This window comes from Butyrivibrio sp., from assembly GCF_017635265.1.
Taxonomy (GTDB): domain Bacteria; phylum Bacillota; class Clostridia; order Lachnospirales; family Lachnospiraceae; genus Butyrivibrio.
The window spans coordinates 1-52632 of sequence record NZ_JAGBLU010000106.1; the positions used below are offsets into that span (position 1 = coordinate 1).

General features: G+C 39.6%; 46 protein-coding genes, 1 tRNA gene and 1 riboswitch. Of the genes, 2 read left to right on the plus strand and 45 right to left on the minus strand.

From position 1 onward, the window contains the following. Positions 1-122: 122 nt before the first annotated feature. From J6O61_RS13165 to J6O61_RS13320, 32 genes are all read right to left on the minus strand, one after another. Positions 123-932, minus strand: a complete 810-nt coding sequence (locus J6O61_RS13165) for a carbohydrate ABC transporter permease (protein WP_292214116.1) — start codon at positions 930-932, stop codon at positions 123-125. After that, positions 929-1813, minus strand: a complete 885-nt coding sequence (locus tag J6O61_RS13170) for a carbohydrate ABC transporter permease (protein WP_292198776.1) — start codon at positions 1811-1813, stop codon at positions 929-931. Before J6O61_RS13170 ends, J6O61_RS13165 begins: the two co-directional genes overlap by 4 nt. 65 nt (positions 1814-1878) lie before the next feature. After that, positions 1879-3267, minus strand: coding sequence for an ABC transporter substrate-binding protein (locus J6O61_RS13175; RefSeq protein ID WP_292214119.1), 1389 nt, complete (start codon positions 3265-3267; stop codon positions 1879-1881). A gap of 87 nt (positions 3268-3354) precedes the next feature. Beyond that, on the minus strand, positions 3355-4200 hold the full coding sequence (locus J6O61_RS13180; protein ID WP_292214122.1) for an AraC family transcriptional regulator: 846 nt from the start codon (positions 4198-4200) through the stop codon (positions 3355-3357). Positions 4201-4255: 55 nt separating this feature from the next. Next, positions 4256-5425 carry a GDSL-type esterase/lipase family protein gene (locus J6O61_RS13185; protein WP_292214124.1) on the minus strand — a complete coding sequence of 390 codons (1170 nt, stop codon included), beginning with the start codon at positions 5423-5425 and terminating at the stop codon, positions 4256-4258. Positions 5426-5535: 110 nt separating this feature from the next. After that, on the minus strand, positions 5536-5952 hold the full coding sequence (locus J6O61_RS13190; protein WP_292214127.1) for a DUF3237 family protein: 417 nt from the start codon (positions 5950-5952) through the stop codon (positions 5536-5538). Further along, a complete protein-coding gene (locus J6O61_RS13195) occupies positions 5952-6776 on the minus strand; it encodes an alpha/beta hydrolase (RefSeq protein ID WP_292214129.1) in 825 nt (274 codons plus the stop codon). The genes J6O61_RS13190 and J6O61_RS13195 overlap by 1 nt, the downstream gene beginning before the upstream one ends. Before the next feature lie 49 nt (positions 6777-6825). Further along, the gene (locus tag J6O61_RS13200) at positions 6826-7626 is read right to left on the minus strand and encodes an alpha/beta hydrolase (RefSeq protein ID WP_292214131.1); all 801 of its coding nucleotides are present in this window, start codon (positions 7624-7626) and stop codon (positions 6826-6828) included. Between the two features lie 37 nt (positions 7627-7663). Beyond that, the gene (locus J6O61_RS13205; RefSeq protein ID WP_292214133.1) at positions 7664-8542 is read right to left on the minus strand and encodes a Nif3-like dinuclear metal center hexameric protein; all 879 of its coding nucleotides are present in this window, start codon (positions 8540-8542) and stop codon (positions 7664-7666) included. Between the two features lie 45 nt (positions 8543-8587). Continuing rightward, entirely contained in the window at positions 8588-9499 is a 912-nt protein-coding gene (locus J6O61_RS13210) for a carbohydrate ABC transporter permease (RefSeq protein WP_292146025.1), read from the minus strand. 23 nt (positions 9500-9522) lie between these two features. After that, entirely contained in the window at positions 9523-10455 is a 933-nt protein-coding gene (locus J6O61_RS13215; RefSeq protein WP_330601693.1) for an ABC transporter permease, read from the minus strand. 56 nt (positions 10456-10511) lie between these two features. Then, positions 10512-11711: an MFS transporter gene (locus J6O61_RS13220; protein ID WP_292214135.1), complete on the minus strand. Its 1200-nt coding sequence runs from the start codon at positions 11709-11711 to the stop codon at positions 10512-10514. Then, positions 11708-13120, minus strand: coding sequence for a carboxylesterase/lipase family protein (locus J6O61_RS13225; protein WP_292214137.1), 1413 nt, complete (start codon positions 13118-13120; stop codon positions 11708-11710). The genes J6O61_RS13220 and J6O61_RS13225 overlap by 4 nt, the downstream gene beginning before the upstream one ends. A 7-nt stretch (positions 13121-13127) precedes the next feature. Next, positions 13128-14015: a carbohydrate ABC transporter permease gene (locus J6O61_RS13230; RefSeq protein ID WP_292214140.1), complete on the minus strand. Its 888-nt coding sequence runs from the start codon at positions 14013-14015 to the stop codon at positions 13128-13130. 11 nt (positions 14016-14026) lie between these two features. Then, positions 14027-14938 (minus strand): ABC transporter permease, encoded by a 912-nt coding sequence (locus J6O61_RS13235; protein ID WP_292214143.1) that lies wholly within the window; start codon positions 14936-14938, stop codon positions 14027-14029. Positions 14939-14949: 11 nt separating this feature from the next. Then, a complete protein-coding gene (locus J6O61_RS13240; protein ID WP_292214145.1) occupies positions 14950-16512 on the minus strand; it encodes an ABC transporter substrate-binding protein in 1563 nt (520 codons plus the stop codon). A 330-nt stretch (positions 16513-16842) separates the two neighbouring features. Then, complete coding sequence (locus J6O61_RS13245) at positions 16843-18072, minus strand: PucR family transcriptional regulator (protein ID WP_292214149.1); 1230 nt, start codon at positions 18070-18072, stop codon at positions 16843-16845. A gap of 26 nt (positions 18073-18098) precedes the next feature. Beyond that, entirely contained in the window at positions 18099-18953 is an 855-nt protein-coding gene (locus J6O61_RS13250) for a LysR family transcriptional regulator (protein ID WP_292214151.1), read from the minus strand. A 75-nt stretch (positions 18954-19028) separates the two neighbouring features. Beyond that, entirely contained in the window at positions 19029-21020 is a 1992-nt protein-coding gene (locus J6O61_RS13255) for an oxidoreductase (protein WP_292214154.1), read from the minus strand. 237 nt (positions 21021-21257) lie between these two features. Beyond that, a complete protein-coding gene (locus J6O61_RS13260; RefSeq protein WP_292214157.1) occupies positions 21258-22796 on the minus strand; it encodes an ABC transporter substrate-binding protein in 1539 nt (512 codons plus the stop codon). A gap of 109 nt (positions 22797-22905) precedes the next feature. Continuing rightward, positions 22906-24516: a response regulator transcription factor gene (locus J6O61_RS13265; protein WP_292214160.1), complete on the minus strand. Its 1611-nt coding sequence runs from the start codon at positions 24514-24516 to the stop codon at positions 22906-22908. Next, a complete protein-coding gene (locus J6O61_RS13270; RefSeq protein WP_292214163.1) occupies positions 24501-26237 on the minus strand; it encodes a sensor histidine kinase in 1737 nt (578 codons plus the stop codon). Before J6O61_RS13270 ends, J6O61_RS13265 begins: the two co-directional genes overlap by 16 nt. Then, entirely contained in the window at positions 26225-26986 is a 762-nt protein-coding gene (locus tag J6O61_RS13275; RefSeq protein ID WP_292214165.1) for a hypothetical protein, read from the minus strand. The genes J6O61_RS13270 and J6O61_RS13275 overlap by 13 nt, the downstream gene beginning before the upstream one ends. Next, on the minus strand, positions 26983-27528 hold the full coding sequence (locus tag J6O61_RS13280) for a helix-turn-helix domain-containing protein (RefSeq protein ID WP_292214168.1): 546 nt from the start codon (positions 27526-27528) through the stop codon (positions 26983-26985). Before J6O61_RS13280 ends, J6O61_RS13275 begins: the two co-directional genes overlap by 4 nt. Before the next feature lie 115 nt (positions 27529-27643). Next, entirely contained in the window at positions 27644-29584 is a 1941-nt protein-coding gene (locus J6O61_RS13285; RefSeq protein WP_330613788.1) for an ABC transporter ATP-binding protein, read from the minus strand. Between the two features lie 2 nt (positions 29585-29586). After that, positions 29587-31341: an ABC transporter ATP-binding protein gene (locus J6O61_RS13290; RefSeq protein ID WP_292214172.1), complete on the minus strand. Its 1755-nt coding sequence runs from the start codon at positions 31339-31341 to the stop codon at positions 29587-29589. A 21-nt stretch (positions 31342-31362) separates the two neighbouring features. Next, entirely contained in the window at positions 31363-31833 is a 471-nt protein-coding gene (locus J6O61_RS13295) for a MarR family winged helix-turn-helix transcriptional regulator (RefSeq protein WP_292214175.1), read from the minus strand. Between the two features lie 162 nt (positions 31834-31995). Next, positions 31996-33702: a phosphoenolpyruvate--protein phosphotransferase gene (gene ptsP / locus J6O61_RS13300; RefSeq protein WP_292214178.1), complete on the minus strand. Its 1707-nt coding sequence runs from the start codon at positions 33700-33702 to the stop codon at positions 31996-31998. A gap of 254 nt (positions 33703-33956) precedes the next feature. After that, positions 33957-34220 carry an HPr family phosphocarrier protein gene (locus tag J6O61_RS13305; protein WP_292214181.1) on the minus strand — a complete coding sequence of 88 codons (264 nt, stop codon included), beginning with the start codon at positions 34218-34220 and terminating at the stop codon, positions 33957-33959. Positions 34221-34296: 76 nt separating this feature from the next. Beyond that, entirely contained in the window at positions 34297-36228 is a 1932-nt protein-coding gene (locus J6O61_RS13310) for a PTS fructose transporter subunit IIABC (RefSeq protein ID WP_292214184.1), read from the minus strand. 18 nt (positions 36229-36246) lie between these two features. Beyond that, positions 36247-37152: a 1-phosphofructokinase gene (gene pfkB / locus J6O61_RS13315; protein WP_292214186.1), complete on the minus strand. Its 906-nt coding sequence runs from the start codon at positions 37150-37152 to the stop codon at positions 36247-36249. A gap of 16 nt (positions 37153-37168) precedes the next feature. Then, on the minus strand, positions 37169-37915 hold the full coding sequence (locus J6O61_RS13320; RefSeq protein ID WP_292214188.1) for a DeoR/GlpR family DNA-binding transcription regulator: 747 nt from the start codon (positions 37913-37915) through the stop codon (positions 37169-37171). A gap of 320 nt (positions 37916-38235) precedes the next feature. Between J6O61_RS13320 and fliY the strand changes: the two genes are divergently transcribed. Together fliY and J6O61_RS13330 are read left to right on the plus strand one after the other, a co-directional pair. Beyond that, positions 38236-38832 carry a flagellar motor switch phosphatase FliY gene (gene fliY / locus J6O61_RS13325; protein ID WP_292214227.1) on the plus strand — a complete coding sequence of 199 codons (597 nt, stop codon included), beginning with the start codon at positions 38236-38238 and terminating at the stop codon, positions 38830-38832. Positions 38833-38840: 8 nt separating this feature from the next. Further along, positions 38841-39977, plus strand: coding sequence for a DUF4317 domain-containing protein (locus J6O61_RS13330; RefSeq protein WP_292214191.1), 1137 nt, complete (start codon positions 38841-38843; stop codon positions 39975-39977). Positions 39978-40022: 45 nt separating this feature from the next. Here the strand turns inward: J6O61_RS13330 and J6O61_RS13335 are convergent, their stop codons facing one another. From J6O61_RS13335 to thiW, 13 genes are all read right to left on the minus strand, one after another. Continuing rightward, positions 40023-40181 carry a hypothetical protein gene (locus tag J6O61_RS13335; RefSeq protein WP_292214193.1) on the minus strand — a complete coding sequence of 53 codons (159 nt, stop codon included), beginning with the start codon at positions 40179-40181 and terminating at the stop codon, positions 40023-40025. 170 nt (positions 40182-40351) lie between these two features. Then, positions 40352-41698 (minus strand): NADP-specific glutamate dehydrogenase, encoded by a 1347-nt coding sequence (gdhA, locus tag J6O61_RS13340; RefSeq protein ID WP_292214196.1) that lies wholly within the window; start codon positions 41696-41698, stop codon positions 40352-40354. A 237-nt stretch (positions 41699-41935) separates the two neighbouring features. After that, positions 41936-43477: a cell wall hydrolase gene (locus J6O61_RS13345; protein ID WP_292214199.1), complete on the minus strand. Its 1542-nt coding sequence runs from the start codon at positions 43475-43477 to the stop codon at positions 41936-41938. 12 nt (positions 43478-43489) lie between these two features. Beyond that, positions 43490-44650, minus strand: a complete 1161-nt coding sequence (locus J6O61_RS13350; protein ID WP_292214201.1) for a Gfo/Idh/MocA family protein — start codon at positions 44648-44650, stop codon at positions 43490-43492. 26 nt (positions 44651-44676) lie between these two features. After that, on the minus strand, positions 44677-45975 hold the full coding sequence (locus J6O61_RS13355) for an SH3 domain-containing protein (protein WP_292214206.1): 1299 nt from the start codon (positions 45973-45975) through the stop codon (positions 44677-44679). Positions 45976-46022: 47 nt separating this feature from the next. Continuing rightward, positions 46023-46094 (minus strand) — tRNA-Arg (locus J6O61_RS13360). A gap of 45 nt (positions 46095-46139) precedes the next feature. Next, positions 46140-47039, minus strand: a complete 900-nt coding sequence (locus J6O61_RS13365; RefSeq protein ID WP_292214209.1) for a DUF5688 family protein — start codon at positions 47037-47039, stop codon at positions 46140-46142. Positions 47040-47166: 127 nt separating this feature from the next. Next, positions 47167-47724 carry an elongation factor P gene (gene efp, locus J6O61_RS13370; RefSeq protein ID WP_292214211.1) on the minus strand — a complete coding sequence of 186 codons (558 nt, stop codon included), beginning with the start codon at positions 47722-47724 and terminating at the stop codon, positions 47167-47169. 162 nt (positions 47725-47886) lie between these two features. Continuing rightward, on the minus strand, positions 47887-49191 hold the full coding sequence (gene thiC, locus J6O61_RS13375) for a phosphomethylpyrimidine synthase ThiC (protein WP_292214214.1): 1305 nt from the start codon (positions 49189-49191) through the stop codon (positions 47887-47889). A 38-nt stretch (positions 49192-49229) separates the two neighbouring features. Further along, entirely contained in the window at positions 49230-50078 is an 849-nt protein-coding gene (gene thiD, locus J6O61_RS13380; protein ID WP_334299807.1) for a bifunctional hydroxymethylpyrimidine kinase/phosphomethylpyrimidine kinase, read from the minus strand. A 26-nt stretch (positions 50079-50104) separates the two neighbouring features. Then, entirely contained in the window at positions 50105-50749 is a 645-nt protein-coding gene (thiE, locus tag J6O61_RS13385; RefSeq protein WP_292214220.1) for a thiamine phosphate synthase, read from the minus strand. Between the two features lie 57 nt (positions 50750-50806). Beyond that, the gene (locus tag J6O61_RS13390) at positions 50807-51670 is read right to left on the minus strand and encodes a hydroxyethylthiazole kinase (RefSeq protein ID WP_292214222.1); all 864 of its coding nucleotides are present in this window, start codon (positions 51668-51670) and stop codon (positions 50807-50809) included. Next, positions 51670-52203 carry an energy coupling factor transporter S component ThiW gene (gene thiW, locus J6O61_RS13395; RefSeq protein ID WP_292214225.1) on the minus strand — a complete coding sequence of 178 codons (534 nt, stop codon included), beginning with the start codon at positions 52201-52203 and terminating at the stop codon, positions 51670-51672. Before thiW ends, J6O61_RS13390 begins: the two co-directional genes overlap by 1 nt. A 103-nt stretch (positions 52204-52306) precedes the next feature. After that, positions 52307-52411: riboswitch (TPP riboswitch) on the minus strand. Between the last annotated feature and the right edge of the window lie 221 nt (positions 52412-52632).

A 52632-nucleotide genomic window follows, 5' to 3' on the forward strand; every position in this document is an offset into this window, starting at 1 on the left:
AAAGTACGCCATTTTTAGGGCAATTCTTCTCAATCGATCCCATATCTTCCAATCTTTTAGGATAGTATTAACTTTTCAAGGTTCAATCGGGCGGATCCCGTTATTTATGCTCTAAATGCACTTCAATTCCGAAAGGCTATGTACTTCTGCCCTATGAGGTAAAAAATCAGTACAGGGAGTACACTAAGGAGCAGTCCTGCCATCATTGGAGCGTACTCTGCAGAATGGTTAGTAAGGAATGTCTTGATGGAGATAGCCAGTGTCTTGGTATCTGTCTTAGTAAGAAATAAACTGGACATCAAGAAGTCGTTCCACACACCCATAGCAACAAATACCGTAACAGTTATGATTATTGGTTTTAAAAGTGGCATTATAATATTGAAAAAAGTCTTTGTAAAACTGCACCCATCAATAAGAGCTGCTTCATCAAGTTCCCGTGGAATCCCCTCTACAAATCCTGAATAAAGAAATACCGCAAATGGTATGTTTAATCCAACTGCCACATATGCAACCATTAGAAGGTTATTTGAAAAACCAAGTATTCCCGCATATATTCTGACAAGAGGAATCATATAAACCTGAAATGGTGCCACCATTGAAGCAAGAAAAGCCATAAAGATTATCTTATTTATCTTCCATTTCTTTCTTGCAAACAAATATCCTGTCATGGATGAAAGAATCATATTTATCACTACTGCTGTTACTGTGATAAATGCAGTATTTGCCAGCGATTTAAAGAAATTCATCCTGTCTATTGCTGTTACAAAATTTTCAAAACTAAGATATCCCGGTAGTGCAAATGGATTTCTGATAAAATCTGCAGTTGACTTAAATGAGTTAACTACCAGCATATAAAAGGGAACCATGAAGAATATTAGTATTATCAAGGTTATAGCAAAAACAATGCTCTTTTTTCTGCGTTCTGAGCTCATGCATCAACCCTCCCTCTTCTGGTAAAGTATACCTGTAATAATGAAATGACAGAGACGATAACAAAAAGAATGATCGCCTGAGCCTGTCCAACACCAAAGTCCATACTTGTAAAGGCTGTCTGATAAATCTTATAGGCTATAAGTTCTGTAGATTTATAGGGACCTCCCGCTGTAAGGGACAGGTTAGTATCAAATGACATAAAGCATCTGGAAATTGCAAGGAATACGCAGATTGCTGTTGTTCCTCTTATCATAGGTATCTTTATCTGCATAACAGTCTGAAAAACTGTTGCTCCATCTACGCGGGCTGCCTCCATAAGATCTGCGGGAACGGCTGTAAGGCCCGCGATATAAATAACCATCAGATATCCGCTCATCTGCCATGCACTGACAATGATAAGCGCCATCAGTGCCCTTACAGGATTGGTAAGCCATGAAGTCTGCATCCAGCTTATTCCTGTGAATTCACCCAGTTTTGTAAGACCGAATGAGAAGATGAAATTCCAAATATAACCCAGAATAATTCCGCCAATTATGTTAGGAGTAAAAAAGCCTGTTCTGAAAAGGTTCTGACCTTTTATTCCACTAGTTACCACTAAAGCCAGAATAAAGCCTATAAGATTACTTAATATAACCGTAAAAAGAGCATATACAACCGTTTTCCAAAAAGCTCCCAAAAAGGCTGAATCAGTTAGTATGTTCTTGTAGTTTTCAATTCCAATAAAATTTATATCCTGTGACAAACCATTCCAATCAGTAAACGTGATAAATAATCCATATACGAATGGAATAATCACCACCGAGAACCATATGAAAAATGATGGAAACCCAAATAAAAGAAATTCTTTTATGCTCGTCACTTTTTTATTTTTGACACGCATTCTAATTCTCCTTGAAATCATATAAAACAGGGAGGGACGCGCCCTCCCTATCTTACTTTTTTAGATCAATATTCTCTTTTATCCTGTTTGGACCAGTACTCATCGATCTGAGTTGCAAGTTTTGTTCTGTCGCATGCACCTGAAAGGTATTCGCACATATAAGCTCCGCACTCATACCAGATATCTGATGGGCAAAGACTTGGTGTGCCATAGAAATCTGCTGTTTTTCCTGCTGAGATGTAGCTTGCAGTTGACTTACCAAGAGGGCTGTCAATTGTAGCCTGGCAGTTCTTAAATGGAAGGGCCTGTCCAAGGCGCTTTGCCTGAACTTCATGTGAATAGCTGTCAGATGAGATGTACTCAATGAACTTAAGACCTGCGAGCTGCTGTTCTTCTGTATTCTGACTTGCATCAATGCAATAGCCCTTAGCATAAGATGTAGGAAGCTGCTGATTTGTAACATCACCTGCATCATCGCTGTGAGGAACAGGCATAAGTCCAAACTCATCTCCCTCACCTACAAGTTCTGCCATGTATGTCCATGCCCAGTCACCCATGAACCATGTACCGCATTTACCTTCTGCAAGTGCCATAGCATCAAGGTTTACGTCTCCAACAAGCGGATCATTTTTGTTGTAGTTGTACTGTGCAAGCATGTCAAAGGTATCCATAAATCCATTAAATACTTCTGAATCTATCTCTTTTGTCTCTCCTCCAATAATAGAGTTAACGTAATCAACACGTGCCTTGGTATCTCCAATAGCTGCGCCGTAGGTCTGGCAAAGATAATGTGCTCCAAGAGACCAGTTAACGCCTGTAAGGCATGTTGCTGCAACACCGGTTGCCTCGATCTTATCAAAAAGGTCCTTTAAGTCAGATCTTGTCTTTATTGTACTTGGATCAAAATCTCCACCTACTGCCGCATCACATACAGCCTTGTTGTAAAGTAGTCCTATACCTGCCGCAGACATTGGAACTGCATATACAGTACCATTAAAAGTCATTGTGCTAAGGGATGCCTCCTCAATATTGTCGAGCATTGCCTCGCCGGTAAGAGGACGCATTCTGTCCTGGTTTTCCCAGATATTAATTGGATCCATAAGTGCTACTGTTGGTCCTTCATTACTTGCATACAGCGCCATCCACTGCTGAAGCTGATCATCGCCAGCTGCAATATACTCTACTGTAATCCCCGGGTTCTTGCTTTCGAAGTCAGATATCAGGTCCTGATACATATCATCCTTACCTGTTTCTGTTGTGTAAAACGAAATAGTTACAGGCTCAGATGAAGTTTCTGCATTTGTGGTTTCTGCAGCCTTCTCTTCAGTGGTTGTCTTAGCTGCAGTAGTTGAGTCACTACTCTGTGTAGTTGTAGAAGCTACACTTCCACATCCTGCAAGTGTTGATACCCCAAGCACTCCAGCCATCAGTAAACTAAACGTTCTTTTCCTCATAAAAAATACCTCCCTTCAATGTAACTTTAGAATAACAAAGTCATTGATGAGAGGCTTTCCTATTTTTGTCGGTATAGTTGTCAATTTTTATTCTGGTAAAAGCTCGGCTCTTTTTCCCTGTTTCATCCAGTCTGAAGGCGTACAGCCAAAGTTCTTTTTGAATGTTTGAATGAAGGACTTGGCATTGGGAAAACCATGATTCAGAGCGCATTCTATCAGCCTTACATTTTCATCTTCCTTCATTTCATCTACGCAGTGCATAAGCCTTACATTTTGAAGATACTGATAGAAATTCTTCCCCACATGCTCTTTAAACATCCTTGATAAATGGGCAGGGGTATAATTAAAAGCTCTGGAAACTCCTGCAAGATCAAGCTGCTCCATATAATTTTCATCTATATAATTAATTATGGACTTTATATTTATATCCCCGTTATCTTTGCATTGCTCCGAAGCTTTTCCCGTTATAGCGCAGCTTTCCTTCAACATAATAAGGAAATCAAATACAAGTTCCATCTTTTCAATGTCAGATTTTCCCTGTTTTTTATACTCGCCAAATTTAATGAGTTCCCGCCTTATTCTTTCCGCATCCTCTTCTTTTTTGGGATATTCAAAATACACGTTTTCTCCTATCCACCTGTCTATAAAGCTTTTTGAGACTTGTACACATATTCCCTCAAAATGATCACCGGGCTCAACCCAGTGATTTGAATGCAGAACTCCACTGTTTATAATACAGAAGTCCCCCGGCGAAAGCATCTTGTTTTCGCCATCAACATTGTATTTTATCCTTCCTGCTGTAGTCAGATTAAACTCAACATTTCTGTGCCAATGGAGTGAAGTAAAAATGTCAGTTCCATCAAAATAATGATTAAAAATCCTTACAGGAACCTGATTGTAAATAAATGCCTCACTCTCATAAAGCTGTGCCATGGTGTTCCTCCTTAGTTATGCAATAACTGCCGCATAATAATGCGGCAGGCTTTACTTATCCCATAATAGTCTTAATATCCACAGCCTTAGCCATTTCCATACCACCTAAAGTATTAGGGTGCAGGCCGTCACCAATGTTCATGTTATTTCGCATGTAGCCAGGTCTGTTTGCATCTTGCAGTGCCTTATCAAAATCAAAATAGCCGTCGTGCAGTTCTCCCTTTCGAATCCAGTCATTGACTTCATTTCGCACCTTTTCAAATTTTTCAATCCACCACTTAGGATAGTCATCATTCCCGCTTGGCATTATGGTTCCAAAAAAGATCTCAGCACCGTTTTCGTGAGCACATTCAATTATCTGCCTGTAACCTTGTATCAGATCTTCTGAAGAAATAGTTTCTTCTTTTTCCTCGAGCTGTATTGGATGCATAATATCGTTTATTCCAATAAGTACACATACAGCGTCTACATCATCAATCTCAAATACATCTTTTTCAAAGCGCTTAACTCCGGCCTCTCCAAAAAGAAGCAGTTCTTTTCCTGCTGCTTTCACATAGGTCGCATCATTTATGAGCCTGTTACCGCCAATTCCACAGTTTATTACAGATACCTTCTCAAAATACCCATTATAAAGACGCTTAGTCAGAGCATTTGTATAAAATGACATATGGGTAATAGAATCTCCAAATGCAGCGATAGTCTTCGTTTCATCAAAGGTAAGAACCTGCACTGCATCGAAGCCGATAAACATCGACTGCATGTGGATGTTAGGATCATTTTTCATGAACTCGGATATAATGTCGCGTGAAATCTCCCTGCCATCACGCTCAAGAGTAACCTTCGCTCCATCATCAGCCCAAAAACAGCAGATTGATTCATATATCTGCTTTTGCCCAAAATGAAGTAAAACATACAGCTTATCGCCGGCGCTGACTTCAAGCAAGGTCTCATCGCTAAATATCTCCTGCCCCGGCTCTAAGGTAACTACGGACTTCCCATCAACTTTTAATGCTTCTTTTCCTATGTCTTTCCCATTTCTGATAACGCCAATATAAGCCTCATCTATAACGAGATTTCTTTTGGCATACTTGTTGGAAAATCTTACTCTCACCTTGGATCCGCTTATGTTGTTATAGAAAACAACCTTCTGGTCTGCATTTTCAATACTTGCGATATCTTCGACATAATTAATTCTCAAATATTTAAATGAACTAACCCATTTCATATAATAAACACCTCCACTCTCATACATATTATATGAAGCGGAGGTTTGTCCTTCTTTTCAATTTTTGCGGAAGCTGTTGTCGTTTTTTGTGATGACTGATCCACGATAAATTATTCTGCATCTCCATCATAGAACGATATTGTCACTCCGCCAGGTGCTCCTGTGACTGTTCCCGTGATATCCGCTGTTTCCATCCACTTAAGTGCCTCTGAATCAGTGTAGATAATTGGCTTTGTGTGGATAACTCCGCCACCACTTATAGGAGCTGTCTCACCATTATTCTCTATAAAGATGAGGCAGTCTTTTCCATCGCAGTCTTTTCCCTCCAAAATATATCTGGCGGAAAGAAATCTCGGCTCACCTGCTGCCTCTTTTTGTGTATCCACACCGCCGGGGAGAATCCTGCCTTTGAAATTCTCGCAGTTGCATGAGCCATGAAACAGGATCATTGTTGCCTTGCCGTCGGTACCTTCTACGTTGAATATTTCATCAAGCAAAACATCAATTACCAAAATAGGTTTTTCCATCACTTACCCTCCATGATACTGTCCGGAATAGCCAGACTGTTTCGGCTTCCCTCAGGAATCCCTGTAAGGAAAGAAAATGCCGGATCCATCATTTTTTCCCAAGCTTCAAAATCATGATTACCTGTGGTCTCCCAGAATCTGTAAGGAATGCCCGCTCCATCAAGGGCTTTCCTAAAGCACTTCACCTGAGAGTCCACTGCAATGTCCCTGTCTCCGCAACCGATAAAGAGCTCTGGAATATCTTTTTTATCTGCCTCAGTATAGGTTCTTGTTATGTTCCATTTGCTCTTTTCATATTCTTCAAAGTTTCCGAACATATTGGCAAACTCAGCATCTCCAAAGCCGCCCTTAGCCGGATCGCACAGAAGCATATACGGATCTGTTGCCGGTGAAAAGGCCGCAACCTTTGAAAAGACATCGCTATATAAAAGGCCATTTAAAAGAGCTCCGTAGCCGCCCATTGAAATGCCGGCAATGTAGGTATCCTCCCGCTTGTGGGACAGATTAAACATATCCCTTGTTCTCTCAATAAGCTCTTTTCCTATAAATGTACTGTAGCTGGCATTTCTCTCAGGATGATCTACGTAAAAAGAATTCTGACCGTTTGGCATTACTATTGCAATGCCCTTTAGTTCAGCCTGTTTCCTCACTCCAAGCATAGTGATGATACTTGAATAATCACCGCTGTAACCCGGCAAAAAATATACTGTTTTATAGGGAGGTTTTGCATCTGAGCCAAAAGGGCCTCTCTCAGGCATAAACACTGCCATTGAAACTCCTTGTTTTAGACTCTCCGATAAAAAATGAACTTCTGAAAAAGACATACCTCGCTCCTTTAATTGTCATTTACTATACTTTCAGTTCATTCAGGCTTTATGCGTTCTCAAGAACCCATTCAATGCCCTTTCCGATGTAAGCATTCCAGAAATTCCAGTCATGAATTCCCGGGCCTTCTTCATACTTCATTTTTGCACCCTTGTCTTCAAGGAACTTTCTCATGATCTGGTTGTTTTCATATAAAAAGTCATCTGTTCCGATTGCCATATATACAGGAGGAACTGGTTTTCCATCTTTCTCTATCCTCTCATAAAGGACTTCCGGATTAGCATCGGACTCTTCTACCTTTGAAAGATCTCCAAATACCTCTTTGTAATAATCATAGTTTGCAATCTCATCTCTTGAATCAGGATCCATATTTGCAATCTGGTGGATAATAAGCGCTGATGAAAGAGCTACAACTCCCCCAAAGGTCTCAGGATATGCAAATGCGGTGTGAAGCGCACCAAAACCTCCCATAGAAAGGCCGCCTATAAATGTATCCTCTCTCTTATCAGAAAGGCCAAACATCATCCTGGTAAATTCAACAACTTCCTTTCCTGCATATGTGCAGTACTGAGTGCCTGTTGCCTTTCTATCAAGATAAAAGCTATTGCCTCCATTTATCATGATCACTGCCATGTTGTACTTAAAGGCTATATCTTCTGCTATTCCGTTATATTCCCAGTCACATTCATTACCTGAAAAGCCATGTAAAAGATACAGTGTCTTCATAGGTCTTTTGTAATGTGGATTATCTCCCATCATCATCACAGGAACATCCTTTGGAATAACATAAACAATGTTCACCTGCCCCATCAGTGCTAAAGAATAAAAACGTAATCTCCCTGTTGCCATACCTTACTTCTCCTTTTTAAATCATATTATGTGTTTTTCATCTGCCTTCTCTTGTCTGATAGCTCCACATATCTCCTGTCGGAACATATGTTACAGATACGCCTTGTCCAACAACTTCCGGAAGCCAGTCTGCTGCGTATTTTGCACCGAGCTCTTCCCAGTTAAAGTGTCCTATATTAAAGCATGCTTTGTGCTCTCCAAGAGAAACGGCATCTCTTATATATGATAACAAATTCCATTCAATTATCTCACCGGGAATTATCGCATCTATGTTTTCTTCCTGCATTGTCCTTATTATTTCAGTGGTATAGTCTGTGTAGTAACCATCTTTTTCCGAGGAAGGAATAAATGCTTCAGGATATATATGCCCTACCAGAGCAATCTTTTTAATTTTATCTTTTGCTCTTCCTATATATCTGGTTCCATTCATTCCAATCTTTTCAATAAGCTCTGTGATAATATCTTCCACAGTCTCCTCTTTTGGAAGATTTACAACATAGCCAAAAGGAATGCCCTTACCTGTTGTATCTACGCATTCGCTCCATCCCATGTACTTAAGAACACCTGTAAAAATGCCATCAGGTCTGTGAGCATGAGTATGGTCATGATCCCTGTAAATCACAATTCCATGATCTTCTGCCAGCTTTATCTTTTCATCATATACGTCGCACTTAAAGTCAGCCTTCCAGACGGCAAAATCAGGTGTCAGGTAACTTGTAGGCTCATGGACATAAAGGAAATTGCACCCAAGCTCAATAGTCTTTTTTATGACTTCAACTGTAGGAACAAGGGCTGTCACAATTCCTGTGCACTCAAGGTCAGGATTTCCACATTTTACCCCATCGCAGCCATTATAATCCGGCCCCAGATCTGGATGATACTCTTCTATCTTTTGAATAATCTCACTAATCTTCATATTTTCCTCCAAGCTCTATATTAAACAATGTATTTCTGCTCTAACTCAGCCTTTCACAGCGCCTACTACAACACCCTTAACAAAATACTTCTGAACAAAAGGATATATAACTACAATCGGAAGTATTCCTATAACAGCCATGGACATTCTGACCGCGTTACTGGGAAGTGATACCGCTCCCGTTCCTACCGCGATACTTGCGGCCCCGCTCTTTAAGTACTGAATATTATTCATGATCCTTATAAGAAGGTTCTGAATACCGTAGTACTGAGGCTTCTGAATGTAGTAAAGGGCATTTACCCAGTCATTCCAATAGATAAGGGCGGTGAAAAGAGATATCGTAGCTACTGTAGGTATTGCAAGTGGGAAGATGATCTTAAAGAAAATAGTAAGCTCACTTGCACCATCAATCTGAGCTGATTCTATAAGTGCCTCAGGAATGCTGTTGCTGTAATAATTTCTTACCAGAAAAATATTGAAAGCACCGCACAGGTAATTTGGAATGATAAGGGCCCAGATAGTATTCTTTATATTAAAAACCTGTGTCCACATCATGTATGAAGGAACCACACCACCATTAAAGAGCATTGTAAAGAAAACGAAGAAAGCAAGCGCGTTCTTATATTTAAAGTTTCTTCTGCTCATGGGGTAAGCGATCATTGTGGTGATAAGTACACTTACGACAGTTCCTATTACTGTAACAAGGATTGAAATTCCGTATGCTCTGAAAATAGTTGAGCCCTGCTGGATCATATATACATAAGCATCAGTGGACCACTTTTCAGGGAAAAATGAATATCCGTTTCTAAGAAGCGTTGTCTCATCAGTGAACGACGCTATCACAATAAGTATGATTGGTAAAAGAGCCATGACAGTCAAAATGCCGAGTACTATAGTTGCGACTGCCTTGAAATTCTTTGTATCAGATGCTCTTTTCATTTTCATAATGTTTTCCATTTTCTATCTCCTATATCTGACTTTTAGAACAATGCATTGTCGCTATCAATCTTACGAACAAGTGCATTGGCTGAAACTACAATTATGAATCCAAGAAGTGACTGGAATAGTCCTGCTGCCGCTGACATTCCTACATCATTAAGCTCCATAAGACCTCTGTATACGTATGTATCAATAGTCTGCGTTGTAGAATAAAGAGCTCCTGAATTCATTGGCACCTGATAAAAAAGTCCAAAGTCAGAGAAGAAAATTCTTCCAACTGCCATAAGTGTGAGAATGATAACTGTAGGCTTGAGCATAGGCAGTGTAATCCTGAATATCTGCTGAAGTTTGCTTGCTCCATCAAGGCTCGCTGCCTCAAATACTGACTTATCTATTCCCGCAATGGCTGCAAGATAGATGATCGACTGATATCCCGCATTCTTCCACATCTGAACAAATATGAGGATAAATGGCCAATATTTCTTTTCCATGTACCAGGCAATATCCTCTTTTCCAAGAGCCTTCAGGATAGTATTGTTGATAAATCCGCTATCCGAGTTAAGGAATGCATACACCATATAAGCTATGATTACCCAGCTCATCAGATTAGGTAAAAGAAGCGCAGACTGGAAAAACTTTGTTCTAATAGAATCTCCCAGAGCATTTAAAAATATCGCAATGGTAATCGCAAGTATAGTTCCTATCACAATAAAAGCCAGATTATAAAGTATGGTGTTTCTCGTCATTATAAATGCATCTTTTGTTTGGAAAAGAAATTTGAAATTATCGAATCCATTCCACGGGCTTTTCCATACGCCTTTTTTGTAACTAAACTTCTTAAAAGCAAGGAAAATACCGAACATTGGAATGTAGTTATTGATCAGTAGATAAATTATACCCGGGGCCGCTATCAGAAGAAGTGGACCGGATTTTGCATATTTTGTTTTAACTTTGCTTTTTTTCATATCAGACATAACTCGTCTCCTTTCCTGACTATAATCAGTATAAGGAAGACGAGCCGTCTTTTCTTTCAAAAACAAGTTCTGTTTTTTTGATTTTGAGATTTGGTTCTTCCATTAAAACTATAAACAATAAAATAACCGGTTGCTGCTACCAAAAGGAATCCACAGAAATAAAAAATAAGTGAATATCCTTTAATCCCAACAAATGCACCAATAATCGCCCCTCCAATTATTGGTCCGATTCCCTGACAAATATCTCCTCCAAGATAAAAAGTACTGGTAGCTACCCCGCTTCTATCTTTTCCGAGTTTAGCAACACACCCTGCCTGTAAGGATGGCTGAGCAGCCCCCTGACCAATAGCCCTTATTGCTGCAGTTATTAGTATTGATATGTATGTTGTGCTACTTCCTAATAGAAACATAGATATTGTTCCAAGAAATAGCCCCGGAATTACCGTGTAGCATATTCCTTTTTTATCCATAAGTTTGCCGGAAAGAGGTCTTGTTATAAATAAAACAACTGCATATACAGAGTAATATGCACTAATTCCCTTTATACCAAGTTCATCTGTGAACATTACAAGATATGAAGCTATAACTCCATTTGCAAAAGAAAACATTCCTGCTACATATGTATACGGAATTGCTTCAGGTGCTATTATGTCTGTAAATTTTACTTTTCGCAGCGTGCATTTCTTTTCCTGTTCATCCAAGATGTATGACAACGCTACTGCCAGCAGTGTCAGGCCCGCTGCTATCAAAAATGTTCCCTTCATCCCGATAGTTTCAGATAGAACCAGTCCAACACCTGGGGCTACAGCAGATCCTATAACCATTCCTAGTCCAATATATCCAATCCCTTCTCCCATTCGTTTTTTAGGAATCATCCTGGCAGCCATGGACATCTGACAGGTTCCGCTAAATGCAAATCCTATTCCATTTAGAATTCTGAATAAAATCAGCATTTGGCTATTAGTTGTTATTGCAAATCCCAAAAGACCAACACACATAAGAAAGTAACTGATTCTAAGAAGTTTCTTGTTGTTTACTCTGTCTGCAATAACTCCGCTAATAGGCCTACATATAAGTGATGTCAATGAAAACAGTCCTACGATCACACCTGCAAATGTAATACTTATTCCTATACTTACAAGATATTTTGAGAGAGTTGTTGCTATCATATAGAAGGAAAAAGAGCCTGCCAAGTTTATTAGTAGCAAAACCACAAACTGTCTGTTCCAAAGTCTTATATCATTTTCAACTCTCATTGCTCACCTAAGATTTTCTTTAAATTTTCTAATATTTTTCCTTCTCTCTCATTCATCTTTAGTAGATTGGGATGTATTTCTGATCTGCACTCCGGAACACAAAGCCTCATGGTATACCCCTCTTTGCCAAATGTTTTCCACTTTGGCATATTGTCCCCATTGGGATCACCGTATTTTGCAAAGTTTGACCAATAGCTCAACATAGTCTCAGAGAGTTTATAATCATCTTCTGTATATGGTCTCCAGGTATCATCAAGTGTCCCAAAAACATATCTGTTGTCACAGGAATGAGGGGTACCAATATCATCTCCCGGCTGAGGTCTGTCAAAGCAGTAAACATAAGGTTCTTTTAACCCATGTGCTATTAATTGTCTTCCAAGGAGCCTTGCCGATGGAGCCATGTCGTTCCCAAAAACAGAAGTTATATCCGGGTTGTAGCCTTCATCAACTGTTGTTCCCATTAGATAATCTACATTGTGCATATTACCTTTGAAAGCACATGCTTCGATAGATTCCGGCACAACATATCCATCACCATAGACATTAAAAGTATTTAAAAAACTTGTTTTAACAAATTCAATATTGTTCTGTTCAAGGTCCTGCCAGGGCATTTTTCTCATTTCTTCTATAGACTTGCATCCACAAAAGTGCATAAATTCTTCGCCTCTTACTTCCATCTGCTCTCTTGTAACTATCCCGAATGTTGTGAATAATCCTCCACCGGAATGCATGGCTGCGTGTTGAAAAAGCCCCTTTGTTAGAGTACTGCAACATATTGCCTGAACAGCCCTGGCCCCACCGGATTGACCAAATATGGTAATATTTTCAGGATCACCACCAAAGCCTTTAATATTTTCTTTTACCCATCTAATGGCCATGATCTGATCCATGATTCCGTAATTGCCACTGGCATTGTTTCCACTTTCTTTGGCCAGTTCCTTGTTTACATAAAAGCCAAAAACATTAAGTCTGTAGTTGATAGTTACAACTATGCAGCCTTTTTCACAAAATCCATCGCCACAGTATTCATAACAGGATCCGTACCAGGCCTGAAGACCTCCTCCATGGATATATACCATAACAGGAAGCATATCATCAGGACTATTTGCCGGAGTGTACACATTAAGATAAAGGCAATCCTCATCCATCTGCGGAGGATATGCATATCCTGGCGTTTTCGTTATAACATGGCCTGTTTCATCATGCATGCTAAAAGAAGCCTGCGGTGAAACCGGTCCAAAATTATCACACTTCCTTATCTTCTCCTCGTAATCCGGCTCCTGTGGAAATTTGAATCTTCTATCGCCAATTGGAGGTTTTGCGTATGGAATTCCCTTAAACAAAGCAAATCCAGCGGGACTTTTTACGCTTTCAAGCTTTCCATATTTTGTATCTACTTCTTTAATCATCTTGTCTTTATCCTTTCACTCCACCTACAACTATTCCCTTAACAAAAGCTTTTTGAACAAACGGATAGATAATTATCACAGGCGCAAGTGCTATTACTGCGATTGCCATCCTGATCCCCGTACTTGGCAGGCTACCCGCAGCAGCCCCTCCTTGAGAGGCTGCCTGAGTAGAAAGAAATTGGACATTATTGATCATGGTATTTAAAACATTTTGAATACCATAAAGATTTGTTTTCATCAAAAGAAAATACAATCCATTTTGCCAGTCATTCCAATATGCCAGTCCCACCATCATTCCAACAGTAGCAATTATTGGTTTTGATAATGGAAATACTACTTTATTAAGAATCTGTAATTCAGTTGCTCCATCAAGCTTTGCTGCTTCTAAAAGCGATTCAGGAATATTATTCACAAAAAAGTTTTTCATGATAATAACGTTGAAAGCGTTCATCATTAGATTTGGGACCAGAAGCGCAAAATAAGTATCGCGTATATGAAAAATCTGAGTCCACATCATGTACGAAGAAACCAATCCTCCATTAAATAGCATTGTAAAAAACACCATGAACAATATAATATTCCGTCCCTTCAAATCTTTCTTGGACAAGGGATATGCCAGAAATGTTGTCAAAAAAAGATTTACAAAAGTTCCTATAGCTGTTACGGAAATGGTTATAAGATACGCTCTCAAAATAACATTTCCGCTGAACAGAATGTATTTGTACGCATACAAACTAAAAACCTGTGGAACAAAAGAATATCCGTTTAGTATAAGTGTCTGTTCTTCTGTTATCGATGCCATAAACACCAGAAAGATTGGAAGAACGCTAAAAAGAGCTAGTAGGGAGAGGATCACATTTACAAATATTTTGAATGACTTTTTATTTGTTATCATATTATTCTCTCCTAAAATAATGCATTTTCTTTGTCTATTTTCTTTGTCAGGGCATTAGCTCCCAAAATGAGCAAGAATCCAAGAACAGACTGCATAAAGCTTGCTGCCGATGATCTGCCGATATCATTTGATTGCATAAGGCCCCTGAATACATAGGTATCAATGGTGTTTGTCACATTAAATAACAATCCATTATTCATTGGCACCTGATAAAAGAGACCAAAATCAGAATGGAACACTCTTCCAAGGCTTAAAAGAACTAATGTAATTATTGTGGGTTTAAGAAGCGGTAATGTTATCTTAGTGATCTGTTTCCAAATGGACGCACCATCCACTACTGCTGCTTCATAATAAGTCTTGTCTATTCCTATGATCATAGCGAAGTAGATTATTGTGTTATATCCAAAGGTTTTCCATAGATATACTATTATCAATATGTAAGGCCAATACTTAGGATCTGAATACCAGCTTATTTTCTCAAGTCCAAGCTTTTCAAGTATCCCTGAATTTATAAGTCCCGCATCTCCCGCAAGAAAAGCGTACACCACATAACTCAAAAGGACACTGGATAAAAGAAATGGCAACAGAATTGTAGTCTGATACACTTTAAGTACTGTCTTCCTGGTCACTTCAGCCAAAAGAATTCCCACGATAATAGACACAATAGTACCCAGAAAAATGAAGGCTAGATTATAACCTATGGTATTTCTGAAAATTATAAATGCATCTTTCGTCTTAAAAAGATAAACAAAGTTGCTAAAACCAACCCAGTCACTTTTAAATATTCCCTTGGAATAGTCAATTTTCTTAAAAGCAATTACCAGTCCAAAAAGCGGAATATAATTATTTATGATCAGGTACAAAAGTCCCGGCACCATCATCAGATACAATGGCAGATTTTTGATCGTATTTCTTTTTTTCATAGATTCACCTTTTACTTATTTGCAAGATATTCATCAAGCTGGCGCTGCTTTTCCTCTATGATTTTGTCAATTCCAGCACTCTCAAGTGCACTTAAAAATTCCTGGTATGATGCATCCATATCTGATGGAACTCCGCATTCCAAAGCAGGTCTGTACTGTGCCACTACATTTGCACATGCTGAAATCTCGTTTTCAACAGCTGTACTGTCAAATGCAAATCCAAAGGCATCCGAATACTCAACTGAATTGTTTGCTTCAACCATGATTTCGTAATAATCAGGGTCAGACTCAAACGGAATTGAGATTGTGCAGTTAGGCCATGTCCATGAAACTCCCATTGACCAACCGGTTGTAGTCATGTCTTTTCCGTCAATATAAGCTGCTGTTCCATCTTCAAGAATCTGATAATGAACATTCTCAACACCAAGACACAGAAGGTTCTCAATATCAGGATCAACAGTCATAAGATAAAGAAAAGCTGCTGCCTTATCAGGATTCTTACATGTTGGAGCTACGCAATACCACCAGTCAGGTGAAGTAACAGTTCTATCCATGATAGATACACTTATGCACTCAACTCCATAGTTGGTAGTAGAATAATTACCATTTGAAGCTGCGTCATAATGAATAGCAAAGCATCCCAGGCACTTTCCACTTGGGAGATAATCACCTGGTCTGTCAACCACATTAAGCGGATCATCCATTGTGATGCCAATCTCTTTCCACTTTTTGAAATATTCAACCATATTCTTGTAGTCGTCAGTTGCATAGTAGTTCACTACAGTTTTATCATCGTCTGCCAAAAGCCCTCCAAGAATATTGGGATCTCCCATGTTATCTACACGTCCAACAAAAGCCTGATTATTAAGTCCTGCTGAACTTGTTCCAACCAGCGCCTTATCGGGATAATCTGCCTTTACCTTTTCAAAAAATTCCGTAAGCTGGTCAAGCGTTATAGCATCACCATTCTGAAGTCCATATTTATCGCCTATTTCTTTAGTTGTTGTGTATACCGGAAATCCTGCGAAGTTCAGATATCTTGTAAGACCGTAAGTAGTTCCATTTATTTTTCCACAGTTATATACACTCTCTGTAATAGCTGCTTTCATCTCTTCTTCATATGGTGCAAGATACTCATCCAGTGCAATAGCCTGACCGTTATTTACTACACTGCTTAACGTGCTCCATCGTCCCGTAAAATAGATATCAACAAGATCATCTCCACCTGAGAGCAATAACGACATCTGTTGCTGCATGTTTCCGTAAATTATTGGAACAAACTCAATGTTACATCCGATTTTTTCTCTGGTAATCTTACTTATTTCCTCTTCAACTGTTGCCTTATCGGTTGGTTCATTAATGCAGAGTACACTCACCTTGATTGTTGGATAATCTTCAGGGTTTATACTTACATTTTCTACTGTTGTAGCAGTATTTTCCGAGGTTTCCACATCCGATGTTTCTGAAGTCCCTGTTGTTGATGTAGTACCTTGACTTCCACATCCCCAAAGAAAAGTTGACATTACCACCGTGGCTGATGCACAGCACAACCACTTTTTAAACTTTGTTTTCATATTCCCTTCTCCTTTCTTTTGGAAACCATCGCAGTAATCCCCTAACACGCTGATTTCCCGCAAGTTTTCTTGCTAATATAGAAAGTATATGGAGGATTGAAATGAATTATAATAACTTCAAAGAAACCTTGTGCATGGTGCACATTCATATGTTTTTATCGCATAAATCGAGTAGGCTGACTCCTACTCGATTTCGCACACGAACATTCCGCACTTAGTGCTCCATGTTCTTACGACCGGCAAATGAATTTGTATGCAAGCATCCATTCGCTTGCCGGTCTTGTGCAACAAAAAAGAACTGTGATTTTTCTCACAGTCCTCAAAAAGCCACTATTTCATAATATTTCCCACATAATCTCTGTAATACATAACAATATTACATGACAAGAATAGATTATACAGAAGCCGGTTGTCATCTAATTTTAGTGCAGTCAGCTCTTTTATACGATTCAATTTGTTCAGTATAGTGTTTCTGTGAAAAAACATATCTTTAGCAGTTTCAGTAACATTACAGTTATGGGTTATGTAGGAATAAAGAACATCCAATAAGTCAGTATGATTCTGAAAATCATGTATCATAAGCGTCCATACGGCAGGATGAGTAAGATAAACTATATTGGAATGTCCTACATGCTTGATATAACTTTCAAAAGCCAGGTCTATCAATTGAAAGCATGAATTTTCAAGATGGGGATAAATATTGTTGTATTTTGGCTTAAGTCCCATTTTCTCAGAAATATCAAGGACTGATCTGGCATTAAAATACAATGTGTAAAGATGTTCTATCGCTCTGCTTGAATTGCTAATACCTGCATGCAAATGATAATGCTCAAGCATTTCAGAAAGCATTCCGTAATCAAATTCAAATTGTGGATAAACTCCGTCCCATTTGTCCTTTTGGGATTGGGTATGAATTATAATAAATTCTTGGGTTTTTCTGTAATAGAATACATTCATATCCGGAAATAGCTGACTTATAGAGAACAATATCTTCTTAATGGTTCTTTCATCTAAAGTCTTGCCGTCTTCATTTCCGCTTTGCGATTCATTTTGAAAATACCTTACAACAAATATGGCCATATAATTGCCAAGCCTATGAGGAAGAAGCATTGCCTTCTCTGCTGTATCAGATTTATTGTCAGTCTTATTAGCTATTACCGTATCCCAGAATTTTGAGCATATCTCTTCTGCTGATATTTGTAAGTGTTTTTGCTTGTTGAGATTGGCAATACGGTTAAAAAAATTTTTTTCGGAAATTGATAAGATCAAAACGTTACTTCTTATCTCTTTTACTTTATCAATTGAAATTTCATCAGCTGAATTAAAAAGCACAAAGAGTGTATTTGTATTCTTAGATTGAAGTATTGGATAGAGACTTTCAAAACAGGAATAATCTCCTGCATAAATTGTGCAGAATACGTTATTAGATGAAATGATGGTGCTCATCCCCGGATATAAATATCTGATTCCATCGTAAAGATTACAGTTAAGCTCAGTGGTTAAAATGTTTTTATATACTATCTCCGTATTGAAAATATTGATAAATTCAGAAATGTTCATAGTGCCCTCACGCCAAGAATCATATATCAGATCAAATCATTCATAAATTTTTTTGCAAGCTCTCTATCGGCAGAATCAGTCCTATATACGCCGTATATTTCCCATTTATAGGCGTCCTTTATTGGAATAGCTCTTATATCTTCATTGTCTTCAAAGAACTGTGGGCATATTCCTATTCCGATTTCACTTTTAACAAGCCTGTAGATTGAACGCCCTTCGGCTACCTTAGCCACTATTTCAGGCATAAAGCCATTGACCTGACAGATGTTGTTGATATCCTGATAAATATGATAGTTTTCATTCATGGAGATGATTGGCTCATCTTTAATGTCTTTTATTTCAACCTGCGCAGCATCCCATAATCTGTGGCCCCTATAAACATATAAAACCACATCTATTGCTTCTACAAGCTGCACTGACAGCCCAGGATCACCGGGCTTTCCCACCACGAATCCAAAACTTATCTCATCATTTATAACCTGCTTTAGGATTTTCTTATTTTCATACTCCGACCAACTGGCCACCAGTTCAGGATTGTCATTCATAAAATTATTTATCCTGGCTATATCAATTACCCTGATAGTCCCTGCAGCAAAACCAACTCTGAATCTCTTTTCCTTGTTGTCCACAACCTCAATTGAGGACAACATTTCATTTATATCCTTGATGATCTTCTGAGACTTTTCGTAAAAGACCTTGCCGCTTTCGGTAGGCATAAGACCATCTTTACTTCGATTAAAAAGCTGAGTGCCACACTCATCCTCCAGCCCTTTGATAATCTTACTAAGGCCTTGTGGAGACAAAAAGAGCTTACTAGCTGCAGTCTGCAGATTATGTTCCTCATATACAGTTTGAAAACACTTTAGATTTCTTGTATTCATAAAAAATATTTTATTATAAAATCCCCTGCCAAACAATGTGCTTGGCAGGGGACTGTATATAAAAGTATTAATGAATTAGATGTGATTTGCTACTTCGAAAGCATCCCAGATAGCATACATGATGTTTGATACCTGTCTTGCATCACCAAGAAGATATACTTCATCGATGTCATTCTTGTACTGGTTGTAGAGTGATGACTCACTTGTGTATCCAACGCAAAGAGTTACGCTGTCTGCAGCGATCTCTTTTACATCTCCACCGACTTCAGCCTGAAGCTTTCCATCCTTGTAGCCTGTAACCTTTGCTCCTGTAACAACCTCGATTCCATTGAATGGAATGAGCTGTTCAAGCATTTCCTTGTTGGCACTGCAAAGAGGTCCGTTTACTGCAAGAAGCTTATCAAGAGCTTCTACGATAGTAACCTTTTTGCCCTTCTGAGCAAGGTCAAGAGCAAGCTCACAGCCAACGAGTCCGCCACCAACTACAACAGCGTTGTCTCCGGTTTCTTTTTCTCCGAGAAGAACCTGCTCAGCTGTATATACTTTTTCATCATCGCCAAGAGAGAACTTCTTTGGACGAGAACCTGTAGCGAAGATTACTGCGTCAAAAGATTTATCCAAGATCTCTTTTTCTGTAGCCTTAGTATTCATGTGAACTTCAACGCCAAGGCGAACCATTTCATCTTCATACCACTTAGCAAGTGCAATGTCATCTTCCTTGAAAGCAGGAGCGCCACCGGGGATGAGGTTACCGCCAAGTCTTGAAGATGCTTCATAAAGGACAGGCTCATGGCCTCTTTCAGCAAGTACTCTTGCAGCTTCACATCCGGCTACACCGCCACCCACAATAAGAACTTTTTTCTTCTTAGCAACAGGTGTGTACTGGTTAAGTCTCTCTTTTCCACACTGTGGATTAACAGCACAGTTGATAAGTGAGTAAGTCTGGATACGTCCCATGCAGCCTTCCTGGCAGCTGATACAAGGACGAACCTGTGAAACATTTCCTCTGCGGATCTTGTTAACGATATCAGGGTCTGCAAGTGTAGGTCTTCCAAGAGATACCATGTCACAGATATTATTGTTAAGGCACTCAATAGCAGTGTCTGGATTATCTACACGACCTGCCATGATAACAGGAATGTTTACATTCTCTTTAGTAATTCTTGCAAACTCTTTATATGGAGCCTTCTCCATATACATCGGTGGGTGATTCCACCACCAGGCATCGTATGTGCCGGCATCTACGTCAAGGGCATCATAGCCATACTTCTCAAGGAGCTTTGCTGCCTCGATACCTTCTTCAATATCACGGCCCTTTTCTTCAAATTCTTCTCCAGGAAGAGCACCCTTACGGAAATCTTTTATCATACTCTTAAGTGAGAATCTAAGAGCAACAGGGAAATCCCAGCCGCATGTCTTTGCGATTTCTTCACGGATTTCTTTTGCAAACCTGAGTCTGTTCTCAAGTGATCCGCCATACTCATCAGTACGCTGGTTAAAGAATGAGATAGCAAACTGATCGATAAGGTATCCTTCATGAACAGCATGGATCTCAACACCATCAAAACCAGCTCTCTTAGCATTGTAAGCGCCCTTGCCAAAGCTCTCTACGATGCCGTGGATCTCTTCTACAGTAAGAGGACGACAAGTCTTGTCAAGCCATCTGTGTGGAACTGCAGAAGCAGATACTGGTGGGAACTCTCCTAAGTTTGTAGGGATAGTAACTCGTCCAAATCCACCACTCATCTGAAGGAAGATCTTGGAGCCATAAGCATGAACTCTTTCTGTCATCTCACGGCTTGTTCTTACGAACTGAACCGGGTTGTAAGTTGAGTTTGGTGTGTTAGGGAATGAAGGCTTTTCAACCTCTGTATCAGAGAATGTTACACCTGTGATGATAAGGCCGATTCCGCCCTGTGCACGTCTTGTATAATAGTCAATTCCTCTGTCATTCCAGCCACCTTCGCAGTCTCCAAGACCAAGTGGTCCCATAGGAGCCATTGCGTAGCGGTTCTTGATTTCGAGCTTACCGATCTTGATAGGCTCAAAAAGTCCTTGGTACTTCATTAAATCTCCTCCTTATTTTTAATGACATACGCCATTTGTTATTTTTTTGTCATAATATGCATTAATTTTAACCTATGATTTTTTTACAAGCCATCAACAAAAAGTTTCATACGCTAAACAATAATTTTATATTAAGCCGGACATGTTTTTTCTCCATAAAAATAGCCCTACACCGTTTTTAAACCGGCATAGGACTATTTATTAAAGTGGGTTTACGAACCTTTTTATAATTAAAACTTACTGCTGTGAAAGCCAAGCATCAAGCTGTTCCTGCTTTGCATTAAGGATATCATCATAGCCTGCCTCCTTAAGTGCCTGACGGAACTCAGAGAGAGCTAACTCTGTATCAACTGAACCGCAAGCGATACCTGGAAGGTACTGCTGGATCACATTGCTTACTGCTGTGTACTGTGTCTGAACAGAGGAAGGATCAAATGTGAAGCCCATAGCTGGTGAGCAAGGAGCATTGTGGTTCTGCTCATCCTCCCAGGCAAGAGACTCTGCTGAGCCTGAGCCCTCAAGTGGCCACTGAATAAAGAAGTTTCCAAGTACACCGCAAGAAAGCTGTGCTGTATAAGGAACAGTTGCTGCGTCCTGTCCTTCAGGGTAAGAAACTGTGCCATCAGCATTCTTCACATAATCTTCACCCTCAATGCCATAGAGCATTGTGTTGATAACTTCAGGATCTGTATATGTAAGGTTAAGGAACTTAAGTGCTGCATCAGGATTCTCTGATGTGGATGCAATAACCTGTGCTACTGCATTCATTGAAGATGTATCAAGATAAGCATCTCCAAGGGCAATTGCACCAACTTCATAACCTGAAGGAGCAGAAAGAGAAGCTGCTGTATCTTCAAGTGGATAGCTGTATGAAGCAGAATATGCGAAATATCCGCCTGATGACATGAGCTCTGCTGCCGCAGAAGTTGTTGTTGCTGCATCCTTCATGATGTAGTCACTCTTGTACCAGTCTCTGATAAGAGAAGCATACTTCTCAAAATCTGCAAGATCATAGTAGCTTGTTACTGTCATATTATCACCCTGAAGGACACCTGTTGGTGATGCAAAAGAATCACCAAGCCAGTCGATAGATGGAATCCATCTTGTAAGGCCGCTGTCACCCTGTGAAACAGGTGCAAGTGGTGTAATTTCAGGATGTGCCTCTTTTACCTGAGCAAAGATAGCTGTAAGATCATCTACACTCTTAACTGATTCCATATCAAGGCCAAGTTCCTCAGCAAGGTCCTTTCTGTAGATCAGCATAGGCTGAAGAGCAAAAGGCTTAAGTGTTGGAATAGCATAAAGCCTTCCATCGTACATTGTGGTCTTAAGCCACTCCTCTTCAAAAAGAGCTTTAAGTTCAGGAGCATCTGTATCGACCATATCTGTTATGTCATAGCACATATCACTTGCAATAGAATTGCCAAGATCACCCAAAGTGTGGAAAATATCAACTTCACCGTTCTGAACAGCAAGGCTTACCTGCTGAGTATAGTCAGCAATTGAAAGAGGCATAAGATGAACTTCTACGCCGATCTTTTCTCTTGTGATCTGGTTAAGTGCCTCTTCTACCTTTGAAGTATCATCAGGAACTGTGTTGAATGTAACAAATGCGTATGTAATCTGTGCATAGTCGCCATCCTCTGCTTTTGAAGCAGTCTGGACAGAACTATCTGAGTCCGCATTACTACCGGATGTTTCTGCAGAAGATCCACAGGCAACAAGTGAAAATGCCATAGCTCCGGCAAGTAACATACTTACAATTTTCTTTACCATAATAACCTCCCTTGTTAAAATGTGCATTTTATATTGTGCACTCATTATACAAAAGGGTGTTAATCATTCTCTTTCAAAAACAAGCTTTGATTTTTTGATTTTAAGGTTTTTATCCATTTGTCTGATTATGATACTCATTTGGAGTAAGTCCCGTATTCTTTTTGAATACCGTTGAAAAATAGGAGAAGTTGTCAAACCCTACTTCTGTAGCGACGTCACTTATGCGAACGTCAGCCCGTGACAGAAGTTCTTTTGCCTTATCTATTCTAAAATCAGTTATATACTGCTTAAGGCTGACTCCGGTCTCTTTTTTAAACATCTTGGCCATATACTCAGGAGTAAGATAAACACTCTCCGCAATCTCATTCCTTGAGATATCTTCCTTGTAATGCTCATGAACAAAAGCCTTGGCTCTTGAAACTATAGAGTCTGATGCCTCAACCTCTGAGACATAATCAAGGGTTGTTGAAATGATATAAACCTGCCATCTCATCATATTCATGAGAGAGTCCGTTGACTGTCTGGCAAGAGACTCTGATGCTTCATTGGCAAAAAGCTGCGTCGCCTGAATCTCTTTGCTGTGAAGATAAACAAAAACAATCTGAAGCAGATCCTGCTTTATTTCTGTAAGAGCTGCTGCATCCAGTTTTTTGGCTGCTGCCAGATTTTCCATGCTAAACTTCAAAAGATTCAACAGTTCTTTCTTTTTCTTTTCATTCAGGAGAAGTCTTATCTCCTGTTGATCCAGCATATGTCCTTTTTCTGATGCAAGAACTATCTCATCATTCTCATGGAATATCTTCCCCTTCGAGGCAACATTGTTTTTATCAAGTTCCTCCATGTGGGTCTTTGCAAGATAGAGCTTCGATATGCTGCAGGGATTCCCAATATAGATTGTGATGGTATTTTTTAGCTTTTCTCGGGCTTCCTCGAGTATTTCTGCATCGCCCACGCTCATACGCTCATTTATTATTCCCGTTTTGGAGTCTTCTACAACAACCGCAGTATATACAATTCCCTTTACGCGATAGTTTACAAATTTACTTTCAGAAATTCCGATAAATATCCTTTCGCACAGGATAGAAACCAGTTCTTTTTCATACGCACCGGCTCTGCCCGCTCCCCAGCTTTCCTCAATCTGCTCAATATTGCCGCTTGATATGATATAAAGCCTGTAATCAATTTCCGGGGCTATATTTAATCTTCTCTGCTCTATTTCCTTACTGATTACAGATTCATCTGCAACAATTCTCTGCTGCAAAACATCAAGCCAGAACATTGCCTCTACATACTCAAGATTTCCGGAATACCATTCTTCGTATATAGATGCCTTCTGACTCTCCTGCTTTTCATGTATTCTCTGGAGAGCCATATTAAGCTCTGCTTCCATTCTGTCTGCATTGAAGGGCTTTACCACATATCCGCTGGCTTTGTATTCTATGGCCTGCCTTGCATAGTCAAATTTTTCATGGCTTGTAAGGAAGATAAACTCAGTGTCAAAAGAGTTCTCCCTGGCCCACTTGATAAGGTCCAGTCCACTTCCCATAGGCATCTCGATATCACAGATAGCAAGGCTTATCTCATTCTCTTCAAAAAGCTTCTGCGCTGTTTTTATGTTGTATGCTTTATGAACTTTTTCGATATGAAATTTATCCCAGTCAACCGCATTTACTATGACATCGACCGTGGGAAAATCATCATCAATTACGATAGCTTCCATACACTGCTCTGCCTCTTTACTCTCTTTGGTATCCACATATCAACTTTACTGCCGTGAGGCTCTTTATTAGAAAATTCTATCAGGTCATCTCTTCTGTACATCAGACTTAAAGTCTTTTTGAGATTCCAAAGGCCTATTCCATGTCCATTTTCTTTTACTGCCACATTACCATTTTTTACCTGCAAAAGAAATTCCGAAGGGAACCCAACTCCATCATCCTCCACGACAATATGGCACATCTCCTCACCATTTCGCTCTTCAAGCTTACAGGAAATAAGTATTGAAGTAAGGTTATCCACAGAAACAGTGTGTTTATAAATGTTTTCCAGAATTGTATGAATAAGAAGCTGTGGAACAGGATAATCGAGTATTTTTTCATCAATGTCAATAAAATCAAATACGCATCCCGGATACAGAATTTCCTGCATCGCAATATAGTCTTTTATATGCTCTATCTCTTCCGTCAAAGGAACAGTGTGCATTCCGGATTTAAAAAGATATCTCACGTTTCTGGAGAGTCTTTCTATGTAATCACGTATTTCCTCATTCCGATCCTGATAAGACATACTGTGTATCGTAGTAAGCGCATTTAAGAAAAAGTGAGGTTTTATCTGAAGCTGTACGTATTTTAGCGTTGCTTCATCAAACTGAATTCTCTCCTCATAAGAGCGCATTCGCAGATTGACAATTGTGTCTATCATCTGATTAAAGCTGTTATTTATCTGTCTGAACTCAACTGTATCTGCTTTGTTGGGAAGTCTAAGCGACTGTTCTCCATTTTCTATCTTTTTCATGGCAATAAGTAATTCCCGCAACGGGGCATATACCACTCGCCTTGTATAAAGAGTTATGACACCCAGCAAAACGATCGCCGAAACAACAAGCAGTATTATAATAAGCTGTATCGTTTGATAGTTTCCATATACTCTGTGTTTTTCCAATGCCACAAAAATACCAAAATCCCCTTTTGCTGATGGTCCACCAAGTACAAGATATTTTCCGTCATCAGACCATGAAGCACCCGAACTCACTTTAAAGCTAAGATCTGAGCTTGTGATCTCTCCATTATCCGTCTGAACAATAATGTCGTTATTAATATCAGTTATCGCGTAGCATACTGAATCATTAGTTATGAGTCTTTCCAAAATTCCTGATATATTTACCAGTGCCCCAAGCATACGATTTTTATTTTTATAAAGGCGTAGAAGATATTTCTTTTCTCCGATCTGTCTGTATATCCATTTAGATGGCATGTTTCCTGGATACTCCAGGATCATTTCTTCTATGCTCTGACGGATCATTACAGTATCGTTATAATTTAGGCCGTTTGCAGTCTTAGCTATATAGTTATTTCCAATAAGATCATAGAAAAAAATAGTCTCAACGTCAGTACTACTACCTGCTATGTTCTTCAGAGTCTGTAACATGTTTTGTTGTGCTATAGCCTTCTGGACATCCGTGCCATTTTTAAAAGCAGAAATATCAGCATTATCCTGCAGAACAACAGCAAGAGCCTGTTCATTAGCCTTTAAAACTTCTTCTATTTCATAATCCGAGATTTCTTTTGCCTGTGATAGCGTAGCCCCCGCAGCGCTCTCCAATGTGGTCCTGGTATTCCACCATATGGCTGACAAAATGATTATCATCAGGATCATGTAGAATAGAACCGCAGATGCAATTGTACGTATAAAAGAGTTATTCTTTTCTTTTAGCTTTTGCATAATAAACCTTTGTACCTGTCTAATTGGTATTTCAGAACCGTTAGCGCCCTGGATTGTGGTTCTTCTCTTAATGCCGCCTCTAACTTATCATAATCGATTCTCAATGTCACACCTGCCAGCTGTGCCTGCATTTCCAGACTGGATGAGAAGGGCTGCCCATATGCCGATTCAATATTCTCATCAATAGAATTATCCATTGGAAAGCGTGTAAGATCACTAAGAAGACCAGCTCCATTGTCAAACACAGGTGCTTCAAAACATTCTTCTGTTTCTGTATCCACAATTATTCCAAGATTATTAAAATGCCTGTCGGTATTCAATATAAGCATATCAAATGCAAGTATTTTTGACAGATAATCACTGCAATCAAATCCTGTGTAATCACGTATAAATTCTTTTATAAAATTTATCCTATCCTGAGGATCATCCATAATGATAATGCGCTCAGACAGGTTCCCTCCAAAATACATATCATACAATCTTTGAAAACTCAAAAAAGAACATCCTTCTTTTAAAAAATTCTGAGATCTGCATCCTTTTTTCCCATTGATAGTACATTCTTCGTATCTGACAAAATAATCCACATTCGAACAGGAAAGAACAAGCGATGCCAACTGCTCAGTTTTTCCTTCATAACCTGCTCTGTTCTCTTTATACCAAAATCCCTTATCAAAATATTTTGGCTGAGTTCCCTTTGAACTTCCTGCAACCATCACCATCGCACGAGGGCTTAACTTGTAGTCTCTCATATCAATTTGACATCCTTCCATTTTATTTTTTCATCGTGAAGCTTAATCCAAAAAGTATCTTCATAAGTCACTCCGTGAGACAGTTTAATAAATTCATAAGGATTATTGGATGTAAGATTAGCTTTTTCTAAAATTCTATCAAGGTCCGCCCGTCCATCCTCGTAGCATCTGTCCTTCAAAAAAGAATAAAAGCGCTCTAAATTAAGCCTGTTTCCGGAAAATGGTTGTCCTATACCATCTTTCTTTATTTTGTTGAATTTAATATTTTTTCTACTTCTATCAAGTTCCACTATACACACTATTTCATCTCGATCCATAACATCATATACTGTATAATCTACCGGAGTCAGGTGTATATCCATGCCAAGCACATCCAATATAGAAAGAAGTGTATCTAAAGAAGGCATCTGCTTTCCCAATTCAAATCTACTATAATTTGACTGTTTAATACCGCATAGCTTCGCCACCTGCGCTTGAGTCATTCCAAGAGCTTTTCTTCTTTTCTTTATTTTTATGATTATTTCTTCAACATTTTGTTTCATGCGTTATTCCTCTGTAATTAGAATATATCATTTTTGATATATTATCAAACAAAAAAAGAAGCTGCAAAAATGATTTCTCATTTTTACAGCCTCTCGTCTTTATAACACTCATTTTTTATGCAGTTTCTTCTGCCTTATTTCCTGTATAGAGCTGGTAGTAACGCTGCTTCTTGGCAATGAGTTCATCGTGAGTTCCCTGCTCTACGATGCGGCCCTGCTCAAGGACTACGATGCAGTCACTGTTTTTAACAGTTGAAAGTCTGTGGGCAATAACAAAGGTAGTTCTGCCCTTCATGAGTTTATCCATACCATCCTGAACGATCTTCTCTGTACGTGTGTCGATTGATGAAGTAGCTTCATCAAGAATAAGTACAGGCGGATCTGCTATGGCAGCTCTGGCAATAGCAAGGAGCTGACGCTGACCCTGTGAGAGGTTTGCTCCATCACCTGTAAGCATTGTGTCGTATCCCTCAGGAAGTCTTTTAATAAAGCTGTGTGCATTTGCAAGCTTAGCTGCTGCAATTACTTCTTCGTCTGTGGCATCAAGCTTTCCGTAACGGATATTGTCGCGCACAGTTCCTGTGAAAAGATGTGTATCCTGAAGTACTATTCCAAGTGAACGGCGAAGATCAGCTTTTTTTATCTTGTTGATATTGATGTTGTCGTATCTTATCTTACCATCCTGGATATCATAAAATCTGTTGATAAGGTTTGTGATCGTTGTCTTTCCTGCACCAGTTGAACCAACAAATGCGATCTTCTGACCAGGCTTTGCATGAAGGACGATATCGTGAAGAACCATCTTTTCATCTGTATAACCAAAGTCAACGCCATTAAATGTAACATCGCCTTCCATCGGCTGATAGGTTGTTGTACCTTCTGCCTTGTGGTAATGCTTCCATGCCCAATGTCCTGTATGATGATCAGCCTCAACAACTTCTCCGTCTTTAATCTCTGCATCAACAAGAGTTACATAGCCTTCATCAGTTTCAGGCTGTTCATCAAGAAGTCTGAAAATACGCTCAGCTCCTGCAAGGGCCATGATTATTGAGTTGAACTGCATGCTCACCTGGTTGATAGGCATTGAGAAGCTCTTATTGAAAGTAAGGAAACTTGCAAGAGCACCAACAGTGAAGCCTACCGCAACTGAGTCAGAAAGAGCTATCGCTCCACCTATCATAGCGCAGATAACATAGCTGGTATTACCAAGCTGAGCATTTATAGGTCCAAGAGCACCTGAAAAGCCGTTAGCCTTAAATGAGCTCTCATAAAGCTGCTGATTGAGCTCATCGAATTTTTCGATTGCTTCCTGCTCATGATTGAATACTTTGATTACCTTCTGACCAGTCATCATCTCTTCGATATAACCATTTAATGAGCCGATGTTCTTCTGCTGAGCTACGAAGTTTTTACCTGAAGCCTTTGTGGCCTTAGCTGAGCAAAACAGCATAATTCCAACCATCAAAAGAGTTATCAGAGTCAATGGAATACTGAGCACAACCATAGAGATCAGAACACTCACGATTGTGATCGCACTGCTGAGCATCTGTGGAATACTCTGGCTTATCATCTGTCTTAATGTATCAATATCATTGGTGTAGATTGACATGATGTCGCCATGGGCATTTGTATCAAAGTACTTTATAGGAAGACTCTCCATGTGGACAAAGAGCTCTTCACGGAGTTTTCTCAATGTTCCCTGGTTAATATAGATCATAACCTTCGCCTGAACAAAAGCTGCGATAACACCTATTCCATAGAAAATCGCAACTCTTCCCATCGCAGCAAGAAGTGGGCCGTAGTCACTGTTTCCACTGTCAAGCATTGGCTGAATGTAGGAATCAATAAGTGTCTTTGTGAAAAGAGTTCCCTGAACGCTTGAAAATACTGTTAACAGTATGCAAACAAGCACAGTTATCATATGTAAAGGATAGTATTTAAAAACATATCCCATTATTCTTTTAAATAAAGCACCGGGGTTTTGCACCTTAGGTCTTGGCATTCCACGTCTGTTTCCACCGCCGGGACCTGTTTTTATCTGTTTTGTATCTGCCATCTTCATACCTCTCTATTTTCATCAAAATCTGCGTCGCCGCTCATTCCGGTCTGTGACTCATATACTTCCCTATAAATATCATTGGATTTAAGAAGTTCATCATGTGATCCAAATCCATTCACTTTACCATCGTCCATAACGATTATTCTGTCGCATCCCTGAACTGAGCTTATACGCTGAGCAATGATAAGCTTTGTAGTTCCAGGTATTTCCTCTGCAAAAGCCTTCCTGATCTTGGCATCTGTAGCTGTATCAACAGCACTTGTTGAATCATCAAGGATAAGGATCTTAGGCTTCTTTAAAAGAGCTCTTGCGATACAAAGTCTCTGTCTCTGTCCGCCGGAAACATTGGTTCCGCCCTGCTCGATCTCTGTGTTATAGCCCTGAGGCATTTTCTCTATGAATTCGTCAGCACAGGCCATTTTGCAGGCTCTCTGGCATTCTTCCAAAGTCGCGTCCTTATTGCCCCATCTGAGGTTATCAAGAATTGTTCCTGAGAACAGCACATTCTTTTGAAGTACTACAGAAACCTGATCTCTCAAAGTCTCAAGATCATAATCTCTTACATCGATGCCGCCGACTTTAACAGAACCGCCTGTGACATCATAGAGTCTGCTTATAAGGTTAACCAAAGATGACTTGGCTGAACCGGTTCCGCCGATAATTCCAATAGTCTCACCGGATTTAATATCAAGATTTATGTCTTTTAACACCGGTTCCTCGGAAGTCTTGTTATAAGCAAAATTAACGTGCTTAAATGAAATACTTCCATCCGGCACTTTCATAACGGGATCAGAATTATTTGTAATATCTGTCTTTTCCTCAATTACTTCTGCAATACGCTTACCACTTGCTGTTGCCATCGTGATCATTACAAATATCATGGCAAGCATCATGAGGTTCATAAGAATTGTCATGCAATATGTCAAAAGACTCATGAGGTTACCGGTAGAAAGACTACCTCCAACAATCATGTGTGCTCCCAGCCAGCTGATAAGAAGGATGCAGGCATATACAGTTCCTGTCATTATAGGACTCATGTATACTACATTCATTTCTGCTTTCACAAACATGTTGTAGATATTAAGTGCTGCCTTTTTAAACTTGTTGTTCTCGTAGTCTTCTCTTACATATGCCTTAACTACTCTGATAGCCGAAACATTCTCCTGAACACTTTCGTTAAGGGCATCATACTTTTCAAATACTTCTTTGAAATACTTTGTAGCCTTATTCATGATAAAAATCATTATGATTGAAAGAATGATAACTGCTATTAAATATATTGAAGCAAGTTCTGAATTGATGGTAAAAGCTGCAATCATAGCAATTACAAGAGATGAAGGTGCTCTCATTGCCATTCGAAGTATCATCATATATGCATTCTGAATATTGGTCACATCTGTTGTAAGTCTTGTTACAAGTCCTGATGTTGAGAACTTATCAATGTTTGAAAATGAAAAGGTCTGGATATTATCAAACATGGCCTTTCTTAAGTTCCTTGCAAATCCGGCAGATGCTTTTGAGCCGAAATAGGCTCCGCCAAGTCCCGCACAAAGCCCTAAGATAGCAATAACTATCATCATTCCACCGGTTCTGAAAATAAGTCCCATATCATTGCCATATATGCCAAGATCCACTATTCTCGCCATCAGAATAGGAATCACCATTTCGCATATAACTTCGCCAATCATACAGATTGGTGTCAATATGGATGGAAGTTTGAATTCCTTAAGTTCTTTTAATAATGTCTTAACCATAAGTCTCTCCTTTTAATAATCTTAGCTAAGGGATCTGAGATTATCAATTATTCTGTCCAGATAACCTCTAAGCTGCAGAATTTCTTCTTCACTAAACCCACTTACAAGATAATTGTCTGTATGGTGCCTTCTCTCTTTGTTTTTTTCAACAAACTCCAGACCCTTTTCAGTAAGCGTTATATTTCGATACTTCCTGTTTTCGGGGTCTGTAACAACCTGAATCATCTCTTTTTCCACAAGCCTTTTTATAAGGCCTATAGTCGTGGGATGTTTGATGTGAAGTGCATCTGAAATGTCCTTCTGCGTAACTTTTTTCTCACGGTTTCCGTCAAGATAGGAAATAACCATAAGCTGAGAAAAAGTCATATCATCCTCCCGGAGCTGTTTATTAAAAACAGCAACAAAAGCCTCATGAACAAGCTTGAATTTAAAGCTTATGGGCTCATGCTCCCTGTCTCTAAAAAACTCTCTTGCATCATCTGTGCAATCCATGTCTACCTCGCTTTTTTGTAATCATATATAAAAGACAACATGTAGTTAGCTACATTTAATATAATAAGTAGCTAGCTACATGTTGTCAATACTTGTTAATATAACTTCATAATTATTTCATATTTAAAGACTCCCCTCTTTTTTTGAAGGGAGTCTTTCTCATTATTCTCTTGTCTCTTCTTTTAAGAGAGCCACAATATCTTTTTCATTATCAAGAGCCATTACTTTTTGAGTTAATTTATCAGCTTCTTCTTTACTCCATTTGGATATGATACATCTGGCTGTAAGAACAAGAACCGGATTGACGCTAAACTCAGTCAGACCATAAGAAATAAGAAGAGGAATCATCATAGGATCTGCCGCCGCTTCTCCACACATACCTACCGGAATTCCGGCTTTTCTTCCGCATTCTATAATGTGCTTAATAGATCGAAGCACAGAAGGCTGGAAGGTAGAGTAAAGATATGCAACATCAGCATTACCTCTGTCAACACTCATAGTATACTGGGTAAGATCATTGGTGCCAATCGAGAAGAAATCCGACTCTTTTGCAAGGATATCCGCAATAAGCGATGCAGAAGGTGTTTCAATCATGCATCCAACCTCAATATCCTTGTCATAAGCTATCTGCTTTTCGTCAAAATCCTTTTTTATTTCCTCTACAAGCGCCTTAACCGCTCTAAGTTCATCAATGCAGGTCACAAGCGGAATCATGATCTTTACTTTTCCAAAAGCGCTGGCACGCATGATTGCACGAAGCTGTATCTTATAACTGTCTTTATTGCCAAGGCAATATCTGACAGCCCTGTATCCAAGGAATGGATTTTCTTCCTTCTTCATATTGAGGTAAGGAATATCCTTATCTCCACCAATATCAAGAGTTCTTATAATCACAGGCTTGCCGCCCATGGTCTCTGCAGCTTCCTTGTAGGCTGCAAACTGCTCATCTTCTGATGGCATATGATTGTTGTCCATGAACAGAAACTCTGAACGGAACAGTCCTATTCCTTCACCATCACATTCAATCGCTTTTTTGGCATCCTTGGGAGTTCCGATATTACAGAACAACTCAACCGACTCACCATCAAGAGTCTTGGTTTCCTTTCCAAGAAATCCCTTAAGTTCTGATTGTTTTTTTATGAACTCTTCTCTCTTAAGAATAAACTGTGAAAGAATGTCTCCTTCCGGATTTATATAGACATTTCCCTCTGTTCCATCAACAACTGCAGTATCCTTGTCCTTTACAAGTTTGGTTATGTCCGGCACCGAAAGAACTGCAGGAATTTCCAATGCTCTGGCAAGAATAGCTGAGTGTGAAGTCTTTCCGCCTATCTCTGTCAAAATACCCACAACATTATCTTTGTTGATCTGGGATGTCATTGAAGGAGTCAGATCCTTGGCTACAAGTACTGTACCCGGGGCTACTTTACTTATATCTACATCCTTTATTCCAAGGAGAATTTTGAGCATAGAAACTTTGACATCGCTGATATCTGATGCTCTCTGACGCATCAAGTCATCGTCCATCTTTGAGAACATGCCAATGAACATGTCACAAACCGCTTCAACAGCAGCCTCGGCACACTGGCCGGAGTCGATCATTTTTGTCATCTCCCCCGCCATAGAAGGATCAGAAATCATAACAAGATGTCCTTCAAAGATTTCTGCTTCTTTAGGACCGATTCTCTTTCTGATATCTTCTGCCATAGCAGTAGTTTCAGCCTTGAATTCATCTATAGCTTTATTAAAACGTTCCTTTTCAGCATCTATGTCTTCTACTTTTTTTGCATCATATTTTAGTTCCTGCTCTACAATGACACATACGCTTCCGATTCCTATTCCGCGCGATGCGGCGATTCCTTTATACATCCGTATCCTCCTAAAATAAGGAAGTTCTGCTCTCGAACTTCGTTCTCGCCAGAACGACCATGACTACTAAACTCGATAAAACCTCGTTAAATCAGCAGATGTTCTGCTCTCGAACTTCGTTCTCGCCAGAACGACCATGCCTACTAAACTCGATAAAACCTCGTTAAGTCAGCAGAAGTTCTGCTCTCGAACTTCGTTCTCGCCAGAACGACCATGACTACTAAACTCGATAAAACCTCGTTAAGTAGTCATGGTCAATCTCCCAATCCACTCTCAACAAGTTCAACCGCTTTCTTTAAAGCCTCTGCTTCATCCGGACCATCGCACTGAATCTCTATCTCTGCCCCACATTTAATGCAGGCACTCATAAGCATCATAACGCTCTTTGCGTCGTAAGCTGTTCCATTAAAAACCACCTTAACATCACTGCTAAAAGGTGTTACGGTCTGGCAAAAAAGACTTGCCGGACGCATGTGCATTCCCTGTTCATTTGTTACTTTTACTGTCTGTGATACCATTTTTTTATCCTTTCTTAAAAACCCTAATGTACAGCCACCTTTTTTCCAGTGGCTGTACATAACTTATTGTTATATATCAGTCTTCTGCTTTCTTTTTAAGAAGACCGAGCATTAAGCATCCTACTACTGATCCAACAAGGAGAGCAACAAGATACATTGCTACATTACCTACTACAGGGAATACGAAGATTCCGCCGTGTGGAGCCATAAGTGTACATTTAAATACCATTGAAAGGGCTCCTGCAACACCTGAACCAACCATAAGTGATGGAATTACTCTTATAGGGTCAGCAGCTGCAAATGGGATTGCTCCTTCTGTAATAAAGCAGAGTCCCATAATAAAGTTAACAGGACCTGACTTCTGCTCAGCAGGAGTAAATCTGTTCTTAAAGAAAATAGTTGCAAGTGCAATTGCGATTGGAGGAACCATACCACCAACCATGATTGCAGCCATGATCATATATCCTGTTTCATTTTGGTTTGCAAGACTTGCAAGACCAAAAGCATATGCAGCCTTATTAAGAGGGCCGCCCATATCTGTAGCCATCATTGCACCAAGAAGAATACCAAGAACAACCATTGACCCGGTTCCCATTCCCTCAAGAAGTGCTGTAATACCTGCATTGATAGCACCAACAATAGGATTGATGGCACACATTACAATACCGATAATAAGAATTCCGCAAAGAGGATAGATAAGTACAGGCTTAATTCCTTCAAGCGCCTGTGGGAGCTTATCGCAGATCTTTTCCATCCACTTGACAAGGTAACCTGCTGCAAAACCTGCAACCAATGCACCAAGGAAAGCTGATGGAACATCTCCTGAAGGAGCTGCAAATGTTGCGCCTGTGCTTGCAAGAGCACCACCTACAAAACCAACTGCAAGACCGGGACGATCTGCAATACTCTGTGCTATAAATCCTGCAAGAATAGGTAGCATAAAGCCAAATGCTGTTCCGCCTATTGACTTGAACCATGCAGCCACGGGAGTATTGCTACCAAAGTTACTCGGATCAATTGAGTAATCATCCAAAAGGAATGCAATGGCAATAAGTATACCACCACCGATAACGAATGGAAGCATGTGTGATACACCGTTCATAAGATGCTTATATGCCTGACGTCCAACTGATTCATTTGAATCATCAGATGAAGCTGAAACCTTTCCGGAATGGTGATAAACTGATACATCTCCATCTGTTGCCTTCTTAAGAAGGTTCTCCGGATTATGGATAGCTTCTTTTGTTGAAGTAATGATTACAGGCTTTCCGTTGAATCTTCCCATATCAATGTTTTTATCACATGCTACGATAACTGCGTCTGCTTCTTCAATTTCTTTTGCTGTAAGAACGTCTTTTGCTCCGGCTGATCCGTCTTTCTCAACCTTTATATCAATTCCAAGCTCTTTTGCTTTGAGCTCCAAAGCTTCAGCAGCCATAAATGTATGAGCAATACCTGTAGGACAAGCAGTTACACCTACAAGCTTTTTAACCGAAGGTTTTGACTTGGCAGGTGTAGCCGCAGCTGCCTTTGCATTTACCTCTTTATCTTTTTCCGCTTCCTTATCATCAATAACTTTAAGGAACTCGTCAGCTGTCTTTGCTTCAAGAAGTTTTTTGGCAAAAGTCTGATCCATAAGAAGTGTCATAAGTTTTGAAAGAACTTCCAGATGAGTGTCCGCAGCTGTATCCGGTGCTGCAATCATGAAGAAAAGATTACTTGGATTTCCGTCAAGTGACTTGTAGTCAATTCCGTTTGGAATCGTTATAGCTGTAAGACCTGCATTTTTAACTGCCGCAGATTTTCCGTGAGGCACAGCGATTCCCATACCGATAGCCGTAGAACCCTTTTCTTCGCGGGCAATAATCGCCTTCTTAAACTCAGCTGCATCATGTAGATTTCCAACTTTTGAGTGCAGCTCTATCATTGCATCGATCGCGCTTTCCCTGTCAGTAGCAGGGCAATTCAAGAGTATACCCTCTTTCTTTAGTAAATCTGTGATTTTCATAGTCCCTCCTTGTATGCCTTATAGGCTATTATATAGTTCGTGTATTGCTTCTCCTGTTGCCAGATCATCTGAAAAAGCAGTTGCACTTCCGGCAGCAGTACCCATTTTTAGAGCCTCTTCGTAACTCCCTTTATTTAGATATCCGGCGATGAAACCAGCGACCATTGAATCGCCTGCTCCTACCGAATTTCTAACCTTCCCCTTAGGAACACCCACGCGGTATTTCTCACCGGTCTCAGTAATGAGCATTGAACCGTCACCAGCCATAGAAATAAGAACATTTCTGGCCCCCATCTCCTGAAGTTTTCTAGCATGTTCCTCAATCTCATCATCGGTCTTAAGAACCGTTCCAAACATCTCACCAAGTTCGTGATTGTTGGGCTTTATTAAAAATGGATGATACTTAAGGACGTTCTTTAAAAGATCCTTTGTGGCATCAACAACAACTTCGATCTTTTTATCGCAGACAAAAGAAATAATTCTTTCATAAACGTCGCTTGGAAGTGAATTTGGAATACTTCCTGCAAGAATAAGAATGTCGCCATCCTTAAGCTCTTTTATCTGTGCAAAAAGCTTATCCAGAGCATCAGCCGGGATCTTGGGGCCCTGAGCATTTATCTCTGTTTCAGCCTGTCCTTTTATCTTTACATTGATTCTTGAGATTCCATCGCTTAGCTTTATGAAGTCAGCTTTAATTCCTCTCTCATTTACACTCTTTTCGATTGCTTCTCCGGTGAAACCTGCAACGAATCCAAGAGCTGTATTGTCTATTCCCAAGTTCTTAAGAATAGTTGATACGTTGATTCCCTTTCCACCAAAGTAACATTCCTCAGAATCTGAGCGGTTTGTCATTCCAGGTAAAAGAGAATCGCTCATTCTGACTACATAATCAATTGCCGGATTAAAAGTAACCGTATAGATCATGTGTTTCCTCCTTACTTCATACAACCTTCACGATTGTTTTACTACTATAGTTCTTACTGGGCTCTTTATCTGTTATAATGCAGCAGCTTGTTATGTCTGCAAAAGTAACTGAACTAACCTGACCAAACTTGGTATGATCTGCCAGAACATAAGAGATATACGCATGTTTGACAGCTTCCTGCTTCACCAATGCTTCATCTACATCCGGTGTTGTAAACCCGGCCGGAATTGATATTCCGTTGGTTCCCATGAAAGCCTTTGTAAAATGATACTTACTTATTCCTTCAATACAGTCAGGACCGATTATTGCTTCTGTGGAAGCCTTGCATCTCCCGCCGATTATCATTGTACTCAGGCCCTTTTCCAGAAGCTTTTTGGCATGGACTATTCCGTTTGTAATATATTTGGCCTTGGTATTTTCTATGTACTTGATCATCTCAAGTGTTGTGGTACCGGAGTCAATATATACAAAGTCATCATCATATATTAAAGAAGCCGCATATTTACTGATTGCATTCTTCTCATCTTTATTAAGAGATGCCTTTGCCGATACAGAAGGCTCAAATGTAGTAACATCTCCTGCAATGATGGATGTGGCACCGCCAAAAACCTTCAGAATCTTCTTTTCATCATGAAGCACTGAAAGGTCACGACGAATAGTAGCGGCAGAAGCATCAAATTTCTCCATCAGTTCTGCTACTGTAACTGCATTGTTGTCATTGATATATGAAACTATCAGATCCCGACGCTCTTGTGTAAGCATATTCCCCTCTTAGTCTTTTTATTGAATAGATAATATCATTATATTTAATCAATTTCAATCAATATTAATCACAAATAATCATTCTGTATATTGTAAAATACTCACAAACATAATACAAGCAATCAAAAAGCGCTATTATTGATGAGTTTTTTTGAGCATTTAGGTTTTATTATAACCGGCACAAATATCAATAAATATATTCTAAAAAAAGAATAAAGCTTAGGGGTATTGCGTAAATCTTCTTTACAAAGGCGCTTCGAATAAACTAAAATATTATTAGGTTTTCATATTAAATCATGGAGGTAGCTGTCTTGGAAGGAATGCATTTAACTCATGAACAGGTTGATATCTTAGGTGAGATTGCAAATATAAGTATGGGAAATTCTGCAACAACCCTTAGCATGATGGTAAACAGAAAGGTCGACATCACGACTCCTAACGTCAAAGTGATCAAACGAAGTGAAGCTCTTGATGATTATGAAAAGACCTGTATTTTTGTGCAGATTCACTATGTTAAAGGTTTAGAGGGCAATAATGTACTGGTACTCAAAGAACATGATGTCAAGGTTATGACCGATCTCATGATGGGCGGTGATGGCACAAATACTTCCGGAGAAATCACGGAACTTCATCTGTCTGCTGCATCTGAAGCAATGAACCAGATGATGGGAACCAGCGCAACCAGTCTGTCTTCCATGCTGGGTGTTCCTACAGACATAAGTACTCCGATAGTTAATCAGATTGATGTGGAAAGCATAAAAGTTTTTGAAAAAATGTTTGATACTACTTATGATAAATTTGTTAAAATAGCCTTTAGGATGACAATAGGTGACCTTATCGATTCCGTTATGGTACAATTATATCCGGTACAGTTTGCAGAGGATATGTGCCAAAAATTTATGAACAAAGGAAAATAATATTTATAATGAATAAGGCAGAAACACTAGAAATCAAGAAACAGTTTACACCAGACAGATGCACCATTGATCACATCTGCGGATGCTACGTTGATCACGAAAAAAACAAGAGACTTACTTTCAGAAAGGCCTTTGGACAACTTCCTGAAGAAGAGATGTTTAAATATCTTGATATTTTCCAGCATACACTTGCAGGTACATTTGGCAAGAATCTGATCAGTCTTGAGTTTCCTCTTGACCAGGAACAACCGGGAGGAACTCAGGACTTTCTTTTGACTTTACGTAATTCAAGGCTCGAAGACGATGAGCTTGTAGATGAATTCTACGATAAGATCATCGCCAATTATATTAATGGTGAAAACTATTATATTATAGTCGTTCACGCAGTCTATGACATTCCGGGTGTCACAAATGATGGCATCGAAATGGAGGACGCATCCGATAAGATTTACGATTACATTCTTTGCAGCATATGCCCTGTAAAGTTATCAAAAGCCGGTCTCGGGTATAATGAATCCAAAAATGTGATTGAAGACAGATATCGCGACTGGGTTGTAGAGGGTCCCACAAAAGGATTTCTTTTCCCTGCTTTTATAGAGAGAGATACAGATATCCACAATATGCTCTATTTCACCAAAAAGCCCGATGATCTTCAGCCTGAATTTGTTGAAGCTATGTTCGGCGGAAGAGCTCCTATATCTGCTCCTGAGCAGAAGGATATATTTGATGCGGTTGTTCAGAACACAATCGGAGAAGATGCCGACTATGATATCATGAAAAATATCCACGACAATCTCAATGATATGATTGAAGATCACGAAGGAGATCCGGAACCTTTAGAGCTTTCAAAAAAAGATGTGAAGCAACTCCTTCAGGACAGTGGTGTTTCTGAGGAAAGACTTGGTTATTTTGAAGAAAACTACACCAAATGTGCAGGGGACGAGGATTTTCCTCTTCTTGCCAGCAATATTGCCAACACCAAAAAATTCGATATCGAAACTCCTGATGTCGTAATCAAAGTAAAACCCGATCGGACAGATCTTGTTGAATCAAAGATAGTGGACGGCAGACAATGCCTTGTAATTGCCGTAGATGATCATATTGAAGTAAACGGAATCAATGTAAGAACATTCATGAACAAGTAAAGAAAAAGAGCTTTTACTTTTTTGTAAGTAAAAGCTCTTTTTGTATTAGTGCATGCTGCGAAGCATCTCTATCGCCGTCTTAGGCTGATTGTCAATTTTGTAATTATAGTTATCGTACTTATTAAGAAGTCTTGCACGCATCTCCTCAGGATGATTATATAACTGATCCATTACTCGGTCAAAAACCTGTTTCCATTCACCCATATCGTCGCCTCCATTTATAAAAGACCAACAACAGTAGCGTGATTTATATTATCTGTTTTTCATTAATTATTCAATGACATTTTTCACAAAAAAGTGTGAAATAACTGTGTTCTCGAAAAACAAAATCAGATTTTTGACCAAAGCATGAATAATTTATTCAAAAGAGATTATTAAACAATGCCCTGAGCTTTCATAGCCTCTGCAACCTTAAGGAATCCGGCAATGTTTGCTCCTGCCACATAGTCGCCTTCCTTGCCATACTTCTTGGCTGCTTCAGAAATGCTCTTGTAGATATTAACCATGATTCCCTGGAGCTTATTATCGACTTCTTCGAATGTCCATGAAAGTCTCTCACTATTCTGGCTCATTTCAAGAGCTGAAGTTGCAACACCACCGGCATTTGAAGCCTTACCACAGATAAAGAGTACACCGTTATCCTGAAGATACTTTGTTGCCTCGATTGTTGATGGCATGTTAGCACCTTCACATACAGCAACTACTCCATTTGCAACAAGTGCCTTTGCATCGTCAAGGTCAAGCTCGTTCTGTGTAGCGCAAGGAAGTGCAACATCACACTTAACATTCCATACGCCATGCTCGCCGTTCTTCTTCTCGTGATATTCAGCTGATTTTCTAGCAGCAGCATACTCTGAAAGACGTGCTCTCTTAACTTCCTTAACTTCCTTAAGAAGTGCAACATCAATTCCTTCAGGATCATAAATCCAACCTGTTGAATCTGAACATGTAACAACCTTGGCACCGAGCTGCTGTGCTTTCTCAATAGCGTAGATAGCAACATTACCTGCACCTGATACAACAACTGTCTTACCTGCAAGGTCATTGTTGTGATCCTTTAAAAGCTCCTGTGTAATATATACAAGTCCATATCCTGTAGCCTGTGTACGGGCAAGTGAACCACCATATGTAAGTCCCTTACCTGTAAGAACGCCTTCGTATACGTCCTTGATTCTCTTATACTGACCATATAAGAATCCAATCTCACGTCCGCCTACTCCGATATCTCCGGCAGGAACGTCAGTATCTGCACCGATATGTCTGTGAAGCTCTGTCATAAAGCTCTGGCAGAATGCCATAACTTCTCTGTCTGACTTGCCCTTAGGATCAAAGTCAGAACCACCCTTACCACCACCAATAGGAAGGCTTGTAAGTGAGTTTTTGAAAATCTGTTCAAAGCCAAGGAACTTGATAATTCCAAGATTTACTGAAGGATGGAAACGAAGACCTCCCTTGTATGGTCCGATTGCTGAATTAAACTGAACACGGAAACCGTTGTTTACCTGAACCTGTCCCTTATCATCTACCCACGGAACTCTGAAAAGAATCTGTCTCTCAGGAGTTACCAGTCTCTCTAACAGAGCATCCTTACGATATTCTTCCTCATTAGCTTCAATAACAACACGGAGTGATTCAAGTACCTCCTTAACTGCCTGATGGAATTCCGGCTGAGCTGGGTTCTTTTCTACAACATAGTTGTAGATCTCATCAACGTATGACATTTTCATTCTCCTTCCTGTGCCTTGGCACATAGCAAATACATTAGTATAATATGATTTCGCTTTGGAAATCTTTGCGCACCTTGCGGAATAATTTTTATTGAACATTTTATAAAAATATTCAATAAAAGGGCGTAAGAAACCAACGGTCTCCACGCCCCATTGCGCAAACATCATCACATGTATACGATTATACATTTTAGTAATTTAAAGTGCAATAGCAAATTTTATTTTTTATTTTTATTCACTTTCATTATCTGAACTTTCTTCAGATTGTTCCTGCGAATCTTCCGATGAATCCGAAGATTCGGATTCATCATTAGATTCGTCCGTAGATTCAGATTCTTCGCTTTCTCCCACACTATCACCTTCACTGTTGGAATCTTCAGAGGATTCGTCAGTTTCCTCTGAATTATTTTCGCTTTCTTCCTCGGTGTTCTCTTCGTTACTTTCCTCAGTACTTTCTTCGGTGCTCTCGTCAGTACTCTCTTCCGTATTTTCCTCTGACTCTTCTTCCTCAGTTTTTTCTTTTACTATCCATCTGTAGAAAAATGCGTGGTTTCCTATCATCTCGTATTCAGCAATGCCATAATAATCTGCCCAATACTGCGTCATAAAAAAGAGATAATCACCAACACGGGCTCCGTCCAATACCTCCTGAGCTGCTCTGATACATGTGGAATTAGGACCGTTTGAAATGATAAGTTCAACCTTACCTGAGCGATATGATGCAAACTGCATGTTTTGAGTTATAACTCCTACAACAGTATTGGGAAAAGCAGAGCTTTTAACTCTATTCATAATAACAGAACCAACCGCAAGTTTACCGGTATAGGATTCGCCATCAGCTTCAGCCTGTATTGTAGCAGCAAGCCAGGTAAGTTCATCTGCACTTGCAGCGTAAGATCCGGAAGTATCTTCCTTTGTAATTGCAAGTCGTTCAGCAATCTGTTTAGCCAAAGCTGCCTGCGCCGCTGCAGTCTTTGCTTCCAGAGCTTTCATTTTGGTATCCAGTTCAGTAAGCTGTTTATCGTAATCAGCAAGCTTGCTTTTTTCAGAAGAAAGACTGTTTTTGGTACTGCTGAGCTGTCCCCTGACGGTATCTGTCAAATCAGCAAGTTCATCGTGTTTCTCATCCAGTTCACCCTGATACTTATCAAGTTCTGCCTCTTTTTCTTCTACTACAGCTTTCTTGCTTTCTATATCAGCCTGCAATTCTTTGTACTCAACAATTTTCTTTTGATCATATTCTATGATCGCATTCAAATATTCAAATTTGGTCAGGAACTCCTGAATAGTACCGGAAACTAATAGAATCTGAAGAAGGCCCGCACCCGAGCCTTTTTCATAAGTAGACTTTAATCTCTTTTTTAGAAGTTCATATCTTTCCTGCTCTTCAGCCTTAGCCTGCTGAAGTTCTGAATTAAGCTTAACTATTTCCGAAGAAACTTCGGCCATCGCTTCTTCAGCTTCTGATATTTCCTCATTAAGAGAATCAAGCTTGTTGGAATAGCCATTGATGGTACTCTGCAAGACACTACTTTGACTTTCCAGATTAGATACGTTGCTCTGAGTCTGTGCCTTTTGTCCTTGAAGCGTACTGATAGCATCCTGAGTCTCTTTAGTTTGTTTTTCAAGGTCAGATATCTCTGCCTGAGTCTGTGCTTCCTGTTCCTGCATTGCAGCAATAGTTTCATCATACTCATCAGCAAAGCTGGTAAACGGCATACTTCCCACTATGATTGCTACAAGCAAAATACCCAACAAAAACTTTCCGCGCATAAACTCCTCGTTTTACTCTTTGTCCTCTATAGCCCCCATATTTTCTTCTGCCGTTATTTCAGAAGCTCCCTCACCGGCTTCTGTATCACTAACTGTTTCTTGCAAACTGTCTTTTTCGTTTTCTTCCCTGCATTCCAAAGCCTCAGGTTCGGAACTATCCGAACTTATAACCTGTTCCTGCAAAGCGCTGTCTTTCTCAATAGGGAAATTTATACCATTGGTCTTTCGTATGAAATCCATCATATTGAGAATCTTTAAAGTTTCTGAGTGAGGCATTTCAGGACATTCAAGCCACTTTTCATTTAGTGCTCTTACGCACGCCTCAACTTCATACTCGTAACCTGTCTTCTGCTTTGGTCTCTTATAATAGGCAACTTTTTTATGATTAGAATCGTAGACAGTAATTCCCTCAAAATTATTTATATTATCTACAACGATATATCCTTTGCTTCCGTAGATAACACCGCTTCTGTCGCTGACAGAAAGAGCTGAAGCATTCAATACTGCCATTTTCCCATCTCTGTATCTCAAGGTAATGCTATCATGAAGATCCATACCAAAATTATTAAATGAACACATGGAAACAATATCAGTCACATCATCTCCAAAGACCATAGACGCAAAGTTAAGCACATAAACGCCAAGGTCAAGGAGTGCGCCTCCTCCAAGTTCAGGCTTGGCAATTCTCTCTTTTGCAGCAATGTTATATCCAAGGTTGGCAGTCAGCATTGTGGGCTCGCCTATTACACCCGAGGCAAGAATCTCCATAAGCTTATTTCTCATTGGCATGAATCTTACCCACATGGCCTCTACTACCAAAAGATTTTTTTCTTCAGCAAGCTTAAAAATATTTTTGGCCTGCTCTTCATTAAGCATAAAAGCCTTTTCACACAGTACATGCTTGCCGTTTAAAAGAGCAAGCTTAACATTTTCAAAATGCTCAGAATGAGGCGTCGCTACATATACAAGGTCAACCTTAGGATCAGCTACAAGACTTTCATATGAACCGAAATGTCTTTTTATGCCATATCTTGATGCAAATTCCCTGGCTTTGTTCTCAGTTCTGGATCCAACCGCATAACAAGTCACACCCTTTGTATTTTTAAGGGTTTGTGCCATAACTCCGGCAATCTTACCTGTTCCCATAATAGCAACTCTAGTGCGTCCAAACATATGGTATGCCTCCTTTTTGCTAGCAATCATTCAAGGAATTCTGACTTAACGTATCCCGTACTTCCATTATACTCTACTTTTGCCCAACCATTTGAATATTGTTCCACCACATTAACAGCAGAGCCTGAATAAATCATTTCAAGTATCTCTGAATCAGTACTCTGAGACTTACGAAGTCTTACAGAATCATTGACCGTCATTTTCCCGGTCTTAGCAGAAGTATCTTTATCAGCAGTAGAAGTCTCGTCAGCATCAGCCAGGCTTTCAGTCTCCTCATTATCGGTATCGGCTTCTACAGTTTCCTCACTTATAACCTCAAAAAATTCAGTTTTCACGTAGGCGACTCCGCCATCATATTCAATTTTACTCCAGCCGTTTGCAAGTGCTTCAAGCTGTTTAAATTCCTGTCCTTTAGTAGTTTTACCGAGTATATCTGCAGTTTCACTATCGGATTTTCTTATGTTAATAACATCAGTTGCTTTAATTGTACGAACTATAGCTGTTTCAGTCTCACTTTCTTCTGTAGAAGCAGCCTCAGAGCTCTCTGCATTTGAATCTGTTTCTGATGCATCCTCAGAGGTTTCAGATGCACTGGCCTCTGATGAAGCAAGTGCCTCACCTACAGAAACCTGTAGTCCTGACCTCATCTTAGTGAGGAGCTCTGCAAGAGTCTCATCTGAATTAACCATTTCGTTATAGCTTGAAGCAACCTTATTATTAAGGTCAATAACATCAGCCTGAACATTTACATTCTTGATATACTCAATTTCATTGGCATCAGCGATATCTCCGTTGATATAAAGATTACCGTCATCGTCAGAGCAGATATACATTGTCTCAAGTCCGGGAATAGCCTTATCATAATCATAAAGCTTAACTTCATTGTACACATAAGCGATGTAGCTTCCTGTAAGAGGTCCCGGTTTTGTATAAACTACAATATTTTCAAAATCCTCGATATATTCTGCTGCAGCAACAGCTTTCAGAGCTTCAGTCTCATCAAGTCCCTTATAAATTGACTTAATGGTCTCAGAATCACCTTCTGCCATAGCTGTATAGTATGTGTCAACCAGTGCATTAACTTCAGGATAAGCATTTTCTTCCATAGTTACATCCTGAATCTCATAAGTCGCAGCTGCATCCGAATCAGATGATGCCTGCGCCAGCTCGGTAGCCCTGTGATTGGCGCTCAAAGCTATTGCAACAGTAATCACAACTGCAACAATCAAAATAACCGGCATCAATATTTTTTTATTGTCCCCTAATATGGCAAATATATCTTTTTTTTCTTTTCTCCAAGAATTTAAATCATTTTTTTTCTTCATTATAAAAACCTCTGGATTTATATTAATCCCCACTATATCTAAAATGATGCACCCGACTGGACTCGAACCAGCAACAAAGGCGTCGGAGGCCTACGTTTTATCCATTAGACTACGGGTGCATAAACACTCGAATATAATATCATATGCGCACCCTAAAGTCCAATTTATATAGCTATTTCTTCCTGTAATATTCCAATCTTATCTGTCTCTTTGTCATAATAATAGACATTATCACTTAATATCTCACCCTCTTCAACAACCGAAGAATTGACCTCTTTTACCATTTGATATATGGCCCCGGCTTCAATCTTCACCCTGTCGTAGGGAAGGACTATTACCTCATGCACAGATGAAGGGATTATCACAATACTGCTTTCAAGTTTCTTTGAAATTGTCTCAATAACTTTTGGGTAAAGAAAAACTCCTGCCCCATTATGTTTGGCACTATTGGTAAGAACAAACATATCAGGAAACGGATTCATGAGCATGGCATCACTTTGCTTTACAAGATACTCTGAAATATTGGAAAATGAGTACGGCGAGATCTTTGGTGCATTCTCAAACACATTTTCCCAAAGCTCATTTTCGCTAACTTCCCAAACTTTCAGATGATCACTTTTTATAGTGATACTTCCATCCCCAAGCTTTTCATTGTGTATCAGGCAAACAGGCACCAGTGCCAAATCCGCAAACCTCTTACATGGTATATCTTCAAGATATTTCTGATTTTTATAATAGTTTATGACCTTAAATGACAGGAGCGCTGCAACCTTTGAAAAATCTTCAAAAAAAGTCATATCTACACCTTTTCCCGGTGCATTCTGTTTATATATATCAACTATTTCATTCACAATGCTCATAAGCACCTTGCCATCTTTATACTGATCATAAAGATGGTCAATATAGATTGTGGGAGCCACGTTTTCCTCTTTTTTCTTAATAATAAGAGCATGATTAACTATTCCGTTATTTTTGGTTACTTCTCTATACTCTACATTCACCTTTTCTCCCAATACATCACTGACTTCCTCTGACATGATTTTTCCAAATTCCAATATATTCATTTAATTTCCTCTCCATTTGTTTTGATAAAAAAGTAAAAAAATAAGACAATAGCTATTGTCAACTATTGTCTTACATTCGTTTCTATAAAATTATGATCCAAATGAATCAGATACGGTTATATACAGATTAAACTCTTGAAAGGTACTCACCTGTTCTGGTATCAATCTTGATAACATCTCCTTCGTTAACAAAGAGAGGAACATAAACTGTAGCACCAGTCTCAACTGTAGCAGGCTTTGTAGCACCTGTTGCTGTGTCGCCCTTAAATCCAGGCTCTGTCTCAGAGATAGCAAGTTCTACGAACATTGGAGGCTCAACTGCGAACACGCTTCCATTGTAAGAATTGATCTTGCATACTTCATTCTCTTTAACGAACTTAAGAGAATCTCCAACCTGCTCTGATGTGAGGCCGATCTGCTCATAAGTCTCTGAATCCATGAAGTTATAGATATCGCCATCCTGATAGAGATACTGCATATCTTTTCTGTCGATACGAGCTGCAGGGAACTTCTCAGTAGGACGGAATGTTGTCTCTTTAACACCGCCATTGATGATATCCTTAAGCTTTGTTCTAACGAAAGCAGCGCCCTTACCAGGCTTAACATGCTGGAATTCAATAATCTGACATACGTTACCATCGATCTCGATGGTCATACCATTTCTGAAATCACTTGCAGAAATCATAAAAAATCCTCCTAAAAAACGTCACTATCTGCTTTTAAGAAAGTAACAATATAAATTTTTACATCAAACAACTAGTATAGTTTAAACTATAACCCTATTTTTTTCAACTGTTTTTTATAATGAAGTCAATCAACAGCAAATAGTTTTTTATATGAAGGCCTGTCACAATATATCTATATGTTCTCCGGCAAGAGCTTTGTTCATACTTCTGACTGCACAGAACTTACCGCACATTGAGCAGGTATCATCAAATTCAGGGGCTCTGTCAGTTCTTATTGCTTTAGCCGTTTCCGGATCGATGGCACATTCCCACTGCTTATCCCAGTCAAAATTTTTCCTGGCATCTGCCATTTCATTGTCTATATCCATGGCATGAGGAATCTTTTTGGCTATATCTGCCGCATGCGCAGCAATTTTCGATGCGATAATTCCCTGTTTAACGTCATCAACATTAGGAAGAGCAAGGTGTTCTGCCGGTGTTACATAGCATAAAAATGCCGCCCCTGCTGCCCCGGCGATGGCACCGCCGATTGCCGAAGTAATATGATCATATCCCGGTGCAATATCGGTTACCAGAGGGCCAAGTACATAAAATGGTGCGCCCATGCATATTGTCTGCTGCATTTTCATATTGGCCTCAATCTGATCCATCGGAACGTGCCCCGGTCCTTCTACCATTACCTGCACGTCTTTTTCCCAGGCTCTCTTAGTAAGTTCTCCAAGCCTTACAAGTTCCTCTATCTGACAGACATCACTTGCATCGGCAAGGCAGCCCGGTCTGCAAGCATCTCCAAGAGATATTGTCACATCATATTCTCTACATATTTCCAATATCTCATCGAAGTATTCGTAGAAAGGATTCTCCTGCCCTGTCATGCTCATCCATGCAAATACAAGAGAGCCGCCTCTTGAAACAATATTCATTTTTCTCTTGTGCTTTTTAATCTGATCAATGGTTTTTCTTGTTATCCCACAATGAAGAGTTACAAAATCAACTCCATCCTCAGCGTGAAGCCTTATAACATCGATAAAATCCTTAGCTGTCAGTTCCGATAAATCTCTTTGATAGTGAATAACACTATCATAAACAGGAACTGTTCCGAGCATAACAGGACATTCTTCAACAAGCTTTTTTCTAAAGGGCTGTGTGTTTCCGTGGGAAGACAGATCCATAATGGCATCAGCACCCATGTTTACAGCCGCCATCACTTTTTCCATCTCAACATCATAATCCTTGCAGTCCCTTGAAACCCCAAGATTCACGTTAATCTTGGTCTTTAACATTGAGCCTACTCCCTTTGGTTTTAAACATTTATGATTTTTATTGGCACAAATTGCCACCTGACCTTTTGCCACAAGTTCCCTTATTTCCTCAGCCGTTCTGTATTCATCATGGGCAACCGCCTCCATTTGAGGGGTTATGATTCCCTTTCTTGCAGCATCCATCTGAGTTGTATAATTCGTCATATTTTATCTCCTTACAGTTTTATTCATTACTTTCAAATTCACGCTTCGTGCTTTACATTTGCACAAGCCTGCAAAACATTATGCAAAAGAGGTCCTCTTCCTTTTCCGAGCTTTAATCCCGCAGCTATACAGCTTTCGATATAGTTCTTTGCCTTTTTTACAGACATTTTCATATCCATATTACCTGCCAGATTACAGGCTATTGCACTTGAAAGCGTACACCCGGTGCCATGGGTATTTGGATTGTCGATTCTTTTTCCGTCATACCATACGATTTGGCCTTTGGTGCTGTTATCGCCTGCCTTATCCGGAATAAAGCACAGGCAATCCGCACACAGCCTATTCTCATCAAAAGAGCTGTGTCCGCCCTTTAAAAGAACGCTGCAGCCATATTCATCAGCCAAAAAGAGGGCTGTTTCCTCCATATCACTTTTAGAGTTTATTTTCCTTCCGCTTAATATCTCCGCTTCGGGGATATTGGGGGTTATGAGACTGCACAGGCAAAAGAGCTTTTTTTTCATAAACATAATTTCATCTTTTTTGGAAAACTTAGTTCCTGATGTTGAACTCAAAACAGGGTCCAAAACAACATAAGAAGGTTTGTATTTTTTTAATGCATCAGCCACAACGCTCATGACTTCTATATCCGGAAGCATTCCTATTTTTACAGCATCGGGAAAAATATCCTCAAAAACCGCCTCCATCTGTTTTTGGACAAAATCACCATCCACAGCCCTTACCCCCATTACTCCGGTAGTGTTTTGAGCAGTCAGGGCCGTTATGACGCTCATTCCATATACTCCATGGGCTTCCATTGTCTTTAGATCTGCCTGAATACCGGCTCCACCGGAGCAGTCACTCCCGGCAATCGCAAGTACTGTCTTTATCTCTTTTGATCCACCGTTCATAACAACTACTCCGTTTTCAGAACCGTATAAGCTTCAAACAATTCTTTTGCCGCCATATATGGATTTTCTGACTTCATAATGGCTGAAACCACGCATATACCGGATATTGGAGCATCTTTAAGGACACTTATGTTATCTTTATTAAGACCTCCTATGGCATTTACCGGAATCGGGACGTTTCTGCAGATTTCTTTTAACGTATCAACAGAAGTTATAACTGTCTTAACATGGGTTGTTGTGGGATATATGGCTCCAACTCCCAGATAGTCTGCACCATTTTCGTATGCTGTGGCTGCCTGCTTAAGAGTTTTGGTGGTGGCACCTATTATCTTCCCGTCTCCGAGTATTTTTCTGGCAATATCTACCTGCATATCACTCTGTCCAAGGTGCACGCCTTCCGCATCAACAGCCATTGCCACATCAACTCTGTCATCAATAATAAGCGGCACATCATATCTTTTGGCTATTTTATGCACCTTGTCAGCAAGAGATATATACTCTCTTGTACTTTTTTCTTTTTCTCTTATCTGAAGCATGGTCACACCACCCCTTAGGGCATCCTCGACCTTTTTTAAAAAAACTTCTTCAGTCATATCTGTACTGTCTGTGACCAGATACAGCTTCATTTGACTTTTTTTCAGTCTTGTCATTTATATATTCCTTTTCTTTATGTACTGCTGATATTTTGCTTTTTTATTTCTCCGCATTTAAAAACTTATCTTTTCTGATTTAATCTGCCTGTCAACATAGTCACCACTTAAAAGAGATATGGCATCCAAAAGCTTTATCAGAAAACTTCCGCTTCCTATCTTTTTTTCACGTAGTCCTGTTGTTTCAGCTATAGCTTCTTTATATCCAATGTTTTCATTTTCAGGATAGCTTTTGTATGCATACTCTCCGGCAATTCCAAAAAATCCGCAGGCTCTTACAACCTGCCCGATATCTTGCTTTTTGGAAAGAAAACTTGCGCATATGGCTCCGAGCATACATCCTGTTCCGGTTATGTTTCCCATCTGCTCTACTCCGTTTGAAACAAGAAAAGTTTCTTTACCATCGGTGACAATGTCTTTTTCACCACTGCACAGAACTGTTACATTTAGGTTTGCGGCCAGCTTTTCACATATTTGGGCAATATCTTTTATTTTTATTTCTTCATCTGCATCGACACCTTTGCCTTTGTATGTGTCATCAAAAAGTGCTTTTATTTCTGCATTGTTTCCTTTGACAACCATAAAACTCTCGAAATTACCAATATCGCCAACGGATTCTTTTCTTATTTTCAAAAGCTCACCGACAAAATCCCTCCGAAGCCTTGAACACGCAACTCCCACAGCATCAAGTACTATCGGGATTTTTTTTGACAGTGCTGCTTGGAGAGATATCTTCATAGACTCCATCCTTGAATCAGAGATGTTTCCCAGATTCAAAAGAAGAGCTGAAGAATCATTGGTTATTTCTTTTACCTCCAAGGGATGCTCTGCCATTATGGGCTTATCGCCGAGAGCCAAAACCGCATTGGCACACTGCATCATCGATATCGGATTTGTAATACAATGAATGAGATTTGCCATTATGCCGCCTTTTCGTTTGAATTAGTATCTTTTAAGCTATTCTGGATTTTAGAAAGGACACCTGCTGCCTCTAATCTGTTAAGCAGTACAAACGCGATGCTTCCGCCTATCAGAGTTCCGCAGATAAAAGATGGCACATAGAAAAACCATGTAAGTCCCTGTTTGCCCCAGATATATGTCATTACCGGATATGAAACGATTGCTCCAATGATTCCGGTTCCAATGATTTCTCCAAGAACTGCAGCAATGATCCTGCCTTTGGATAATTTGTATAAAATACCAGAAAGGGCTGCTCCAAAAACAGCTCCTGTCAGTGCCAGGGGAGGAATTCCCATTATCATCATTCTTATGACACCAATTAAAACAGCGCACAAAAATGCATAGGCCGGTCCCATAAATACTGCGCAGGTGATGTTAATAAGATGAGCCATGGGGCACATTCCCTCAACCCTTAAGATAGGTGATATCACAACCCCAAGTGCCACAAACATGGCCAGCATCACCATCCTGATTAAATAGTTACTTTTTTTCATAGTCTTCTCCTATTCCCAGACGGCTTGCATACGACTCTGCTCCCTGAAGGTTTTGCGTGTAAAGCAGAAGCGGAAGTAACCTTGTTTGGTTGCTTCCGCTAAAATCTCCTATTATCAGGCATCCCTACGTTGGCATTATCCAAATCAGGTTCTCGGTCGAAGGTCGCACCTTCCTCTCAGCCTGTAATACAAGCTCCCGTCTGTTAAATTTTCCTTTCTTTTTATACACCAATTCATTATCCGGCGCAAGGGATATTTTGTCCTTTATTTATCTTTTGGCTGGTCAGAGTTACAGTTCAGACCCTAGCTTGACGCACAACCCTAACGATTAAAAATCACATATTAAAATTGTCTCAAACCCAGAAAAAATCTTGCTTTTTCTGGGTTTTTCTATTGCATTTTACATCGTTATGGTATATAATATAAACG

Coding starts and splice junctions, on each gene's coding strand:
- J6O61_RS13165 (WP_292214116.1), bottom strand. CDS start 932: ATGAGCTCAGAACGCAGAAAAAAGAGCATTGTTTTTGCTATAACCTTG.
- J6O61_RS13170 (WP_292198776.1), bottom strand. CDS start 1,813: ATGCGTGTCAAAAATAAAAAAGTGACGAGCATAAAAGAATTTCTTTTA.
- J6O61_RS13175 (WP_292214119.1), bottom strand. CDS start 3,267: ATGAGGAAAAGAACGTTTAGTTTACTGATGGCTGGAGTGCTTGGGGTA.
- J6O61_RS13180 (WP_292214122.1), bottom strand. CDS start 4,200: ATGGCACAGCTTTATGAGAGTGAGGCATTTATTTACAATCAGGTTCCT.
- J6O61_RS13185 (WP_292214124.1), bottom strand. CDS start 5,425: ATGAAATGGGTTAGTTCATTTAAATATTTGAGAATTAATTATGTCGAA.
- J6O61_RS13190 (WP_292214127.1), bottom strand. CDS start 5,952: ATGGAAAAACCTATTTTGGTAATTGATGTTTTGCTTGATGAAATATTC.
- J6O61_RS13195 (WP_292214129.1), bottom strand. CDS start 6,776: ATGTCTTTTTCAGAAGTTCATTTTTTATCGGAGAGTCTAAAACAAGGA.
- J6O61_RS13200 (WP_292214131.1), bottom strand. CDS start 7,626: ATGGCAACAGGGAGATTACGTTTTTATTCTTTAGCACTGATGGGGCAG.
- J6O61_RS13205 (WP_292214133.1), bottom strand. CDS start 8,542: ATGAAGATTAGTGAGATTATTCAAAAGATAGAAGAGTATCATCCAGAT.
- J6O61_RS13210 (WP_292146025.1), bottom strand. CDS start 9,499: ATGGAAAACATTATGAAAATGAAAAGAGCATCTGATACAAAGAATTTC.
- J6O61_RS13215 (WP_330601693.1), bottom strand. CDS start 10,455: ATGTCTGATATGAAAAAAAGCAAAGTTAAAACAAAATATGCAAAATCC.
- J6O61_RS13220 (WP_292214135.1), bottom strand. CDS start 11,711: ATGAGAGTTGAAAATGATATAAGACTTTGGAACAGACAGTTTGTGGTT.
- J6O61_RS13225 (WP_292214137.1), bottom strand. CDS start 13,120: ATGATTAAAGAAGTAGATACAAAATATGGAAAGCTTGAAAGCGTAAAA.
- J6O61_RS13230 (WP_292214140.1), bottom strand. CDS start 14,015: ATGATAACAAATAAAAAGTCATTCAAAATATTTGTAAATGTGATCCTC.
- J6O61_RS13235 (WP_292214143.1), bottom strand. CDS start 14,938: ATGAAAAAAAGAAATACGATCAAAAATCTGCCATTGTATCTGATGATG.
- J6O61_RS13240 (WP_292214145.1), bottom strand. CDS start 16,512: ATGAAAACAAAGTTTAAAAAGTGGTTGTGCTGTGCATCAGCCACGGTG.
- J6O61_RS13245 (WP_292214149.1), bottom strand. CDS start 18,072: ATGAACATTTCTGAATTTATCAATATTTTCAATACGGAGATAGTATAT.
- J6O61_RS13250 (WP_292214151.1), bottom strand. CDS start 18,953: ATGAATACAAGAAATCTAAAGTGTTTTCAAACTGTATATGAGGAACAT.
- J6O61_RS13255 (WP_292214154.1), bottom strand. CDS start 21,020: ATGAAGTACCAAGGACTTTTTGAGCCTATCAAGATCGGTAAGCTCGAA.
- J6O61_RS13260 (WP_292214157.1), bottom strand. CDS start 22,796: ATGGTAAAGAAAATTGTAAGTATGTTACTTGCCGGAGCTATGGCATTT.
- J6O61_RS13265 (WP_292214160.1), bottom strand. CDS start 24,516: ATGGAAGCTATCGTAATTGATGATGATTTTCCCACGGTCGATGTCATA.
- J6O61_RS13270 (WP_292214163.1), bottom strand. CDS start 26,237: ATGCAAAAGCTAAAAGAAAAGAATAACTCTTTTATACGTACAATTGCA.
- J6O61_RS13275 (WP_292214165.1), bottom strand. CDS start 26,986: ATGAGAGACTACAAGTTAAGCCCTCGTGCGATGGTGATGGTTGCAGGA.
- J6O61_RS13280 (WP_292214168.1), bottom strand. CDS start 27,528: ATGAAACAAAATGTTGAAGAAATAATCATAAAAATAAAGAAAAGAAGA.
- J6O61_RS13285 (WP_330613788.1), bottom strand. CDS start 29,584: ATGGCAGATACAAAACAGATAAAAACAGGTCCCGGCGGTGGAAACAGA.
- J6O61_RS13290 (WP_292214172.1), bottom strand. CDS start 31,341: ATGGTTAAGACATTATTAAAAGAACTTAAGGAATTCAAACTTCCATCC.
- J6O61_RS13295 (WP_292214175.1), bottom strand. CDS start 31,833: ATGGATTGCACAGATGATGCAAGAGAGTTTTTTAGAGACAGGGAGCAT.
- ptsP (WP_292214178.1), bottom strand. CDS start 33,702: ATGTATAAAGGAATCGCCGCATCGCGCGGAATAGGAATCGGAAGCGTA.
- J6O61_RS13305 (WP_292214181.1), bottom strand. CDS start 34,220: ATGGTATCACAGACAGTAAAAGTAACAAATGAACAGGGAATGCACATG.
- J6O61_RS13310 (WP_292214184.1), bottom strand. CDS start 36,228: ATGAAAATCACAGATTTACTAAAGAAAGAGGGTATACTCTTGAATTGC.
- pfkB (WP_292214186.1), bottom strand. CDS start 37,152: ATGATCTATACGGTTACTTTTAATCCGGCAATTGATTATGTAGTCAGA.
- J6O61_RS13320 (WP_292214188.1), bottom strand. CDS start 37,915: ATGCTTACACAAGAGCGTCGGGATCTGATAGTTTCATATATCAATGAC.
- fliY (WP_292214227.1), top strand. CDS start 38,236: ATGCATTTAACTCATGAACAGGTTGATATCTTAGGTGAGATTGCAAAT.
- J6O61_RS13330 (WP_292214191.1), top strand. CDS start 38,841: ATGAATAAGGCAGAAACACTAGAAATCAAGAAACAGTTTACACCAGAC.
- J6O61_RS13335 (WP_292214193.1), bottom strand. CDS start 40,181: ATGGGTGAATGGAAACAGGTTTTTGACCGAGTAATGGATCAGTTATAT.
- gdhA (WP_292214196.1), bottom strand. CDS start 41,698: ATGTCATACGTTGATGAGATCTACAACTATGTTGTAGAAAAGAACCCA.
- J6O61_RS13345 (WP_292214199.1), bottom strand. CDS start 43,477: ATGCGCGGAAAGTTTTTGTTGGGTATTTTGCTTGTAGCAATCATAGTG.
- J6O61_RS13350 (WP_292214201.1), bottom strand. CDS start 44,650: ATGTTTGGACGCACTAGAGTTGCTATTATGGGAACAGGTAAGATTGCC.
- J6O61_RS13355 (WP_292214206.1), bottom strand. CDS start 45,975: ATGAAGAAAAAAAATGATTTAAATTCTTGGAGAAAAGAAAAAAAAGAT.
- J6O61_RS13365 (WP_292214209.1), bottom strand. CDS start 47,039: ATGAATATATTGGAATTTGGAAAAATCATGTCAGAGGAAGTCAGTGAT.
- efp (WP_292214211.1), bottom strand. CDS start 47,724: ATGATTTCTGCAAGTGATTTCAGAAATGGTATGACCATCGAGATCGAT.
- thiC (WP_292214214.1), bottom strand. CDS start 49,191: ATGACGAATTATACAACTCAGATGGATGCTGCAAGAAAGGGAATCATA.
- thiE (WP_292214220.1), bottom strand. CDS start 50,749: ATGACAAGACTGAAAAAAAGTCAAATGAAGCTGTATCTGGTCACAGAC.
- J6O61_RS13390 (WP_292214222.1), bottom strand. CDS start 51,670: ATGGCAAATCTCATTCATTGTATTACAAATCCGATATCGATGATGCAG.
- thiW (WP_292214225.1), bottom strand. CDS start 52,203: ATGAAAAAAAGTAACTATTTAATCAGGATGGTGATGCTGGCCATGTTT.